Raw genomic sequence first — 50,826 nt, 5'->3', positions numbered from 1 at the left:
TATGGAAAAATAAATAAACCGAATACAAGTGAATTTCCAACATTTCAGCAAGATAATTGTAGTAATAATCAGTGGAAATCATTAGTTTTGAATGTAGCTAGTTAAGGGAAGATTACAATGTTTTATCTAGTTATTCTATTTTGTTGGAAATAAAGATTCTATTTTCTGTAGTTCTCATTTATTAACTTTATGATTAATTCAAAAATTTTATAACAAAAAAACGGGATTCCAATAATACCAATTATCCAACCTAATAGTGGAGTGTATTTTCTTGAATCATTAAATAGATGGTTAAATGGTAGCATTGCATAGCAAAGAATAATGAAAATGAAATAGCCTATTATCCTTGCAATATTTTTAGTTTTATCACTATATAAATTATTGTTTAGAATGTAAACTACTACAGCTCCACCACCAAAAAAGAATAGAGTTAAAAGTGCTATTATAGTTGTTTGCTTTTCTTTCGATACAATTAATAAAAAAAAAGAAATAATTACAAATAGAATACTGATTAAGTAATAGATTTTTTTATTTTTTATAATCATTTTGATAAATACTAATTTTGAATACAGTGAGTAAAGATAAGTTTATAATTTCTGATTTAAAGTTTAATTATCAACCAAAATCAACCAAAATGAGAAAAATAGAACAACTTTTTAGTGAATATGGTGAGAGTCATCAAAATGCTACAAACAAATTGATTCATTGGATTTGTGTTCCACTCATCTTTTGGACGATTCTTGACTTTATTTCCTACATTCCAACGCCGCATTTTTATATTCCAGCTTTTGGTTATATAAGTATAGCTTCAATTATTGCGTTGATAATTGTTTCAAAATTTTATTTCAGACTTTCGTTTGTCGTTGGTTTTATCATGATTTTTGTGATGTTGATAATGGAGTTTTTTATTTCACAATGCAATCTTCAATTTGGTATTAAATCTTGGACAGTTTACTTGGTAGTTTTAACTTTACATGGATTCAGAAATTCGTTGGTCACAAAATAGAAGGGAAGAAGCCAAGTTTTCTCAAAGACTTACAATTTTTGTTGGTTGGCCCAATTTGGTTATTAGGTTTTATTCTTCGTAAGATAGGAGTTAAATATTAAGATTTTTCATCTAAAGACGAAAGAGATTATAACGACAAGTTTGCCTAAGAAAGGGCTAACTTGCGGTTATATATTTGAAAAGCAAAAAGTTTAAACTAAAAAATGCTTCCAATAAATAGGAAGCATTTTTCGTTTCATGTGTTGTTTTAAGCGTGTTTACACTTTCAGGTCTGTATGAGCGCCCAAAAGTGCTTTATTTTCTTCGATTATAGGATCAACCAAATCTTTTAAGAATTCTTCTGTCTGTTCAGATGCAAATCCTGTAAAGTTCTTCGGATCTAATAATTCGACTAATTTATCTTTATCAATTTTTACGTTATCATCAGCAATAATACGCTCAATCAAATCGTTTGATTTTCCTTCCATTTTCACTTGTCTTGCAGCTTCCATAGAATGCGTACGGATGATTTCGTGTAATTCTTGACGGTCTCCACCATTTTTAACCCCTTCCATAATGATATATTCGGTTGCCATAAATGGTAATTCTTCCGCAATATGCTTCTCGATGATTTTAGGATAAACGACTAAACCATCTAAAATATTGTTCCAAATGATTAAAATTGCATCAATCGCTAAGAAAGCTTGAGGAACGGCTAAACGTTTGTTTGCAGAATCGTCTAATGTTCTTTCGAACCATTGTGTTGAGGCAACCATTGCAGGAGAACTTGCCAAAGACATCACGTATTTCGCTAATGAAGCGATACGCTCAGAACGCATTGGGTTGCGTTTGTATGCCATTGCAGAAGATCCAATTTGGTTTTTCTCGAAAGGTTCTTCAATTTCTTTTAAGTTTTGTAATAAACGTAAGTCGTTTGTGAATTTATGTGCAGATTGTGCAATGTTTGATAATAATTCTAATGCTTGTGCATCAATTTTACGATCGTAGGTTTGTCCTGAAACGGCAAAAACATTATTGAATCCGAAACGTTCAGATAATTTTTTGTCTAATGTTTTTACTTTTTGGTAATCTCCGTCAAATAATTCTTTGAAAGAAGCCGCTGTTCCAGTTGTTCCTTTTACTCCGCGGAAACGTAAAGTATCGATTCTGAATTCTAATTCTTCTAAGTCTAATAAAACAGATTGTAACCAAAGTGTTGCACGTTTACCAACTGTTGTTAATTGTGCTGGTTGAAAATGTGTAAATCCTAATGTTGGTAAATCTTTGTATTGACGCGCAAATTTTGCTAAACCATCAATTACATTGATTAATTGTCCTTTGATGTGTTGAAAACCATCACGGATTTGAATCAAGTCTGTATTATCGCCAACAAAAGCAGAAGTTGCACCTAAGTGAATAATTGCTTTTGCGCTTGGTGCAACGTCTCCGTAAGCGTGTACGTGAGCCATTACATCGTGGCGAAATTTCTTTTCGTAAGCTGTTGCAACATCATAATCAATGTTTGTTGCATTGTCTTTTAACGCTTGAATTTGTTCATCTGTAATATCTAATCCAAGTTCTTTTTCAATTTCTGCTAAAGCAATCCAAAGCTGTCTCCATGTTGTAAATTTTTTCTCAGGAGAAAAGATGTATAGCATTTCGTCGCTACAATATCTCGATTCTAACGGATTTTGATACTTGTTCATTGTATTGTTGTTTGTTTTGTTTTTAAAATTTCTTCAAAATGGTTTGTACGTCTTTCACATAATATCCTTCGAAAAGATAAGCGTGAATCAACAATGGAAATAATTGCGCAATCGGTAAACGTTCTTCGTAATTGGCTTCGACCGGATGACTTTCTTGATAAGCATCGAAAAAAGCATCGTCAAATCCACCAAAAAGTTTTGCTATAGCAATGTCCATTTCGCGATGTCCATAGTAAATAGCAGGGTCTATAATTGTAAATTCATCGTTTGAATTCGCTAAAATATTTCCGTTCCAAAAATCACCATGAATTAACGCTGGTTTTTCTTCGGGGAATATAGAATTCAATTGTTTACATAAATTTTCTGCTGATTTTAGTTGTTTTGAAGTGATTAATTGTTTGTTTTGCAACAATTTTATCATGGGTAAGATTCGATTGTTTGCGTAAAAATCACTCCAAGTTGTTGTAAAACTATTCGGTTGCACTACAATTGCGATATAATTGTCTTCTGTCCAACCAAATTGTTTGTTTGTTTTTTGATGAAGTTTAGCTAAGTTTCTTCCTAAGTTTTCCCAATTAACAACAGTTGGAGTAGAGGATTCTATCCATTCTAACACTAAATATTGAAAATCTTTTCCAGCTTCACCAACATCGATCACCTTCGGAACTGAAAATGTCTTTGTTTTTTTGATGGCTTCTAAAGCTCGCGCTTCTTTTTTGAAAAGTTGTGGGAAGTTATTAGCAGAATTAACCTTTAAAAAATATTTTTTATCAAACGACTCTAATCGAAAGGCATCGTTAATATCACCACCTTTTATCGGGACGATAGAATCTATGCCTAAATTCAATTGTTTTAATCGTTCTAAAATTTCATTCATAAAAATATCTCATAAAGTTATAGCCTAACAATAACGTCAGGCTATATTATAAATTATATTAAAATAAAGTTGTTCTAATAATGTTTTGAGAGCGCTCTGGACCAACCGAAACTAAATAAACTTCGATTCCTAAGTATTTCTCAATGTAGTGGATGTAATCTTGCGCAGTTTGCGGTAATTCGTCGAAAGTTTTTACGTTTGTAATATCTTCTTTCCATCCAGGTAATTCGTCGTATTGAGCTTCGTAATTAGCCAATTTAGTTGTAGAAGAAGTGAAATAATCGATGATTTTTCCATCTTCAGTTTTGTAACCTGTACAAACTTTAACGGTATCAATATTAGACATTACATCTAATTTAGTGATTACTAAATGTGTAATTCCATTAATCATACAAGCGTGTTTTAACGCCACTAAATCTAACCATCCTGTACGACGTGGACGACCTGTAGATGCTCCGAATTCGTGACCAACTTGACGGATTTTTTCTCCTAATTCGTTGTCCAACTCTGTTGGGAAAGGTCCGTTACCAACACGTGTACAATATGCTTTAGAAACTCCGATCAAATTTTTTAGTTTTGTAGGAGGAACTCCAGCACCAACACAAACTCCACCAGTTGTTGGAGAAGATGATGTAACGAAAGGATATGTACCAAAATCGATGTCTAACATCAAGGCTTGTGCACCTTCGAATAAAACGTTTTTACCTTCGTCAATTGCTTGGTTAATTTCTAACTCAGTATCAATAATACGTTCTTTTAAACGCTCTCCGTAAGTCACGTATTTTTCGTAGATTTCTTCAAAAGCTAAAGGCTCTTTTTCGAATAATTTTTCGAATAAAGCATTTTTAACAATTAAATTTTCTTTGATTTTTTCTTTTAAAATATCTGGATTTAATAAATCAATAGCACGAATACCAACACGAGCAACTTTATCCTCATAACAAGGTCCAATTCCGCGTTTTGTTGTACCAATTTGATCTTTTCCGGCAAATTCTTCACGATATTCATCTAACAAAATATGATAAGGCATAATAATATGCGCTCTTCTTGAGATAAATACATGATCTGTAGATAAACCTCTTGCTTCTAATTTTTCGATTTCAGTGAAAAAAGCTGCAGGATCTACTACGACACCATTCGCAATAATACATTTTCCTTTGCATTGTAAAACTCCAGAAGGTAATAAGTGTAATACAAATTTATCATCACCTACATATACTGTATGACCAGCGTTGTTACCACCTTGGTAGCGTACAACATAATCTGCTTTTTCAGCAAGAACATCTGTAATTTTTCCTTTTCCCTCGTCACCCCATTGAAGACCGACTACTACGTGTGTTGACATATGTTTGTTCGTTATTTGTTTTTGGAAATAAAAATGAAACAATTCATTTTATCTTGGTTCACTGCAAAGGTAATTTAAACCTTTTCTTAAACAAATTTTAAACTCGATTTAGCACTATTATTTTTCAAGATTTTGTTAATAATTTTTGAAGATGAAATTTACTTAAAAATAACCGAATCCATTTAAATAAAAAGCGTAATTTTACAAACTTTTACACCAAAAATTTCCATATGAAAATTGAAATCTGGTCGGATGTCATGTGTCCGTTCTGTTACATCGGAAAAAAACATTTTGAACAAGCTTTAACCCAAATTCCTTATCAAGATAAAATTGAGGTGGAATGGAAAAGTTATCAGTTAAATCCTGATTTATCTAAAACTGAAATTACATCTGTTGATGAATACTTAATTCAAGCAAAAGGAATTTCGCAAGAACAAGTTTCTGCGATGCATAATCAGTTAGCTGAAATGGGAAAACCTGTAGAAATCGACTTTCAACAACAAAACTCTAAGGTTGTGAATACAGGAGATGCTCATCGTTTAATTCATTTTGCGCAAGCAAATGGAAAAGGTTCGGAAGCAGAAGAAAGACTTTTTAAAGCGTATTTTACTGAAGGTAAAAATGTTGCTGATTATGAAGTTTTGGCTGAATTGGCTGAAGAAATTGGTTTAAATAAAACCGAAGTTCTTGAAATGCTAAATTCTGATGCAAATGTTTTTGAAGTTGCTTCTGATGTTTTGGATGCGCGTAATATTGGTGTTTCTGGCGTTCCGTTTTTTGTAATCGACCGTAAATATGCGATTTCTGGAGCGCAACCTGTCGAGTATTTTGTATCTGCCTTGACGCAGGCTTACGAAAAAGATCATTTGGATCAACCACAAAATGGAGCTTCTTGTGATGTAGACGGAAATTGTGATTAAACTTTTTTAAATAAAACAGAAAGGACTTCAATTGAAGTCCTTTTTTTTATATTGATTGGTAATTTTCTAAATATTGAACGATCTTTTCTGCTAATTGATTTTTATAAGTAGTGCTTTTTAATGTTTCGGCATCATGATTGCAAATCCAAAAAATCATTTTCAGTTCTCGTCAAAATCCCCTTGATATTTTTTTCTTTTGCTGATTCTTGAATTTTTTGTGCCAATTCTAACGAATATTCGCTTTCGGTGATAACGCTGTTTTTTGATCCAACATCATGTCCTCCATGACCAGCATCAATTACAAAAGTTTTAGAATTTTGCGCAAATAAAGCTGAAGTTGTGATCAAACCTGCAATCTCAAAAAAATAGATTTTCTTTTTTATCGAATAGTGTTTTAAATTATTTTGAAGATAATCAATTATTTATGAAACAAAAATCTAATTGGATATATCTCTTTTTTAAGATATTAATTCTTCAATGCTTCAAAAATTTTATCTGCGATTTTTGGATAATTTTCTTCGTTTGTCAATAGTTTTCGATCTTCAATGTTTGTCAAATATCCAATTTCGATCATCACAATAGGAACTTGAGAATCACGTAGTATTTTTGCATTAGACTCTACAATTCCAAGATTTTCGAAACCTAAATTGCTGATGTTATTTCCTATTTTTTCGCCAAGTATTTTAGATTCTTCGAAAGTAGGATTCAATGGAGAAAGATGAATTTCAGTTCCTTTTTTCGAATCTTTTACATTATAATTTGCGTGAAGAGACAAAACTAAATCTGGTTTGATTTCGTTAATTAATTTCGCTCGATTGGTATTGATAATTTGTTCGTCACCTTTGCGTAGCAAAACAAACTCAATATTTTCGAAAGGATTTTTTTCTTGTATTACCGTTGCAATTTTTAAGACAATATCTTTTTCTTGAAATTCTTCTCGTTTTACGCCTGTGTCAGTACCACCGTGACCTGCATCTAATAGAATAATACGTTTTGGTGAAGTTGTAGTTGAGTCAATAAAATTTGTTTGCGCAAAAAGACCTGTTGTTATCAACAAACAAATGATCTGAATTATTTTTTTCATGGTTGTTAAGCTTATTTTGATCAACTTTTAGCAAGAATTGTGCATATTTTTCTAAACACATAGTTAAAAAAACATTTTTTAAAATAATCCACGCGCTTTAATTTCTAAGTATTTATTGATAAGGTTAATAGATAATTCTTTTGGTTCGCAATAAATGGTTAAAATTCCGAATTGATGCAGACGGTTGATGATTAATTCTTTGTCGTAATTAAATTTTTCTGCAATCGTTTGATCATAAATATCTGTTGTTGTTTTCGCTTTTTGATGATTTAATTTCTTTAATTCCGAATTTTTGAACATAATCAAAACGACTACATGCGATTTTTTAATCAATTTCAGATAAGGTAATTGACGTTCTAAAGCGTCAATTGTTTCAAAATTGGTGTAAATAAATAGGAGTGAACGTTGCGTTAACTTTCGTTTAATATAAGCATACAATTGTCCAAAATCACTTTCCAAAAAATCGGTTTGTACATTGTATAATTTTTCCAAAATCAATTGCATTTGATGATTTTTTCGATCTGCAACGACATGATCTTGAATTTTTTTGTTGAAAGTAATTAACCCAGCTTTTTCATTTTTTTGGAGTGAAATATTTGCGATGACTAAACTCGAATTGATCGAGTAATCTACTAATTTTAAACCATCAAAAGGCATGCGCATTGTTCTTCCCAAATCGATTAACGAATAAACGGGTTGCGATTTTTCTTCTTGAAATTGGTTGACCATCAATCGATTTGCTTTCGCAGTAGCTTTCCAATTAATCAATCGGTATTCGTCACCAGTTGTATAATTTTTGATGTTTTCGAATTCTGTATTGGTTCCAATTTTTCGAATTTTTTTCATTCCAAATTGATTCTGAACTTGAGCAGGTGAATACAACTGAAATTGTTTGAATTGTAGATAGGAAGGATAACAAGCGATCGCTATTGGTTCGTTAACTTTTATCTTTTTCTCAATGAAACCAAAAATAGAAATAAAGACATTTGTACTTCCAAATTTATACGAACCTCTTTCTGTTGGACGAATTTTGAAATCAAATTTGGTGTTCTGACCACTTTTAAATCGTTTTTTCAATTCGAATTCTCTCAATTGCAACTGAAGTGGAAATTCTTCTATAATTCTCACATTTAACGAAAATTGATAATTATTTGTAACTGAAAGTTCTAATTCATTTTCATCTCCATTTGAAAATCGTTCCGGATATTTTCGACTAATTTCTAATGAATTTTTAGGAAGAAAAACCAAAAAAATTTCAAGGATAACGCTCACCATAAATAAGAGTGTTACCATTTTTGCCACCAAGAAAATAGGAGGTAAGAAAAAGGCAATCACATAACAAAATGCAACAAAAAATCCCGCATAAAAGAAGCGATTGGTAAGAAATAGGCTTTTGAAAAATTTCATTAACGAGGAATTTCTACACGATCAATAATTTGCTGAATGATATGTTCAGTTGTAAAACCTTCCATTTCTTTCTCAGGAACCATAACAACGCGATGCCCTAAAATTATATGTGCAATTTGTTTGATATCTTCTGGAATTACAAAATCACGTCCATTAACTGCTGCATTTGATTTAGCAGCATCTAAAATGGCAATAGAAGCACGAGGCGAAGCGCCCATGTATAATGTTTGATCGATTCTGGTTTGATGAACAATCGTTGCAATGTAGGTAATCAATGCATGGTGTACAAAAACAGATTTTATTCGATCTTGAAAATCAATGATTTCATTGCCAGTAATTACTTTTTCAATTAACGATTCTTTGTCAATATTTTTGCGTTCTTGTTGTTCTTTTAATAATTCAATTTCACTTTCAAGTGAAGGATATTTAACATAAATTTTGAACATAAAACGATCCAATTGCGCTTCAGGTAATCGATAAGTTCCTTCTTGTTCGATTGGATTTTGTGTTGCAAAAACTAAAAAAGGTGCTTGTAATGGGTAAGTTATACCATCTACAGTGACTTGTCTTTCTGACATCGATTCGAATAAAGCGGCTTGCGTTTTTGCAGGAGAACGGTTGATTTCATCAATTAAGATAATATTCGAAAAAATAGGACCTTGTTTGAATTCAAATTCATTGATTTTTGAGTTAAGGATAGACGTTCCAATCACATCAGAAGGCATTAAATCTGGTGTAAACTGAATTCTACTAAAACCAGAATCGATGGTTTTTGCCAATAATTTTGCCATCATTGTTTTGGCTACTCCAGGTAAACCTTCTATCAATGAATGTCCGTTCGATAATAAAGCCAAAATCAATTGATCAATCACATCGTCTTGTCCAACGATTACTTTTTTCAATTCATTTTTTACAGCTTGCATTTTATGTTGTACATCCGAAAAATCAATTCTATTTTCGAATGGTTGATAAGTATTTTCGTAGTTCATTAGATATTTGCTTTTTGTTTATAGTTTTCGATGATTTGATACACAACTTTCAGGTCGTGTTCATTCGGTTGATTTTTCTGGGAAATATTTTTTAGAATTGTAAAATTTTCAAGGCATTCCTCTTGACTTAAATTTGCTTTTTGTGCGACAAGTTCGATGAATTGTTTATTGGTAATATCATCTGTATCAATTAAAAATGTTTTTCTCAATTTATATAAAAAATAGTCAATTTTCTTTGAAATAATATCTTTTACTTCACCATTTTCTTGGTACAAAGAAGAAATTGTTTTGGCAAATTCCACGGTATGGTTTTCTTCTTTTGTGTAGATTGGAATAATACGTTGTTCGCGTTTACTTCTAAAAATAAGGAAGAGAAAAAGTAAAATCAATAAAGTTGTCCAAGCTGCTTTTAGTGCAGGTTCTGCCATAATAAATCGCATCATCGAAGAACTTCCTGCATAGGTTTTTGAGGTATTGTACCAAAAAATAGTTTTTCCATTTAAGGGTTCTAAAACCGATTTTGCATAAAAATAATTATCTTCATTCAGTAAATAATAATTCGAAAAGTAAAGAGGTTCAGCATGATATAAATAAAAACCTTTATAAGATTCAGGTTTTATTTTCAGGTAATTTGGATAAGTCTTATTTTCATACGTAATAGTTCCAATAACTTCAGAATCAGTTGTGATTTCACTAAAATAATGATGATCAACTTCTTTTTTCTTCTTTATTTTAAATGTTTTGTCCGTTTTAAGTTCAAAATCATTTTTAATGATTTGCGTTTTGTTGTATAGTAAATCTTCTTCGATAACAGTAGAATCCGCATATACAGTGTCAAAAACGATTGCATCATCCAAACCATTCGTATCGTCTCCAAAATTATCGTAATAATCTGCGATGAATACAATACCACCATTTCTGGCAATATTACTTAATAGATTTTTTGCAACAGTATCGAAATAAACTTCTGAGCCGATGACAACAACTGCATAATCTTTTGCCTTTTTAGGATCGATTTTTAGTTCAGATAGCTTTTCTAAATCATGTACTTTTCCTTTTGATAAATTACCAATTTCTTCGTGCATTACATATAATCCGTAAGGATCTTTACTGTTTTGAACAAGATTTACTTTCCACGATTTAGGTAAATCGTAGCGAAGTTTTTGCATTGAAAAAGCAATAAATCCAATCAATAAAACAACGCCAAATAGAATGCTTAATTTTTTCTTCATGAGGCTAAATATTGATTAAATTGATTAAAAATTGATTTGAATTCAGTGTATTTATTCGCATCTAATTGAAATTCTCCGAACCAAACTTGATTAAAAATTCTTGTATTTTGACTGAATGTACGTTGAGCTTTTTCGTCTTTAATTTGATTGATAAATTGTTGATTGGTTTTTTTAGGATTCCATTCAATCCAACCTTTTTTATCTAAATTTTGTAAGTTTTGATAATGTAAATAACGAATTGCTAAAGCATAATTTTCTTCATTTTCTGCTTTGTTGATTAACGAATCAAGGTTAACATTAACCAAATTCTCTTCTATAAGATCAAAATCAGATTCATCGTATAAATTTTTAGCATTTTTTTTCATGATTCCACCATTTTTGTAAACACGGAACGCTATGAAAATTAGGAATAAACCAATTGTGAAATAAAAAATTATTTCCCAAGGTAAGTAAGTTAGAAATTGCATGATTCCTTCGAATAATTTTGTAAAAAATCCAGGTTCAAATTCTTTTTCAGGTTTTGGAACATCATTATAATCAAAATCTTTTCCAGTATATTTTTCTTTAAATGCTTTAAATTCTGCAGTTTTTTCTTGTGCGAAAATGAAAAGTTGAACGAATAATAGTGAAATTGTCAAAAATAATTTAAACTGTTTCATTCGATTCCAAAATTTGATTAAACAATTTCGTTTTTTGTCTATTTTTTTGAATAGGAAAAATGATGTAATACCACACAATTAGACATAAAGAAAGCAGGATAACAGCAAGGCTAATAAAAATATTAACATCGTATAGACGTGTAATAAATCCTTCGATAAAACCAGCAAGAATAAACATTGGAACTGTACTTAAAAGAATCATAACAGCTTCTTTTGCTTTGATAATCAGCGATTTTTTTCGGGATAACGTTTTAGGAAACATAAATCCATTTCCTAACATAAGTCCACATGCTCCGGCGATAATAATCACAGAAATTTCGATTGTTCCATGCATCCAAATTGCTGTCATCGCTTTACCAAGAACACCTTCTTTGAAAAACATATAATGAAAAGCGCCTAACATAATTCCGTTCGAAAATAGAATATATCCTGAGCCAATACTGAAAAATAAACCTAAGGTAAAAGCTAAAAATGCAACACGAATATTGTTTATGGTAATTGCTAAAGAAGAACCTGTTTGGCTTCCCGATTTATAAATTGCTGCCGGATCACCTTTTTTGATGTTCATTAAGGTTTCGTCCACGTATTGATTTCCTAAAATTAAGCGTGTAAAATCGGGATCAAAATGTGAAGATAGAATTCCAATTAAAACTGCTAAAGCAAAGATCAGGAAAGAATATAACAACATTTTATGGTTTTTATACACCACATTTGGGACATCTTCTTTAAAAAATTGTACAAATTGATTGCTTGATGTTCGTTGATCTTTGTAAACTGATTGATGTGCAAACAAGGCTAATTCGTTCAAATAATCCTTCGTTTTACTTTTTGGATAATAAGTTTGAGCAAACGCCAAATCATTTGTAATTTCGATGTAATTTTTTGCTAAAACATCTGGATGAACTTCAATTTTATTTTTTAAATTATGTTCAATATCAGACCATTTAGCCTTATTTTTATCAATAAAATGCGCTTCTCTCATTGTAGAGTAGTTGTTAGTGAATCAAATATATGAATAAACTTTTAGTCAATACACCTCAAAACGTGCAAATCGCTTACAATATTGCACCTATCGGAAAACGATTGCTGGCGTATATTATCGATATGATTATTCGTATCATATTGGTGTATGCATTGGCTTATTTTTCTGATTTTATACCTAACAGAGATGAATGGTTTCTGATGGGGATTTATAGTGTGAATGGATTTATATTTTTGCTGTATCCATTGATTTTAGAGATTTTGATGAAAGGTCAAACGATTGGAAAATGGTTGATGAAAATTCGCGTGATTCGGATAGATGGAAATCGAGCGAATAATTTTGATTATTTTTTACGTTGGGTAATTGGTATAGTTGAGTTGTTTTTATTTGGTGGATTTATCGCGTTAATTGCAATGATTGTTAATAAAAAAGGTCAACGTTTAGGCGATATTGTGGCGAATACTTGTTTAATTGATTTGAACCCGAAATTAGATTTGTCTCAAACTATTTTTGCCGAAGTTTCAGAATCGTATAAGATTCGTTTTCCAGAGGTTTATCGTTTATCGGATCGTGATATTAATATTGTAAAAGAAAATTTTACATCTGCTTTGGAGAATAATAATTATGATATTCTACTAAAATTAACTCGAAAATTAGAGGAAATCATGGAAGTAAAAAGTGATGGTTTAGGAAATATTGATTTTATACAAGTTGTGATTCAAGATCATTATCATTACCACAAAGACAAGTAAACAGTATCTTTGCACAAAATTTAGAAGAAATGAATTGTCCTTGTTGTTCAGGAAAAGAATATAAAAACTGTTGCGAACCGTTTCATTTAAACAATGATGTTCCAAAAACGCCAGAGGAATTGATGCGTTCTCGTTATTCAGCTTTTTCAAAAGTTTTGCCTAAATATTTGGTTGATACGACACACGAATCTACCCGAAAAAATAATGATTTTAGTGATATCGAAGATTGGGCAAAATCAAATAAATGGTTGAAGTTAGAAATTGTTTTTGCAAATGCCGATAAAGTTCGTTTTAGAGCTTATTATCAAGATAAACAAGGGGAAATCTATGAGCATGACGAGCTTTCTACATTTGTGCAAGAAAATGGCAAATGGTTTTATGTAGATGGAGAGTTTTATTAAATAATAAAGCCTCTGATAAAGAGGCTTTAAGTTATAGTGTTGAGTTGTTATAACGTGTTAAAATATCCAATAAATCAATATCATCCATGCGTTGATTTTCAATTTCCTTTAATAATTCAGGATGGTCTGCAATCGCTTTATTAAGTTGGTTTTTACGATGATTAAACATGCCCAAAGGAAAAACTTCATTTTTTTCATTAACTAAATAATCATGGTAGCTTATCGAGCCATCCATCGGATGTTGAGAAATTCTTTGATACCATTTTATTTTTCCATCATAAACTAAAACTTTCAATTGATTTCCATCGTTTACATAAGTCACTTTACGATCATATAAGTTAGTGAAAGATAAAGATTTGATATCTTTTGCTTTAATTTTTGCTGTTTTCTTCTTGTTGTCATCAACTAAGATGGATTTTTTATAAAAACTGGCATCGTTAATAAGTTTTTTATTAAATAGATTGACAATTACCATCATTTTTGATTGGATTGTATCATTATTCATCTTCACTAATTCTACATCTACATACCTTTTTTGAGCGTAAGTAAAGCTTGAAATAATCAAGAATAATACAGCAAATAGTTTTTGTTTATTCATATTTTGAAAAGTGTTTATTTTTCTATTTCATTCAATGTTTCCATTTTTTTTGTAGCCAAGAAGCCTTTAATATCTTCAAAATGTTCTTTGACGCGTTTATTTCCAAATTCGAACACTTTTTCTGCTAAACCATCTAAGAAATCACGATCGTGAGAAACTAAAATTACGGTTCCTTCAAACTCTCTCAATGCATCTTTGATGATATCTTTTGTTTTCATATCCAAGTGATTAGTTGGCTCATCTAAAATTAACACATTATAAGGTTCTAATAATAATTTTACCATTGCCAAACGTGTTTTTTCTCCACCTGACAAAACTTTTACTTTTTTATCAATATCATCGCCTTTGAACATAAATGCACCCAAAATACTTTTTATTTGTGTTCTGATATCACCTTCTGCAATACGATCAACAGTTTCGAAAATAGTCAAATCTTCGTCCAACAAAGCCGCTTGGTTTTGAGCAAAATATCCAATTTGAGCATTGTGACCAATTTCTAATTTTCCATTATAATCAATCTCGCCCATAATCGCTTTAATCATTGTCGATTTTCCTTCTCCATTTTTTCCAACCAAAGCAACTTTTTGACCACGTTCAATCACCATATTCGCATCATTAAAGACAATATGATCATCGTAGGATTTGTCTAAATTTTCGACAATAACAGGATATTGACCAGAACGTGCAGCGGGTGGAAATTTCAATTTTAATGCAGAAGTATCCAATTCATCGATTTCAATAATATCTAATTTTTCTAACATACGAACACGGGATTGCACTTGTTCTGTTTTAGAAAATGTACCACGAAAACGTTCGATAAATGCTTTATTTTCAGCAATAAATTTTTGTTGTTCATCATATGCTTTTTGCTGATGGATTCTACGATCTTGACGCAGAACCAAATAGTCGGTGTATTTTGCTTTATAGTCATAAATGCGGCCCATCGTTACTTCAATTGTTCGATTGGTAATATTGTCAATAAATGCGCGGTCATGCGAAATAACCATGACAGCTTTGGCTTGATTTTTTAAGAAATCTTCTAACCATTGAATTGATTCGATATCTAAGTGGTTTGTTGGCTCATCCAATAAAATTAAATCGGGCTTGCGTAAAAGAATTTTAGCCAATTCAATTCGCATACGCCATCCTCCAGAAAACTCGGAAGTTGATCGATCGAGGTCTTCTTGCGAAAATCCCATTCCTTTCAAAACTTTTTCTACTTCGGCTTCGTAATTAACTTCTTCTATCGAATAAAATTTTTCGCTGACTTCTGTCATACGCTCGATTAATTTCATGTACTCATCACTTTCGTAATCAGTTCTTACAGTTAATTGCTCATTGATTTCATCAATTTCATTTTTCATCGAAAGATATTCAGCAAACGCTTTTGACGTTTCTTCGCGAACTGTACAATTGTCTTCAGTAAGCAAATGTTGAGGTAAATAAGCGATGATTGCATCTTTTGGCGCTGAAATATTCCCTAAAGAAGGCTTGTTGAGACCTGCAATGATTTTTAGTAAAGTAGATTTACCTGCTCCGTTTTTGCCCATCAAGGCAATTTTGTCATTTTCATTTATCACAAAACTAACTCCACTAAATAACGTTGTAGAACCGAATTGAACGGCAATATCATTAACTGTAATCATATATTTTATCGAATAATTGCGGCAAAGATAATTGAAATGATTCTGTATTTCTTACAGAATTTACAATGTAGATTTAATAAAAAATCCGAGAAAGTAAAATTTCTCGGATTTATATTTAATTTGAAAATCGAAATTAGTTTTTGATTAATTTCTTTGTAACTGTTCCGTTACTTATTTCAAATTTTAAGATGTAAACATCTTTTGGTAAATTTTCGGTAGAAATACTTCCTTTTTGACCGTCAAATTTTACTGTTTTAGTTGAAACGACTTTTCCTGTCATATCAACAATATCAACTTTGATATCATTTTTGATAGATTTATCTGTAATATAAACGATATCTTTAGCAGGGTTAGGATATATTTGGAATGTAGATTCTTTGATATCAGACGTAGATAATTTACTTTCTAATACATCTGCAGGAGGCATATCAAAAGCTTCTGTACCATCAATTCTACTATTTGCACTTCCTTGTTTTGCGCTGTAACCTAAACCACGATTAGCGAATGCTTCCCAAATATCACACTTGTTAGCACCTTCAAATAATTGCTCATCTGCTTTTAAGATTGCATCACGACTATCAACAAAACCTGGAGCACAAGGTTGTAGTTTTAGTCCTGTCATTACTAAATGTATAGTCATGTTGTTACCTGCTTTTCCGTTATACATATCTGGAGAGAAGTTATATTTGTTTACCATTTTCCAGTTTAAATCACAAAGCATAGATGCCCAAACATAACCTGTATTATGAGGTGAGTCGCCATTTCCAAAGCTTATTAATAAACCGTATCTGGCAGGATTAACAGTTTTATCAGTAGAATAGACTGTAGGACGAATACCAGCGCCTTCTGGAGATTGATTTGTAACAAAAGTACCAATTCCTCTTTTTGTTGTACTTGTATCTGTTGGTAATTGCGTAATCATTAATCCAAAGAAATTTGACCAACCTTCACCCATTTGTTCGAGGTTACTTAAACAGTTTGCGTTTGTGATTGGGCCTGTTAATCGATTAGAAATTCCATGTCCATATTCGTGAGCGATAATACCGTTGTCTAAACTTCCGTCAATATAAGAATCTTCACCTTTTACAAGCGAATCATTCACAACCGTTTTATTTTCTAATTCTTTTATAATAGCGTCACAGTCTGCTTTGCTAATAGAAATTGCAGGAATTGTAATTGTGGTATAGCTACCTGACATATTAATCATTCCAGCGACATTATTTACAATAATAGCTCCTTTTGCTCCTGCGTTTTGTGCGGTTTTAACTTTTGATTCAAAAGAACAATCTCCACGATAAATGATATCAATTTTATCATTTACTTCTGCTGTGTTAGTAATTGTTCCACATCCATCGTACGGATTTCCAGTGGTTTCACTTTTTAAAAGTAAAGTCTTTTGTCAAAGCTGTAGAAGTCAAAGCTCCTCCCCAAGTAGGGATAGTTGCTTGATATCCACCTGCAATATTTTCGGGTGAATTGATAATAAGTGGTACTGTTTTTTTTTCCATAGATACATCGCCATTCTTGGAGATCTACCATCTGGCGGAGTAGCAAATGTAGCGTTGTTAATAGCTCCGATTGACAAACCTGTTTGTGCCAATGCAACAACATCATCATTTACTGTACCACCTTTGTCAAAGTTTTCTTTTTGAAAGTTTCCGTTAGCTTCTGTGAATCCATAGTTGTAGAAAATATCATGCATCATATTGTTCATATAGAACAAGTTTGTAGTTGCAGCTTCCCAATTTGTGTAAGGATGTTCAGTTAAATCCATAGGGAAATCGAGATTCAAATTATTTCCACCGTCAGCATAATCGGTATCTTTTAATGTGATTGTGTTGTATGCAGAATTATAAGTTTGATATCCTTTTGAATCGTGATCCCTTACAACTCTTACGTTATTACCTTCTGTTCTTGTTTTTATTGTTAAATCTGCGGTATTGTGCCAACCATTTGGAGATGCAACAGGATTAATTACAGATGAATTTGCAAATGATCTTCCTCCACGGTTAGGAGCTTCTAAAGGTAATTGGTAAACATTGTATTGAGGAGCAGCTGCATTATTAACGTCACTATATAACCAATCCCAATCTGCTTTATTGAATGTTGCTAAATTCTCATTATGAAAAGATCCATGGTCAAATCCACAACTTAATGTGTTGTTATGTTTTTCGATAATTTCGCCATTCATTGCATTGATGACAACATGAATGATATCGTTTTGGTTGTCTTTTACCAATTGATAACTAAATGTATAGCTTAAGATTGCTTGATTATCTTCATTAATGTAATAAACAAGTTCAGCAGACTCTTCATTATAGAAATAAATTCCTTCTTGAGTTGAGTTGGTATTAGATAAAACTTTTAAACCTTCAAATTGTGCGGCTTTGTTCAAAGCATCGTCCACACTAAGAGCAGGAGAAATGTTGGCATTATTTAAAGAAATATTAAAATTCTCTGATGAAGTTTTAGAGATGACTTGGTTTTTCTTAATAATATAAGTTGAGTAACTGTTATAAATCGGAATACCTTGATAAGTTCTTTTGCGTGTAAACTCGTTGTGTGGCGTTGTCATTAATTGTTTGAGCAAATTTGTACTCAACATTACCAGCTATTGCTTTCGTTTCGTAATTATCTACAATTTGCTCTGCCGTTTGGGCGTGCGCAGCCATAGATAAAACAAACGCTGAAAATAGCAGCGATTAATTTTTCTTCATTTCAATATTGTGTTAATTCGAAAACTAAATTAATGGTTAGATTTTGAAGAAAAAAGTTGCAAATTAAAAATAAAAGTAGTTAAATTATAAGGCAAAGCTCTTTGAGGAAGTCTGAATAATAAACTCATTTAATAGAGTTTTGTAGAAATAAAAAAGGTCAGAATTCGTTCTGACCAAAATTAAATAAGTTTTTATTATAAATTTTTATAAATTTCTCGAATAACTCCATCAGAAAGTCCAACTTTTGGAACATGTATTTTTTTTGCATGCGACCATTTTAGCACATTATTATATATTTCTAAAGCATATACAACAACATCTGCACGATCGGGTTTCATATTAAAGTTTTGCATTCGTTCTTCAGCGGTCATGCTTTGTAGGGTTTGGTAATGTTTTTTAACATAAGTACTGCTTAATGGCATTCCCAATTTTACTCCCGAATATTTGTACACATGGTTGATATTTCCTCCAGAACCAATTAATTCTATTTCATCATGTACAATGTTTTCTTGAATCCATTCTTTCATTTCTTCAAAAGTAGTTGGAGCAACTTTGTTTTCTAATAAACGAACAGTACCAACTTCAAATGATTTTGATGTAAAAACCTTGTTATCTTTTAATAAAGTTAATTCAGTACTACCACCACCAACATCCACATATAAATAGATTTTTTCATCTTTAATAAATGCACCTAATTCGGTATTAAAAAGTAATTCTGCTTCTGTTTTTCCATCAATAATTTCGATGTTAATGCCAGATTTTTTCATCACTTTTTTAACTACTTCATTGCCGTTTTTTGCTTCGCGCATAGCAGAAGTTGCATAAGCTTTATATATTTCTACATCATAAACTTTCATCATTAAGGCGTACGATAACATGGCATCACAAATACGTTCCACGTTATTTTCGCAAATTTGTCCATCAATAAAAACGTCATGTCCCAAACGAATTGGCATGCGGACAATACTCGTTTTATTAAAAATAGGTGCACGACCTTCTTCTTCATAAACATAATTAATCAACAACCGCATAGCGTTAGAACCTATATCAATTGCGCCTAATTTTCTAATCTTCATTTTCTTGTTCGTTTAATTCTTTTAAATATTCGTAGGTTGTGTATTGAGAGCGATTTGGTTTTTTATTATTTCGTTTATATTCTAACGATGATGCCGCTGTAATTTTACGGCCTTTTATATTATCTTCAAAGCTAAGGTTAAACGTATCCATGACTATTTTCTTGAATTTATGATCGTAAATTGGACAAGCCACTTCGACACGGTTATCTAAATTTCGTTCCATCATATCAGCCGAAGAAATATAAACTTTATCATCGCCTGCATTTTTGAACCAATAAATTCGTGGATGTTCCAAAAATTTATCAATTACACTTACACATTCGATATTTTCGGATAGATTTTTAACTCCTGGAATCAAACAATTAATTCCACGAACAACCAAACGTACTTTGACACCTTTCTGTGATGCTTTATATAATAAATCGATGATTTGTTTATCGCTTAAACTATTTAGTTTCATATTGATTTCGGCAGGTAAACCAGCCTGATGATTTTTAACTTCTCGCTTAATCATCTTCACAATTTTTTTGCGCGTTCCATAAGGTGAAACCAATAAATGATTGTAGGTTAAATTTAAATAGTTTGCTCCGAAAAATTTAAAAATCTGTTCTACATCTTTCGTGATTCCAGGATTTGTTGTGAAATATGTGTAATCCGTATAAATCTTTGCTGTTCCTGCATGAAAATTACCTGTGCTGATAAATACATATTTCTGAGCTAAACCATTATCAGGCTTACGTTCAATGTAACCAATTTTCGAATGTACTTTCAGTCCAGGAACTCCGAAAATAACATTAACACCAGCTTCCTGTAATTTCTTTGACCACATGGCGTTGTTTGATTCATCAAAACGTGCGCGAAGTTCTAAAACAGCAGTAACTTCTTTGCCATTCATTGCAGCGTTTATCAACGAATGCATCACTTGCGAATCTTTGGCAACGCGATAAATAGTGATTTTAATTTTTGTTACTTTAGGATCAATTGCGGCTTCTCTCAAAAATTTTAATAGCAACGAATAATCGTGATATGGTGCCATCATCATTTCTTCGTTTTCAGAAAAAGCCTGAAAATAACTGTTGTAGCTAAATGGTTTATTCTGAATAATTGGCTTGATTTTATCATAAATTAAACCCGAAATATCAAAGCTTGGAAAACTCATCAAATCGCGTTTGTTGTGGTATTTTCCTCCTGGATTGATACTGTCATATTCGTCAAGTCGTAATTTTTTCAAGAAAAATTTTAGTGTATCTGGCGCAATTTCGGCATCGTACACTAATCGAACAGGAACTCCTTTTTTACGATTTTCTAAACTGTTAATCACTTTTTCTAATAAACTATGTTCTAAGTCATTATCAAAATCGAGTTCACTGTCACGTGTAATTTTAATTGAATGTGCTTCGATAGATTCGAAATCAAACATCTTGAAAATATCTTTCAAATGATAACGAATAATATCTTCCAAGTACATCACATACGTATTTTCGTCAAACTTTGGAAGCACGATAAAGCGTGGAAATAAATGGGTTGGCACAATCAAAAGAGCATATTGAATTTTATCTTTTAATTGCATTTTGACAGCTAAATAAAACGATCCATCACGCAAAGGCGGTGCTTTTTTGATGTCGTCTAAAATAAATACACCAACAGTATGAATAAATTCGTTATAAAAATATTCGGAAATAAATTCTAAATAATTTTCTGGAATAGAAGTGTCATCAATTACAAAAATGTTGTGATTTTCTAATTCTTTGAACAATTGATTGTGTAAATCATCGTACTGAACACGCTGTTGACGAACAATTTCATTAATTTCGTCAATCAATTCTTCATCGGTTTGATCGGGTACAATATTTTGGTAAACAATTTCAACGTCTTTGAACTGTATTGAGCGCAAAATTGTTGAATAGCGAACAGAATAAAATTCGTCTAAATTATTAGAATAAATTCCCAAAAAACGAATTCGTTCTAACAATGGAACAGTTTCGTCAGAAGCTTCTTGCAACACACGTGCATTGAAAGAAAGCCAGCTGATTTCTCGGTTGATGTATTTTTTCATTTAATTTCTTTAGGTGTAATTATTTTCATGGTTTTACCTTTTGCAATCGTTTTCCAATTATCTGAATCGAATTGTATCCATACAAATCCAGATGTTGGGAGATTGTAAATCATTTCGTTTCCTAATTGATTTGTAATGTCGGTAAACGCAGGATTATGTCCAAAAATAAGAACATTTTGCAATTGATTGTCCAAATTTCTAATCCATTTATCTAATAAATAATGAGAAAATGTATATAAATCATCTTCGATATGAATTATTTGCGAGGGAAAAAGAATTGGTTTGACCAATTGAGAAGTTTCTTTAGCTCGAACGGCTTTGCTCGAAAATACTTGGTCAAAGTTTAGTTCAAAATTTTCGTTTAAATAGTGCGCAATTTTTTTCGTTTTCAATTCACCAATGTCAGTAATAGAACGGAATTGATCAGACACATTTTCGTTCCATTTACTTTTTGCATGACGCATTAAAAATAAATTTTTCATAACGCAATTAATTAAAAAAGAAACAGTAGTTAAATCTAATCATTATCTAACAAAAAGAATTATCTACTGTTAAAATTTTATTGATTTTTTTAAAGATTACCTTCGTAATTTTTAAAATCATTTTTTACCCAATCAGGTAATTCCATTGATTTTTTTGCTTCCATATCGTACATTACTTGTGTACTTTTTCCGGTACAATGAATCAAATCTTCCCCGTTTTCATTTTTACTTGTTACGATATATTCGAAATCAAAACTTTTATTTCCTAATTTCGATACACGAACGCCAATACGTGGTTCTAAAGCATTTGGACGCAATTCTATATGATAATTCGCTTCCATGTGAGCAATCACAAACATATGTCGTGTCCATTGCCACTTTTTGCTTGAAGCCTGCATATAATAGGCGCGACCAATTTGAAAATACTCGAAATAAAACACATTATTTACGTGACCAATTGGATCAAAATCACTCCAACGAGGTTCTAAGGGTTTAAAGAATTTAAAGTTTTCTAAGTTCATTTATTATTGGGTTTTGTATTAATTGTCTTCGGGATTTGGATCAATAAACTCGTATCGATACAATTTTACTAACCAAAAGAATACAGAAAATAAGATTGGTCCGAAAATAATTCCGATAAATCCGAAAAGATTTAAACCAACGATTACTCCAAAAATAGTAATTAATGGATGAACATCTGCCATCTTTTTTTGTAAAACTAAACGAATCAAATTGTCAGAAAGTCCTACCACTACAAAACAGTAAATCAATAATCCAATTGCGTGTCCTGTTTCTCCACTTGCAAGTAAAAATAAAGCTAAAGGAACGTAGATTAATGCAGCTCCTACGACGGGTAACATTGCAGCAAAAATGGTTAAAACAAACCAAGTAAATGCATCGTCTACACCAAATATTAAGTATCCAATGTAAGCAATTACGGCTTGTATAAACGCTGTCAAAGGCATTCCAATAGCGTTAGAAATTACCAAATCTTTTAAATCAGTATTCATTCGTTTAAGGTTGCTTGTTTTAAAAGGAATTGCCGAGTAAAACCAGTTTTCAAGTTTCTGATGATTCATTAACATAAAGTATAGAATAAGAAATGCAACACCTAATTGCACTGTCATACCCATAGAGGCATTCAGGGTTTTTTCTAATAATTTTCCACCGACTTGTGTAATTTTTTCAATATTTGTTGCGCTAAATACATCAATATGAAATTTTGTTTGTAACATTTCAATGATTTTATTGACATCTTTTTTAATTTGAACTGTATCATTTAATAAAACCATTACTTTATTCGTCAGCATTTGAATCAATAAATACAATGGACCAATAATTAAAATAGCACTACTAATCATTAGTAAAATTACACTTACTAATTTGTTCCATTTTTTTACTTTAACCAACCATTGTAAAGGATTCAGAAGAAGTACATACAAGCATAAAGCGCCAAGAAATCCAGGGAAAAAAGCCAAAAGATTTTTAGATATTAACCCAAAAACTAAAAGTATAACTGAAATAAATGCTAATTGTAATAAAATATTATTAGAAAGATAATGTTTTTGTGAGTTCATAGGTGACTTATTGCTTAATAATGGTTATTGATATTTTGTATGTATCAAAATCAATGCTAAAAATAGTTATTTTCTGTAAACTTTTTTATTTTTAAGCATTGAATAAAATTTTACACATGAAAAAAATAGTTGGTTTAATCTTGTCTGTTTTGACAATTTCTGTTTCTGCACAATCAAAACAAGACAAAGTTGTGTTAGTAATACATGGTGGAGCTGGAACAATTCTGAAAAAACATATGACAGCTGAAAAAGAAAAAGCTTACCGAGAAGCATTAACAGAATCTTTAACGAAAGGTTTTGAAGTTATAAAAAAAGGAGGAGAAAGTGAAGAAGCTGTTATAGAAGCCATAAAAGTGATGGAAGATTCGCCATTATTTAATGCAGGAAAAGGAGCGGTTTTTACACATGAAGGCAAGAATGAAATGGATGCTTCTTTGATGCTTGGACATACAATGCAAGCTGGTGCTGTGGCTGGAGTTACGACAATCAAAAATCCTATTACAGCAGCTAAAACAGTTTTACGAAATTCTGCACATGTGATGATGGTTGGAAAAGGAGCAGAAGAATTTGCTCAAAAGCAAGGCTTAGAATTGGTTGATCCAAGTTATTTCAAAACAAAAGAGCGTTGGAATTCTTTGCAAAAAGTAATCGAAAAAGATAAAGATAAAATGGAATTGGATCATGATGCCAAAACACAAGCTTATGTACCATTTAATTTTGTTGACGAAAAGTTTGGAACTGTTGGTGCAGTTGCATTAGATCAAAAAGGTCATATTGCTGCGGGAACTTCAACAGGAGGTATGACAAATAAACGTTTTGGTCGTGTTGGAGATTCTCCAATTATTGGTGCTGGAACCTATGCAAACAGTGAAGTTGGTATTTCGAGTACAGGTTGGGGCGAGTATTTTATAAAAGCTGTAGCAGCGTATGATGTGGCTGCATTAATGGAATATAAAAAACTTTCTTCCAAACAAGCAGGAGATAAGGTCATCAAAAAAATTGGTCAATTAGGTGGTGATGGAGGTATGATTATTTTAGATAAAAATGGTCAAGCAAGTTTTCCTTTTAATACCGCAGGCATGTATCGCGGAAGTATTACGCAATCGGGTAAGATAACTATCGAAATTTATCAATAAATTTGAAACTCATTTTTATAATTAAAAGAAAAACAATAATGATAAAACAAATTTTGCTTACAGCTACAATTGCTCTTTCTAATGTTGCAATAGCTCAAGTAACATCAATGATTAATGATCAAAATGTAGATGCTTCCACTAAAGTTTATGGAATGGCTCCTTTGAATGATGAATCCAAAGCCTATGAGAAATTTAACTTTATGTTAGAAAATTCAGCTGCAATTCAGTTAGCAAAACCTCTTCTTGAATACGGGTATCAATCATCAACTTTTCAAGCGCAAGAGAATGGGCTGATGATCTACATGGTGAAAGATAAAAAAATTGTTGATCAATGGTTAGTGAATCCAGCTTTATACAACACTTTTCACGATGGAATTCCATATTCTTATGATGCAGATAAATTAGCAGTTCTTGCAGAAAAGTATCCGTTAATTTATAAAGAAGAAAAGCGACAATATAAAAACGAAAAAGAATATCAAAAACAACGTCCAGCTTTATTTGCAGATCCTTATAATTTGATTGTTACTGAACCTGATTTTACATACGAAGGTTATTTTGAAGTTCAGTTTCCTGTTAACGAACAATTCAAAACGCCAGAAAATGCAATCGAATATCTAAAACCGATAGTAGAAAAATCAACAAAAAAGAAGTTTGATATTAATTATTCTTTATCAGAAAAAAATATTTTAGATCGCACGCAGTTTACTATGACAGTTGCGGGTGAAGAAAATATCTATAAAAAAATAAAATTAGATCAGTTGCAAAAAGGAGATTGGCAGTCATTAAGTTATGAGGCGGTTATTTTAAGAAAGGCGAATTAATCATAATGAAAAGGTTCTTGAATTCTCAAGAACCTTTTTTTATGTACAAAAGATTCGTATTTTCAGTTTTTAACCAAAAGAATATGAACTCTAATTTTTATAAAATTTTACAAAATTCGAAAGAAAATCAATCTATTATCGCCATATACAATGATCCAGAAGGAGATAATTTTTGGGCAGGTTATATTTTAGATTTTAATGATGAATTTTTTACGATGCAACATATTTCGAAGTTCGGTAAAAAAGATGGAATTTTAATTGAACCTTATTTCAAAATTAGCCGAATTGATGTCGATGATTATTGTAAATGTTTAAATTATTTGAAGGAGCATCATACCGATTTGGATGAAGAAAATACCGTGACATTTTCAGCAACAAGCGAAGATAATTGGATGAATCAAATTTTAGGAGAAATTTGTAATCAAACAGAATACGTTTCGCGATTACAATTTAACAACAATAGTCGTTTTTCAGGCTTTGTCCGAAATTTAACAGAAGATGATTTTGAGCTGAAATGTATCGGTTCTGAAGGAACAGATGAGGGGTCATTGTATTTTCAGATTGATGATATCTCATCTATTCGAGTTAATGATTTAGAAGCTCGCAGACGTTTATTTTTATATAATTATCGTCGTTCTATCGATTTTTTTGATGAATAAATCAATAAACCTTCTGCTTTCTTAAATAATTAATGATTAGGTATAAAATTTGATTAGATTTTGCTGAAAAAAATCGTTTTTTATAAAGCTCACAAGAGCTTACTTTTGCACGATAATAAAAATCTACTTATGAAATATACTTCTGCAACAGAAGCAGTGAAAGAAATAAAATCTGGTGATCGTGTTTACGTTCATGCAGCAGCTGCTACACCAACAATTTTGGTGACAGAATTATCGAAGAGGGCACATGAATTGAGAGATGTAGAGTTTTGTCATATTTATACGACAGGTGCAGCAGAATATGCAAATCCTGCTTATAGAGATTCTTTTTTTGTCAATTCTTTTTTTTTAGGAGCCAATGTTCGTCACACCATAAAAGAAGGGAATGGTTCTTATTTGCCAATTTCTTTTAGTGAAATGGCAAAAGTGATTAAAACGGAACTTACGATTGATGTTGTACTGATTCAGATTTCTGAACCTGATGCCCACGGATTTTGTTCTTTGGGAACGTCTGTCGAGAACATTAAAGCAGCCATAGAAACATCTCGTGTGGTTATTGCGCAAGTGAATAAACATATGCCAAGAACATTTGGTGATGGGATTATTCATATATCAAAAATCACCCATTTAGTAGAGCATCATCAATTATTAGATGTTTTGGATAACGGAAATATAACGACAGAAGAAGCCAGAATAGGAAGTTATATTGCTGAATTGATTGAAGATAAAAGTTGTTTGCAATTAGGGATTGGTTCTATTCCAAATGCAGTTTTAAATAATTTGAAGAATCATAAAGGTTTAGGAATTCATACTGAGTTATTTTCAGATGGAATTGTTCCTTTAGTAAAATCTGGTGTAATTACAGGTGAACATAAAAAATTGTTGAAAGGGAAAATTGTATCAACTTTGGTACATGGTTCTCAATTGTTATATGATTTTATTGATGATAACCCAGCAATAGAAATGCGTGATGCATCTTTTACAAATGATCCAATCAAAATTAGCCAGAATAACCGAATGGTTTCGATTAATTCCGCTATCGAAGTTGATGTAACTGGACAAGTAAGTGCTGATTCAATCGGAACAAAAATATTTTCTGGTGTAGGAGGGCAAGTTGATTTTATTTATGGATCTTCTTTAAGTAAAGGAGGGAAATCAATTATTGCCTTAACATCAACAACAGTTAAAGGAGCAAATAAAATTGTTCCATTTCTGAAACATGGAGCAGGAGTAGTAACAACAAGAGCTCAAGTAAACTACGTTGTAACAGAATATGGAGTAGCAAATTTATTTGGAAAAAATATTAAACAACGTGTAAAAGCAATGGTAGAAATTGCGCATCCAAATTTTAGAGAACAAATAGAAAGAGAATATTATGAAGCGCTTTCTAATTAAACTTTAGAAAAATCAATAAAGCCTTCTAATCAGAAGGCTTTATTGATTTCAGATTAAAAAATATTTAATTTTATCCGTTTACAGCTTCAACGTTATCCACAACGTCAGGCATCATTTGTTTTAAAATTCCTTCGATACCATTTTTAAGTGTTGCTGTAGAAGAAGGACAGCCCGAACAAGCGCCTTGTAACAACATTTTAGCAGTACGTGTTTCTTCATCAAACTCAATTAATTCGATATTACCACCGTCATTTGCTACAGCAGGTTGAACATATTCGTCTAAAATAGCTTTGATTTGTTGTTCAACAGAAGAAAATTCTTCAGCAGATTTTACAACAATATGCTCTGGTGCTTCTGTTTTGAATTCATAAAATTCATCAAAAACAGGACCTCCAGCTTGTAAATAGTTTGTGATAAACGAGCGAACATCCATTGCCCAAAGCGACCAATCTTCTGTTTCGTTTTTCGTTAAAGAAACATAATTATCAACAATAAACACTTCCTCTACAAAAGGATATTCTTTGTAAATCGCAACAGCTAAAGGAACTCCAGCAGCTTTTTCTTTCGATTTTATTTCGATGATTTCTGGAGCTAACATAGAATTTGAAACAAATTTCATTGCCGCAGGATTTGGCGTCATTTCTGCATAAATAGAAATGGGAGCCTTTTTCATCGGCGTTAAAATTGCGTTTTCTTCTAAATGTTCATTGATAATTTCTTTCAAATCTTCTGTAACATCAGCCCAATCAACTGCATCTATTTTTTCTATCGCGACAAAATTTGCAGTGATAAATATTTTTTGAATAAATGGTATAGTCAATAAAACTTGCGCTAAAGGAGATTCGGTAGCTGTAGATTCTTTATCGAATTCAACGCCACCTTGTGTTAAAGTCTCGTCACAAACAAACTTCATCACATTATTATTTGGTGTAATTTCTTCGTATACTCTCATAATAGTACAAAAATACACTATAAAAATGTATCTTTATCATAAGAATTATAGATTTTGTTATGGCAATAATTAAAGAATTAAATGGACATGCACCAAAGTTCGGTAAAAACTGTTTTTTAGCGGATAATGCAGTGGTTGTAGGTGAGGTAGAAATGGGCGATGATTGCTCAATTTGGTTTTCTGCTGTGGTACGTGGAGATGTTCATTTTATAAAAATGGGTAATAAAGTGAATATTCAAGATAACGCTACGATACATGCCACGTATCAAAAATCTCCGACGATTATAGGGAATAATGTTTCGATTGGACATAATGCAATCGTGCATGGATGTACTGTTCATGACAATGTTTTGATTGGAATGGGAGCAATTGTGATGGATGATTGTATTGTAGAGTCTAATTCGTTGATAGCAGCGGGAGCTATTTTAACCAAAGGTACACATGTTAAAGAAGGTGAGTTATGGGCTGGAATTCCTGCAAAAAAAGTAAAAGATGTCCCGAAAGAATTAAAAGAAGGCGAAATTGAACGTATTGCAAATAATTATTTGATGTATAGTAGTTGGTATAAATAAAAAAAATTCAAAAAAAAGTAGTCTTTAGACTGCACCCAAAAGTTTGGACAGATTAAAAATTAATAATTATAAAAATGAGTTCGATATTCTATCGGACTCATTTTATTTAAGTTCGATTTTATTCTATCGTTATTGTAATAGTAAATGTATTGTTTTATTTCTTTTTTTAGCTCTTCAATAGAATTAAATTTTTGTAAATAAAATAGTTCCGATTTCAGTATTCCGAAGAAATTCTCGATAATAGCATTATCTAAGCAATTTCCTTTTCTACTCATACTTTGTATGATTCCTTTTTCATTTAATAAAGCCTGATATTGTTTCATTTGATATTGCCATCCTTGATCGGAATGTATTATCAAATCTTTGGTGTCTTTATTTTTTTTAAATGCCTTTTTAAGCATTAGAGTTACTTGATTAAAAACAGGTCGTTCGCTTAACTCATAGCTGATAATTTCTTGATTGTACAGATCCATTATCGGTGATAAATACAATTTTTTATCTTTTACTTTAAACTCGGTAACATCTGTTACCCATTTTTGGTTGGGTTTATCAGCCTTAAATGCTCTTTGCAAGATGTTTGGTGCAATCTTTCCTTGTTCTCCTTTGTAAGATTTGTATTTTTTTCTTCGAATCAAACTCTTTAATCCTAAGCTATTCATCAGTTTAAGAACAGTTTTATGATTGATGATAGTTCCTGATTTTCTTAATTCATCGGTAATTCGTCGATAGCCATATCGCCCTTTATGCTTATGATAAATGGATTTTATTTTAAGTTTTAATTCCTGGTATTTATCTGTTTTACTACGCAAATTGTGATAGTAAAAGCTACTTCTAGCCATATGTGTACAATCTAAAAGTAAATTTAGATTGAATTCTGGCCTTAATTCATTTATGGCTTGCGTCCAAGTTTCTTTTGTTTTTCTTCCTCGGCTTGAATTAAGGCATTGAACTTTTTTAAGAGTGCAACTTCACAACGTAAACGTTCAATCTCTAACAATAGTTCTTCTTCTCTTGTTAACGGTTGTTTCGATTTTTTAGGTCTACCTTTAGATGTGCTCATAGTCTTGGGACGGCCTTTTGGTTTGGGTTTTAATCCGTCTATTCCAAAGGTAGCAAAATCTTTTTGCCATTTTATAATAACCGATTCACTTGGAATATTAAATTTAACTCTGGCTTCATGTAAACTAAGATATTGACTAGTTATAGCCTTAATAACTTTCAACTTAAATTCAACGCTATACGTTTGGTTTTTCTTAGGTTCTAAACCTAAAGCTCCTTGATTATGATAATCAGTAATCCACTTACGCAATAAACTTTCTGAAATACCTTCTTGATGTGATATAGAATGAACTGAATGATGTTTTTCTAAAACTTCTTTGACACATCGCAACTTGTATGTTACATCATATTTTACTTTTCTTGCCATAAAAATGCCCCCAAAAGTGTCTAACTTTTTGGGGGCAGTGTACTTTATCGGGCTACTTTTTCTATTTTAATTAGATTGTTGGTAAAGATAAGTGAGTTGATTTTCAGTTCGATAAATAAAAGTTTGAAAATCTTTATTAGTTATAGTTCTGTGAAAAATTAGTGCTACGTGGTGATATGTCTATTTTCCTATTTTGATGATTTTCTAATGTAATGCAATAATTAAAATCACGCTATTAGCAGAATTTTTTATTTATAATTGTTAATTATCTGTACAATTTCGTCCAAACCATCTGTTAAAGCAGCAGGACCAGGTTGCAAAATCAACTCAGATTTTATTTCATATAAATGATTATTCTGCACAGCTTTTATTTTTTCGAAATCTATTCGTTGTTCTACTTTTTCGGGTTTAAACATCTTACCACACCAAGAACCAATAATAATTTCAGGATTTCGTTCAATCACTTGTTTATTCAATAAGATTCGATCCTTTGCTAAAGCTTTATTTTTAAGTTCAGGAAAAGCTAATTTTCCACCAGCAATTTCTATCAAATCATTTACCCAAGCACTTCCAGAAATAATTGGCTCGTCCCATTCTTCGAAGAAAACAGTTGGTTGATAGGGAAGAAGAGAAGCTTGTTTTTTTATTGTTTCGATTCGTTTTTCATACGATTCAACTAATTTTATTCCTTTGTCTTGACAACCAATTAATGAAGTAAATTGAAGAATCATATTTAAAATTTCTTCAACTGTTCGGTGGTTAAAAATTAAAACATTAATTCCTCTTCGAATTAATTCAGCAGCAATATCTGCTTGTAAATCTGAATATCCAATAACTAAATCAGGCTTAAGTTCAATAATTTCTTCAAATTTTGCATCTAAAAAAGTTGAAACTTTTGGTTTTTCTTTTCGTGCTTGTGGTGGTCGATAAGTAAAGCCGCTAATACCCACCAAACGATGTTGTTCGTTAATAGTATACAAAATTTCGGTTCCTTCTTCTGTTAAGCAAACAATGCGTTGAGGGTATCGATTTATAAACATTTGTTTTTTTATAAATATAAGTAGAGAATTTGAATATTTACAAATTGATTATAATAGTAGCAATTAGATAGAATTTATAAATTTTTGATTCGATTTTAATAAAAATGAAATTATTTGCTTCTTGATTAAATAAAAATCATTTAAATTTTTATAGTTTTTTTAAAAAAAATTTAAGAAAATGAAGCTCGTTAATTATTAATTTAAACTTTTTTATCATTTTTTTTTAAGGATTTCTAAAAAATAATAGTGTCTTAATTACACTATTAATAAAATCATTCATTTTTTTGAAAAATATGATATTTTTATTTTTCAACATATTATTTTAGATAAAGTTAAGGTTTTGTGTTTTGAAAATGTTTAATCATAACTATTGTAAAATTAACACCTAATTATTGTATCATGAAGAAAAATATTTTGGCCATTAGCATTTTATTAACCATTGGATTATCGCATACAAAAGCGCAATATGCTTCGGAGTATGATGGAGGTTTAGTGGTTAAACTGAATCCAGAAGGAAACAAATATGTTCGCTTTATTTTATGGGGACAAACTTGGTTTCAGGATTATGAAGGAAAACATGCGAATGATGGATTTTCGATTAAAAGAGCTCGTGTCTTGGCTTATTCACAAATTAATGATCGTTTTATGATCTTAACTCATTTTGGTGCAAATGGAATTTACGACAATAATCTTTCTCCAGTTGGAAAGAGTTCTGATGTTTCATTTTTTTTACACGAAATGTTTTTACAATATAAAGTCACAAATAACTTAGCGTTAGGGGCAGGAGTACATAATTTTGGAGGGATTTCTCGAGGTAATGCTCAAGGATCTATTAATATGTTAATGTTAGATAATAATCGCGCAGATTGGGCTACACTTGGTTTGTCAGATCAATTTTCAAATCATTTAGGGGTTTTTGCAAAAGGACGTGTAGGAAAATTAAATTACCGTTTAGCATTAAGCGATGCAATTACAAATACGTTAGATGGAAATTCGAATTCAATTTTAGAGAATGGACAAGAAAAATACTTAGGTAAAGCTTTACTTGGTGAAGGGAAATATGCTGTTTCAGGTTATTTTGATTATCAATTTCTTGATCAAGAATCGAATGCATTACCTTATCGTGTAGGAACTTATTTAGGAACAAAAAAAGTGTTTAATATTGGAGCAGGATTTTTTAATCAAAGTAATGCAATTGTAAAAAAAGAGCATGATAATTTGATAGGAGAAAATGTTACACATCTTGCAGTTGATGCTTTTTATGATGCGCCAATTGGACAATCTTCTTCTATTACTGCTTATACAAAATATCAATATTCTGATATGGGAGATGCTTATGTTCAGGGGAATGTTGTAGGTGATGGAAGTCAATTCTCTGGACATGTTGGTTATCTTTTACCTAAAAATATTAAAGAAGGAGAGGGGAAATTTCGCAATAGAATTCAACCTTATGTAGGGTATTCATATCGAGATTTTAAAGGGTTAGTAAAACCTGCAAATGAATTTAAAATTGGAGGCAATTGGTACATCGATGGGCAGAATGCAAAAATATCAGTTGAATACCAAAAATCTTTCGATCAACCAAAACATATGGATGATATGATCACACTACAAGCAATGATATTATTATAAAATAACACTATAACTATAATTAACACAAAAAAAACAAAATTTATGAGTGAAACAACAAGTAAAAAAACAATCTGGAAAGTGATTGGAGCTTCCTCTATGGGAACTTTGATCGAATGGTATGATTTCTTTATTTTTGGAAGTCTTGCAGTTGTTATTTCCACAAAATTTTTCCCTGCAGAAAATCCTACCGCAGCCTTTCTTTCTACTCTTGCAACATTTGCAGCTGGTTTTGTAGTTCGTCCATTTGGAGCCTTATTTTTTTGGTAGATTAGGAGATATAATTGGTCGAAAATATACCTTTATGGCAACTCTAATTTTGATGGGAGGTGCTACTTTCTTGATTGGTTGTATACCTTCTTATGAAACAATAGGTTTTCTTGCACCATTATTGGTTTTAATATTACGTTTATTACAAGGTTTGGCTTTAGGTGGTGAGTATGGTGGTGCTGCGACATATGTAGCCGAACATGCTCCAGATGGACAAAGAGGTTATTGGACTTCTTGGATACAGACAACTGCTACAATTGGTTTGTTTGTATCGTTATTGGTTATTTTATTAACTAAATCAGTTCTTTCTGAAGAACAGTTTGATTTATGGGGATGGAGGGTGCCATTTGCCTTATCTATTTTTATGGTATATGTTTCTTATATAATCCGAAAAAATATGGACGAGTCTCCTGCTTTTAAAAAGGCAAAAGATGAAGGAACGACATCTAAAAATCCTTTGAAAGAATCATTTGGTAACCGCTATAATATGAAATTCGTACTATTAGCTCTTTTTGGTGCGGTAATGGGACAAGGTGTTGTTTGGTATACTGGACAATTTTATTCGATGAGCTATATGAAAACTGTTATGAATGTAGATTCAAATCAAGTTGATTCATTGTTAGGAATAGCATTGTTATTTGGAACTCCTTTTTTTGTTGTATTTGGTTGGTTAAGTGATAAGGTAGGTCGAAAATGGGTGATGTTAATAGGGATGATTTTAGCTGTCTTTTCGTATCGTCCAATTTACGAATCAATGTATCAAACTTCTAATTTAGAAAATAAACAAGAAATAGTAGCAGATACAAAACACGAAGCAGAAATGAAAGTGAATGGCGAAGTTACGGATTCTATTTATACTCTTAATCAGTCGTTTACAGATGGTACAACCTATAAACAAGTGACTATACGTCATTTAGAAAATGGACAAGCGAAGATTGTAGATGGTAAAGTAAGTGAAATTGTAAAAAGAACAACGCATATTACAAGCGGTAATAAATGGAAATTAATTGGTTTAATTTGGATACAAATCGTTTTTATTACAATGGTATATGGACCTATAGCAGCATTTTTAGTAGAAATGTTTCCAGTCAAAATTCGTTATACATCAATGTCGTTGCCTTATCATGTCGGAAATGGAATATTTGGTGGTTTATTACCCGCAGTTTCTACGTATTTAGTTACAAATGCAAAGAACAATGGTGATCCTCAATTTTATTTAGAAGGACTTTGGTATCCTATTGGTATTGCTGCAGTATGTTTTATAATTGGAGCAATTTATATTAGTAACAAAGATAGAAATGTGAATTAAAAAAAATACAAAATGGAAATACTTAAAAAAATATTAGGAATTGTATGGATCGTGTTATCACTCGTTGTGGCATACTTTTGTATTATGGAATTTGGAATTCCAAAATTAACATCAGGTTCTCAAGATGATTTGGTTTTTGGAATTATTATACTCTTTGTTTTGACTCCAATTATAGTTTTTGGAATGGCTTTATTTGGCTATTATGCATTAATTGGAGAATATAGTGAGGAAAAACTATAAGTTAAAAAAGTCAGGTAAGTTACCTGACTTTTTTATTAAAATTTATTTGTAGCTGTCCGTTTTCCATGATAGAAAAGAATCGTCCAATGTTCTTTCTTAGCTTCAACTTCCCAACGCAAACGATCTTCCATTGCTTTTATACCATCAATATCATTTTTGAAAGCTGCATGATATCTAAGATAATTTAATTGAGGTAAATTATCAGCTCCATAAAAAACAGTTTCATCATTTTCTTTAATCCAGAAAACTTGTTGAAAAGGAACATGTCCACCTGTGAGTTCAAATTCAACTTGATTTGATATTTGACCTTGATTTTCATTCATCCAAATAATGTTCTTGAATGATTTTAGTTTTTCTAAACGTTCGTAATTATACGAATTATTTGTTTGAGCAATTGCGTAATCATATTCACGTTGTTGAATGTAAATTAGAGCATTCGGAAAATTACATACAAATTGTTCACCAACCCAATTTCCTAATCCATTTGCATGGTCTTTATGCAGGTGTGAAATCAATACTTTTGTAATTTGATTGGGCTCAATATGATGTTCGCACAACTTCCTAAGTACAATAGGTTCGCAATCTATTTCTCCTCCAAAACCTGTATCAATCAAAATATTATCGTCTGCAACCTGAACCAAAAAAGGACGAACGTTTAAATAATAACCACTTTCTGGTTTGCCCTCGATTATATCTTGACTTTTAAATTGAAATTCCTTATTTTCATCTACATGATAAACTCCTTCAAATAGTGGAATAACTTTCATTTTTTTTTAAACTTTTTACAAAGGTATTTGTTTAAATTATCACCACAAAAAAAGGCTTCCAAAACGGAAGCCTTAAGCGATATGATTGTTGTAATTTATTTTACAATTGTCATTTCATCAACAATATGTTTTGCTCCAGCAAATTTATCAACAACCCATAAAACATAACGAATATCTACAGATATCGTGCGTTGTAATTTAGGATCGAAGATAACATCACCAGCCATTGCTTCGATGTTTCCATCAAATGCAATACCGATTAATTCACCTTTACCATTCATTACTGGAGAACCTGAGTTACCTCCTGTAATATCATTGTTTGATAAGAAATTTACGTGTAAGCATCCGTCTTTATCCGCATATTGTCCATAATCTTTAGCTTTAGCCAAATCTAATAAACGTTGTGGATTTTCGAATTCCTCGTCACCAGGGATGTGTTTTGCAACTGTACCTTCTAAAGTTGTAAAGTAGTTAGATGCAACGTCTGGTTGACGTTTTGGATTTGTACTTTTTGGTAAATTTTGGATAGATCCGTACGTTAAACGTAACGTAGAGTTTGCATCAGGATATAAGATATTTCCGATTTTAGACTCACGTAAACCTTTTACCAATAAACGGAAGTTTTTAGAATAAACATCGTTTAATTTCGCTTGCTCATCTGTTTGCTTAGAAGCTCTTTCTACTAAAGCGTTTGATAAAACATATAATGGATCTTTTTTCAATACTTCTACATCTGGAGAGATTAAGAAATTCTCAACTTGTTTTTGATCAGCGAAGAAACTTCTTTCAACAGCATCGTTTACAAAAGCAGTAAAATTGTTGTTATTTTGTTTTGCTAAATCAGCAACATAAGGTGCTAATCCCGCTTCATTTGCTTTAGAAGTATAAAGATTTAATTGAGCAGTCAATAAATCTTTTTCTAAAGGCAAGTACATTTTTTCATAGTATGCATTGATCGCATTCTGAATACGAGGGCGCATCTCATTGCGTTTTGCATCATTTGCAGCCGCATAATTTTCTAACGCTTTACCGATAGAGTATGGTGCACTTGCTAAAGTAGAATAGCGTAATAAAATATTGATGTAATTGTTATGACGAGCATCTAAATTTGTTTTCGCATAATAATCATTCAAATTAGAAACAACATTACCATATTCAGCTTTGTTAGCTCCTTTTTGAGCCCATTTATTGAATTTTTCTTCTTCTTTTGTTTTTTTCGCAACTGTTCCATGAAGTTTTAATGCTTCAATCATACCATCACGGTTTTTCCAATAGTTCGCAACTCCAGCATATTTAGATGCATAATCAATATTAACTTTTTGATTTTGATCCATATATTTTTTCATTTGATCCATTGTTACTTTTGAAGCTTCTACCCATGCAGGATAAGCGAACTCAACATTTTGAGCGACACCTTGCGCTGGCATCCAGCGATTTGTACGACCTGGGTAACCCAAAATCATAGCGAAGTCATCTGGTTGATAGCCTTTTAAAGAAACAGGTAAATGATGTTTTGGTTGTAATGGAACATTGTTTGTTGAATAAGCTGCAGGATTACCATCTTTATCTGCGTAAACACGGAACATAGCAAAATCTCCTGTATGACGAGGCCATTCCCAGTTGTCTGTGTCTCCACCAAATTTACCAATAGAACTTGGAGGTGTTCCTACTAAACGTACATCTTCATAATCTTGGTAAACAAAGTAGTAATACTCATTTCCTTGAAAGAAAGAACGTACAGAAACAACATATTTTCCATTTTCGCTGTTTTCTTTTTCAATTTTAGCAATCTCTTGGTTAATTGCTTTTTCACGATCTAACTCAGACATTTTATCGTTCACAACACCTAAAATACGTTTAGAAACATCATCCATACGAACGAAAAAACGTACTTTTAAGTTTTTTGGTTTTAACTCAGCAGCTTTATCCTTAGCCCAAAAACCATCTTTTAAATAATCGTGTTCAGGAGCAGATAATTCAGCAATTGCACCATAACCACAATGGTGGTTTGTCAAAACTAAACCTTGACCAGATACCATTTCAGCAGTACATCCACCACCAAATTGAACAATAGCATCTTTTAAAGAGTTGTTGTTGATACTATAGATTTCTTCTGAAGTTAATTGTAACCCTTGTTTTTGCATATCACGGTGATTCAGACGTTCGATGAACATCAAAAACCACATTCCTTCGTCAGCTTTCACTTTAAAAGGAAAAAGCATAACCACTAAGAGAGTGGATAATAAAAATTTTTTCATTATTTGTTAGTCTTCAATTTTACGAAATGCTAAAATAATTGATTATCTGTAGTTGTCCTAATCTTTGTTAATTTAATCATCTTTTATTGTGTTTTTTTGAATAAATAATAGATTAATTAATTATATAGGTAATAAAAAAGCCACTGTAAAGTGGCTTTTGATCTATTTTAATACCTTAAACTAAATGTTTTTTGAATTTGCACAGCTGTAATCAACTGGACCATCATTTGGAATTTCTTTTAAAATCTCCAATAAATACTTCCAGAATTTTTGAACTGATACGATTTCAACTCTTTCATCAGGTGAATGTGCTCCCGAAATATTTGGACCAAATGAAATCATATCCAAACCAGGATAATTTGTACCAATAATCCCACATTCTAATCCAGCATGACATGCCACAACTTTTGGTTCTTCACCATTTTGTTTGATATAAATTTCTTTTAAAACTTCTAAAATTTCTGAATGAGTATTGGCTTTCCAACCAGGATATGAGCCAGAAAAATTGACATCAAAACCTCCTAATTCGAATCCAGCTTTTAAGGTTTGAGCCAATGCTTCTTTACCTGATTCTACAGAAGAACGAGTTAAACATAAAATACGAATATTACCCTCGATAATTTCTACGCGTGCAACATTATTAGATGTTTCGACTAAACCTTCAACGTCTGGACTCATTCTGTAAACACCATTGAAAGCAGCCATCACAGTTTGGATAAAAACTTTAGATTCTTGCGCTGACATTGCAGAAGTAGTATCAGTAGACTCTAAGGTAATCACCATTTTAGGCTCTTTTGTTTCGTATTCTTCGATGATTTCGGCTCTTAAAGTTTCGTATGCAGCCTTGAAAGCATCTACTTTGTCTGTAGGAATTACAATTGTCGCCCATGATTCGCGAGGAATAGCGTTACGTAAACTTCCACCTTCCATATGCGCAATTTGTAAACCAAACTCGGTTCCAGCATTTAACAAACGAGCAATTAATTTGTTCGAATTTCCTAAACCTTCGTGAATTTGCATTCCAGAGTGACCTCCGTTCAAACCTTTTAAAGTTAAAGTAAAAGCGGTTCCGTTTGCTGTTTCAGCAGTATATGATTTTGTAGCGGTTATATCAACTCCACCAGCACAACCAATGTCTAATTCATCATCTTCTTCTGTATCTAAATTCAACAAAATTTTACCAGATAAAAAACCAGCTTTCAATCCTAAAGCACCTGTCATGCCCGTTTCTTCGTCAATTGTAAAGAATGCTTCAATAGCTGGATGAGGAATATCTTTCGATTCTAAAATAGACATAATTGTTGCAACTCCAATTCCATTATCTGCACCTAAAGTTGTACCGTTTGCCGTTACAAACTTCTCGTCTTCAATGTACATTTCGATTCCTTGTGTGTCGAAATCAAATTCTACATCGTTATTTTTTTGACAAACCATATCCAAGTGCGATTGCATCACAACTGTTTTACGGTCTTCCATTCCTGGATAAGCTGCTTTTTTGATTAAAACATTTCCTACTTCGTCCGTTTCGACAGGTAAACCTAAATCTTCACCAAATTTGATGATGAACTGACGTACTTTTTCTTCTTTTTTAGAAGGTCTTGGAACTGAGTTCAATGCTGAGAAGTTTTTCCAGATTGCTTTTGGTTCCAAATTAAGAATATCGTTATTCATTGTTCGTTTTTTTATTGTTCTCCAAAGTTACGGAATTGAGACAATATAGTTTTATGAAAGAAGTTTTAAATTTATTTTATAAAGTTAACGTTGCATCAATCATTCATTTTATACTATTTTTTATAATGGTCAGAAACTTGATTTGATTAGTAAAAACACTAAAATAAAAGTATAACAAAGGCAAGTTTATAACTATTGGTAAGTAGGGCGCAAATAAGTTTTGCCTTGCTGTTACAAAACAAGAAGCTTCTCATTACACAACGAGAAGCTTCCTTTATTATTATATAATAGTTTTTAATTATCTTGTCGAAGGCATTGGCGATTCTTTGTCTACAACTGGTCTATTTTCAGCATTTGCTAAAATCCAAATTGTATTGAACGCTAATTTTGTGCGACGCGTCAACAAATCATATTCAATTTTATCTGGTGTATCGCCTGGTTTGTGGTAATCATCGTGTACTCCATTAAAAAAGAATACAGACGGTATGTTATGTTTTGCAAAATTATAATGGTCAGAACGATAATAGAAACGATTTGGATCGTCTGGTGTATTGTAGCGCATATCCAAATTAATTCCTAAACCTTCGTTTGCTGCTAAAACAGCTTTGTGCAAATCTGAAGATAGCATTTCAGAACCAATTACATACACAAAATCTCTTGTTTTCTCATTGTGCTCATAATCTACACGACCAATCATATCAATATTAACATTTGCAATTGTGTTTTCTAAAGGATAAATTGGGTGATCTGAATAATATTTAGAACCTAACAATCCTTTTTCTTCACCTGAAACATGCAACAAAAGAACCGAACGTTTTGGACGAATTCCTTTCTTCTCAGCTTCGCGGAAAATACGACCAATTTCCATCACAGCAACAGTTCCAGAACCATTATCATCAGCACCAGGATATAATTTTCCATCTTTAATTCCGTCGTGATCATAATGTGCAGAAATAACAACGATTTCTTCTGGCTTTTCAGCTCCTTCGATGAATCCCATTACATTACGCATTTGACCTTTTACACGATTAAAAGTTCCAGCAGGAATAATTTGGAAATAATTATTATTTGGACCATTAATTCCTAATTCTTTGTAATAATTCGAAATATAATTCCCCGCTTTTATTTCTCCTTCAGTTCCTGCATTTCTACCTTCCATATCAGGAGCAGCAATGATGTATAACTGTTTTTTTAGTTCGGCTTCAGAAACTTTATCTGTATATTTTACCAGACTTTTTTGGTATTTCTCTTGTGAAATTGGTTTTGTAGAATCACAACTTACTAACGTCGCCGCTATAGCAATTGCAAATAAAAATTGTTTCATGTAAATTTTTTGAATTAAATTTAAAATTAATCTAACCAAGCAGAATAAAAAAGAAAATCTGAATAAAAAACCAATATTTATACGGATTCTATCCTCTTTTGGGTTTGTCTTTTTTATATTTGCCAGTTTTTTAAATAAATTATGTCACAATTATTCAGAAAAAAATCTGTAGAATCTATTTTAGCAGAATCAGCGAAGAATACTGCTACAATGAAAAGAACCTTAGGTGTTCGAGATTTAACAGGTTTTGGTATCGCCGCAATTGTTGGAGCTGGTATTTTTAGTACCATTGGTCGAGCAAGCTACGAAGGCGGTCCAGCAGTTATCTTCTTATTTATATTTACGGCTATTGCATGTGGTTTTACTGCTTTTGCCTATGCCGAATTTGCTTCATTAGTTCCAGTTTCCGGAAGTGCTTACACATATAGCTATGTTGCGTTTGGTGAGTTGTTTGCTTGGGTAATTGGTTGGGCATTGATTATGGAATATGCAATTGGAAATATTGTACTCGCCATCTCGTGGAGTGATTATTTTACCACCTTGCTCTCCGGATTGGGAATACATTTACCTGAATGGATGACAATGGACTACTTTACAGCAAAAGAAGGTTTTGAATTTGTTTCGAATGAATTGGCAAAAGGTAAAACTTTAGAAGGGATAGCAAATTCAGCTTATGCACAAGAAATTCCAAAATATTTAGCATTTAAAGATGCTCCTTATTTAGGATTTAACATGGTAGTGGATATTCCTGCATTAGTCATCACTTTTTTGATTACTGCCTTGGTCTATCGTGGAATTAACGAATCTCGAAAAGCAAGTAATGCAATGGTTGTTTTAAAATTAGCTGTTGTCTTATTAGTGATTGTTGTTGGAGCTTTTTATGTGAATCCAGATAATTGGGATCCATTCGCACCAAATGGAATAGGAGGTGTTTTAGCTGGTGTTTCATCTGTTTTCTATGCCTATATTGGGTTTGATGCGATTAGTACGACTGCGGAAGAGTGTAAAGATCCGAAACGAGATTTACCTCGTGGTATTTTTGCTTCAATTATTATTTGTACCATTTTATATGTGTTGATCGCCTTGGTGATTACAGGAATGGTGCATTATTCTGAATTAAATGTTGGTGATCCATTAGCTTATGTTTTTGATAAAATTAAAGACCTAAAATGGCTCGCCGGAATTATTGCTTTTTCAGCTGTGGTAGCAATGGCGAGTGTGTTTATCGTATTTCAAATTGGACAACCTCGTATTTGGATGACAATGTCTCGTGATGGATTATTACCAAAGAAGTTTTCTACGATTCATCCAAAATTTAAAACGCCATCTTTTGCAACAATCTTTACAGGATTTGTAGTAGGTGTGCCTATTTTGTTTACCGATTTAGAGTTGGTTGTAGATGCATGTTCTATCGGAACTTTGTTTGCTTTTGTTTTGGTTTGTGCAGCTGTATTAAAAATGGATGCTGATCCAAATGCAAAAAGAGGAAATTTTAAAACGCCTTTTATTGATGCAAAATTCATTATGCCAATTGTAACTGCTGTTATTGTATTTTTATGTGCAACGACTTTTAAAGATGATTCTGTAAGTTTCTTTACAAATAAACCTCAAGTGATGCCTGTAGAGCAGTTTGTTAATTCATTAACACCAAAAGAATTAAAAGATTCTTATGCAACGATTAATCAGTTGACAGGTGAAGAGGTAGAGTATATAGACGATTATTTGGCTAGTCTATCAGCTGATCAATATGAGTCAACAATACAAAAATTACCTGTTTACGAAGAAAAGAAAATGGAGAAAGGTTGGGATGTTTTTAAACACAAAATTCCAATGGTGATTTTCTTATTCATTTATGTTTTTATGGTCATCCGAACGTTTTTCAAAAGAACTTCTATCATTCCATTAGCAGGTATGTTGTGTTGTTTTTATATGATGGCGCAGTTAGGGTTAAAAAACTGGATGATTTTCTTGGTGTGGATTGCAATAGGTTTAACCATTTATTTTACTTACGGTTATAAACATAGTAAGTTGAGAAACCAGAAATCATAATTTGATAAAAGCGATTCAATTTTGAATCGCTTTTTTATTGAATTTATTTGCTCAAAAAAGTTAGATAACTTCTTTATTTCGACTCAAAACTTTACCTTTGTTCAATAAATTTGACGACAAATGTTTAGAACTCATACTTGTGGTGAATTAACACAAGCCAACATTAATGAAAAAGTTACGTTAAGCGGTTGGGTATCAACTCTACGTGATAAAGGTTTTATGATGTGGATCGATTTACGTGACCGTTACGGAATCACTCAAATCATCTTAGACGAAGAACGTTCTTCAAAAGAATTATTTGAAACTGCTCGTCAGTTAGGACGCGAGTTCGTAATTCAAGTAACAGGAACAGTGATCGAAAGAGCTTCAAAAAATCCAAATATTCCAACAGGAAATATCGAAATTTTAGCAGAAAATATCACGATTTTAAATGAATCTGCATTACCTCCATTCACGATTGAAGATAATACGGATGGTGGAGAAGATATTCGTATGAAATATCGTTATTTGGATATTCGTCGTAATCCAGTTAAAAATAAATTAATCTTCCGTTCTAAAGTTGCTCAGGAAGTTCGTAAATACTTAGATGCTCAAGATTTTGTAGAAGTTGAAACACCTGTTTTAATTAAATCTACACCAGAAGGTGCACGCGATTTTGTGGTTCCATCTCGTATGAATCCAGGAGAATTCTATGCGTTGCCACAATCTCCACAAACGTTCAAACAATTATTAATGGTTGGAGGTTTAGATAAGTACTTCCAAATTGTAAAATGTTTCCGTGACGAAGATTTACGTGCAGACCGTCAACCAGAATTTACTCAAATTGACTGTGAAATGTCATTCGTTGAGCAAGAAGATATTATGAATGTTTTTGAAGGTTTAGCCAAACATTTATTACATACCTTCAAAGGTTTAGAATTTGGAGAATTTCCGCGTATGACATTTGCTGATGCAATGCGTCGTTATGGAAATGATAAACCTGATATCCGTTTCGGAATGGAATTCGGAGAAATTACTGATTTAGCAAAAGGTCATGATTTCAAAATCTTTGATGAGCAAGAATTAATCGTGGGTATCGCTGCCGAAGGATGTAATTCTTATACACGTAAAGAGATTGATAAGTTAATCGAGTGGGTAAAACGTCCACAAGTTGGCGCAAATGGTTTAGTTTGGGTACGTTACAATGAAGACGGAACATTCAAGTCTTCTGTTGATAAATTTTATTCACAAGAAGATTTATCGGCTTGGGCAGAACGAATGAATGCAAAACCAGGCGATTTAATGTTAGTGATGTCTGGAAATGCAAACAAAGTTCGTGCGCAATTATCTGCTTTACGTATGGAAATTGCTGAACGTTTAGGATTACGTAATCCAGATGTTTTTGCACCTTTATGGGTTGTCGATTTCCCTTTATTAGAATGGGATGAGGAATCTGAACGTTACCACGCCATGCATCACCCATTTACTTCTCCTAAACCAGAAGATATGGATTTGATTGCTACTAATCCAGGAGAAGTGCGTGCAAATGCCTATGATTTAGTGCTAAATGGTAATGAAATTGGTGGAGGTTCTATCCGTATTTTTGATAAAGAAGTACAAGCAAGAATGTTCGAATTATTAGGATTTACACCTGAACAAGCAGAAGCTCAATTTGGATTCTTAATGAATGCTTTCAAATATGGAGCGCCACCTCATGGAGGTTTAGCATTTGGATTTGACCGTTTTGTATCAATCTTAGATGGATCAGAAACGATTCGTGATTATATTGCGTTCCCGAAAAATAATTCAGGTCGTGATGTGATGATTGATGCACCATCTCCAATTGATCAAACTCAAATGGACGAATTAAATATCACATCTACTTTTACACACAAGTAATTAGAGAATATCAGTATAAAAAAAGGTCTAAAATGTTTACATTTTAGACCTTTTTTATTGAAAATTTAAAAACAATTTAATTTATGTTAATGATGAAATTTTCATTTAAAATAGTCGAATTTATACTCTTTATCGATTTTGAAAAAGCTAATATTTTATCAATTGTTAATTGAGAAGGCTCAATATTTTCAGAGTATAATTCTATCATTTTTAAACTTATTTATTCTAAAACGCTAAATAGGTAAGTTTATTTTTTAATCAACTGTTAAAATAATGTTATTATTATCAATCACTTTTCTTAAGTTAATAATCGCATATCGCATTCTTCCTAATGCCGTATTGATACTTACATCTGTTTCCTCTGCAATTTCTTTAAAACTAAGTTCTTTAAAAATCCTTAATTCTAAAACTTCTCTCTGGTCTTCTGGTAATTGAGTAACTAAATTTCTTAAGTCATTTTCAATTTGAGATTTAATAAGTTTAGTTTCTGAGCATTCATCACAAATTCCAATGAAATCAAAAATATTATAATCTTCATTGTATCCTACAGTTTCACTAACAGTCGGCATTCTTTTGTTTGATCGAAAATAGTCAATAGTTAAATTGTGAGCAATACGCATAACCCAAGGCAAAAACTTACCTTCTTCGTTGTATCGTCCTCCTTTTAATGTAAGGATAACCTTGATAAAAGTGTCCTGAAATATATCTTCAGTTACATCCTTATCTAAGACTTTGGAGTATATAAAACTATAGATTCTTCCTTTGTATTTCTCTATCAATGTTTCTAAAGCATTTTCGTTACCTCTCAAATAATCTTGGATTAATAAAGAGTCGTCTTCATAGTTCATAATAGTAAATGTTAATTTTAAAGTAGAGTTAAATCTATAGGCTATAATTTTTTTGTTTATCCAAATATAGTTAAACAAAAAAATCTTACAAGTTTTTTAACATAATTATTCTTAAAATAAATTAATAAATTCTTAAAAAAATAAATAATTGTTAATTTTTGTATTAATTAATAATAATGAAGTAGTATTAATAAGAATATTGTAATGCTTTAAAATTCTGATGTATAAAATTAATTTAAGGAAATAAAAACCTTATGAACTTTTTTCTGTGTGTTAACATTTTTTATAGATTTAGAATAAGCCAATAGTTTATCTATGGTTGATTTCTTAGGACCAGAAAATTCAATTTCTTTTTTCATATTAATGTTTAGCATATCCGAAATCAAATATTAAACCATAAAATACGAATAGAATGTGAAAAAATAAAAAAGTCTTCTCAAAAAAGAGAAGACTTTAAAAATAAAGTATTTAAGCTTTTAAATTTTTGCCATATGTTGAATCAAATCAACAACTTTGTTTGAGTAACCAATTTCGTTATCATACCAAGCAACTAATTTAACAAAAGTTGGATTTAACATAATTCCTGCTCCCGCATCGAAAACACAAGTTCTTGTATCTCCTACGAAATCTTGAGAAACCAAAGGTTCGTCAGTGTATCCTAAAATACCTTTCAGTTCTCCTTCAGCTGCTTCTTGCATTACTTTTTTGATTTCGTCATAATTAGTTTCTTTTGCTAATTTAACTGTTAAATCAACTACGGAAACATTAACTGTAGGTACTCGAAAAGACATTCCTGTTAATTTCCCGTTTAATTCTGGAATTACTTTTCCTACGGCTTTTGCTGCTCCAGTTGAAGAAGGAATAATATTAACCATTGCACTTCTACCACCTCTCCAATCTTTATTAGATGGACCATCGACAGTTTTTTGTGTTGCTGTAGTTGCGTGGACAGTTGTCATTAAAGCTTCAACGATTCCAAATTTTTCATGTACAACTTTAGCTAATGGTGCTAAGCAATTTGTAGTACAAGATGCATTCGAAACAATGGTATCAGCTGCAGTAACATCTTTATGGTTAACTCCCATTACAAACATTGGTGTATCATCTTTAGAAGGTCCAGTTAAAACGACTTTTTTGGCTCCAGCTTCGATGTGTTTACCTGCTGTTTCTTTAGTTAAAAACAAACCTGTGGCTTCTACGACAATATCAGCACCAACTTCGTCCCATTTTAAGTTAGCTGGATCTTTTTCAGCTGTAACTCTTATGGTTTGTCCATTGACAATTAAATTTCCGTTTTCGACTTTAATTTCTCCGTCAAATTTTCCGTGAACAGAGTCGTACTTTAGCATATAAGCTAAATAATCAACGTCTACTAAATCGTTAATTCCTACGATTTCAATATCTTCTCTTTCAATCGCAACCCCAAAAACAAGGCTACCTATTCTTCCGAATCCGTTGATTCCAATTTTAATTTTTGACATAGTATATAATTTCCCTTTATATTTTTATTTATAGATTAGATGGCTAATATATTTGCAACTTTTATCAATTCCATATCGATTTCGTTGTGTTTTTTAATAGCTTCAGCAATAGGGGTGAAGACCACTTTATTGGAACGAATACCCGCCATTAAGTTAGATTGATCTTGTAAAAGACCTTCAACAGCAGCAATTCCCAAACGACTTGCCAACACACGATCATGACATGATGGTGATCCTCCACGTTGAATATGTCCTAATACTGTAACGCGAATATCATATTCGGGATGTTTCGATTGAACTTGTTTCGCTAATTCATAAACTCCACCTAATTTTTCGCCTTCTGCTACCACAACGATACTTGATTTTTTTCCAGATTTTTCTGAACGTTCTAACGATGAGCATAATTCTTCTACACTATCACGTTGTTCAGGAATCAAAATATCTTGTGCTCCCGAAGCAATTCCACTATTTAATGCAATAAAACCTGCATCACGTCCCATCACTTCTACAAAAAATACACGATCATGCGAAGTTGCAGTATCTCTTAATTTATCAATCGCATCAATTACAGTATTCAACGCTGTGTCATAACCAATTGTAAAGTCTGTTCCAAAGATATCGTTGTCAATAGTACCAGGAATTCCAATAAACGGAACCTCAAACTCTTTGTGAAAGGTATTTGCTCCAGTAAAAGATCCATCACCACCAATTATGACAAGTGCATCTATGTTGTTTTTTTTGAGATGCTCATAGGCTTTTTGACGACCTTCCATAGTTTTGAATTCAGCTGAACGAGCAGTTTTAAGAATTGTACCACCTTGATTAATAATATTTTTAACTGAACGAGGTCCAAGTTCTATCATATCATTGTTAATCAAGCCTTCAAATCCTTGACGAATGCCAACAGATGTAATGTTGTAATATTTGCATGCTCTAACTACGGCACGTAAGGCAGCATTCATTCCTGGCGCATCACCTCCAGAGGTTAATACACCGATTCTTTTTATATTGTTTTTCACGTTTTTCCCTTATTAAATCAAATATAATAAAAAAACAGAATATTATTGTAACAGGTAATTGTTAAAGATAAACTAATCTTCGTCGACGGGTTTTAAAATACCATCGGCAAAATCTCGTTGAAGAATGACAGCGATATATAAATCTTCACGAGTACGTTTAGGATCAAAGGTTTGTTTTAAATCGATGTTAAATGCTCCACTTGCAGCTTGGTACAGAAAAGCATTTAATCCTCCACGTAATTCTTTAATAATATCGTAAGTTGTTTTGTCTGTTTCTTTGTAAATTAATTTCGTTAAAATTTGACCTCGAGAACTTGACATATTTTTTAATTGATTCTCAAACTGATCTGCTAAATCTTTTTGTCTCGTTTTAATAAAACGTTTTTTATCTCGTCTTTTATCCATTGTTTGAATGGTATCAGAAACATAATTATATTCTCTAACAGCTGTTCTTACATAGGGCCAAACATCACGCACGCGCTTTCTTAGCCATATATAATATTTTTTTTCTAAATCTGATTTTAAATGAACAGAATAAAAACTTGATTCATTTAAATGTATAGTATCGAAAGGACTAAAAGTTAATTCATCAATATTTATCGAGTCATTTTTGATTTCTTGAGATGGGCTTTTACCTCCTAAATCTAAGCCGAAAATTTGGGCATTTAGATGTGGGATACCCAAAAAAGTGAGCATTAATGTTATGTGATAGATATAAAATTTCATGTGTGAATTAGTTCAAAAATTGTTCCTAAAATTAGTACATTTGTTAGATAAATAAACTAAAATGAGTACAAATAATTTGTTTGATCAACAATCGTTAGATTTTTTGTCTAAATATTTAAATACTGCTTCACCAACAGGTTTTGAAAGTGAAGGGCAAAAAGTTTGGATGGATTATATTAAACCTTATGTAGACGAAGTAAAAACAGACAATTACGGTTCTGCATATGGTGTGATTAACCCCGACGCGAAATATAAAGTAGTGATTGAAGCACATGCGGATGAGATTTCTTGGTTTGTAAATTACATTTCTGATGATGGATTGATTTATGTTATTCGTAATGGAGGTTCAGATCATATGATTGCACCATCAAAGGTGGTGAATATTCATACCAAAAAAGGAATTGTAAAAGGAGTTTTTGGTTGGCCAGCAATTCACTTACGTCAAGCAGGTAAAGATGAAGCGCCAACGCCAGATAAAATTTGGATCGATACAGGTTGTACATCCAAAGAAGAAGTGCTAGAACTTGGAATTCACGTTGGTTGTGTCATTACATATCCAGATGAGTTTTTTACCTTAAATGACCGTTATTTCGTTTGCCGCGCCATTGATAATAGAATGGGAGGGTTTATGATTGCAGAGGTTGCACGTAAATTAGCCGAAAATAAAGATCAATTAGATTTTGGTTTATATGTTGTAAATGCTGTACAAGAAGAAGTAGGATTGCGTGGAGCAGAAATGATTACACAAACAATCAAACCAAATGTAGCAATAATAACAGATGTAACGCATGATACGACGACTCCTATGATTACAAAATCGAAAGAAGGAGAGCAAAAATGTGGCGATGGACCAGTTGTATATTATGCTCCAGCAGTTCAAAATAATGTGCGTGAATTGATTATTGATGCAGCTGAGAAAAATAATATTCCTTTTCAAAGAGCTGCAAGTTCTCGCGTAACAGGAACGGATACAGATGCATTTGCATATAGCAATGGTGGTGTTCCTTCTGCACTAATTTCGTTGCCGTTGCGTTATATGCATACAACTGTTGAAATGGTTCATCAAGCTGATGTGAAAAATGTAATCGAATTGATTTACGAATCGGTTAAAACAATTAAAAACGAACAAAGTTTTAAATATCACACTGTTTAAGATTTGAATAGATGTTATAAAAGCCGCTATTAAGCGGCTTTTATCATTTCTTACATCAATCCAAATTGTTTGAAATGATGCGTGTAATGCTTTTTATGAAACGTTTTCCAATCTTCGTAACCAATTTCTGCTAAAACAGGATTTGTAATTTTAGCGTCTGGATTATTTTCAAAAAACGTGTTAAATTTATCTATTTCTTCTTCTAATTTTTCAATAGAAGCTTCTAAAGAAGGATAACGTAAATCCAACAAACCTTCCATTCCATTTGCTTTAATTCCTTTTTGCATTTCTTGATCAGACTCTAATAAGAACGCTTTATATTGTGGAATTTGTTCAACAGGAATTCTACAAGGCACACTTAAACCTCCATTTGATAGTTTAGTTGTTACAATTAAATGTTCAACCATGTGTTGAGGAGTCATAATTCCCCATTCAGGTTGTTGATCAATTTTTAAAGTTTTTAATTTTGAAATTAAATTCTCTTTGTCGTCAAAATTTAGAAACATATTATTTATTTTTAGATAGGGTGTAAGTTAATTTATTTTTGATCAAAAAAGACATTAATTTAGCATATTTTATTTGTACAAATAAAATGAAATACTATTTTTATAAGACAACTAACTTATGATTTATGAAATTGCCATGTTCAAGTTATAAGTGCAACTGGCCAAGTAGATTTTAGTTTTTCGATAGGGCTAATATAGCCAAACTT

Annotated in this window: 46 protein-coding genes and 3 pseudogenes; 16 read left to right on the top strand and 33 right to left on the bottom strand. The window is 31.9% G+C overall.

The features are described from left to right. Window positions 1-634: 634 nt before the first annotated feature. Window positions 635-1,006, top strand: coding sequence for an Mpo1-like protein (locus IF125_RS11350; RefSeq protein ID WP_188318992.1), 372 nt, complete (start codon window positions 635-637; stop codon window positions 1,004-1,006). Continuing rightward, window positions 943-1,107, top strand: coding sequence for an Mpo1-like protein (locus IF125_RS14355; RefSeq protein ID WP_210766877.1), 165 nt, complete (start codon window positions 943-945; stop codon window positions 1,105-1,107). The genes IF125_RS11350 and IF125_RS14355 overlap by 64 nt, the downstream gene beginning before the upstream one ends. Before the next feature lie 156 nt (window positions 1,108-1,263). Here IF125_RS14355 and purB read toward each other — a convergent pair whose 3' ends face one another. Genes purB through IF125_RS11335 form a run of 3 tightly spaced genes read right to left on the bottom strand, consistent with a single transcriptional unit; the run spans window position 1,264 to window position 4,913 of the window. Further along, window positions 1,264-2,691, bottom strand: a complete 1,428-nt coding sequence (gene purB / locus IF125_RS11345) for an adenylosuccinate lyase (protein ID WP_225542570.1) — start codon at window positions 2,689-2,691, stop codon at window positions 1,264-1,266. 22 nt (window positions 2,692-2,713) lie between these two features. Continuing rightward, entirely contained in the window at window positions 2,714-3,568 is an 855-nt protein-coding gene (locus IF125_RS11340; protein ID WP_225542569.1) for a fructosamine kinase family protein, read from the bottom strand. Between the two features lie 58 nt (window positions 3,569-3,626). Further along, window positions 3,627-4,913 (bottom strand): adenylosuccinate synthase, encoded by a 1,287-nt coding sequence (locus IF125_RS11335; RefSeq protein WP_225542568.1) that lies wholly within the window; start codon window positions 4,911-4,913, stop codon window positions 3,627-3,629. A 230-nt stretch (window positions 4,914-5,143) separates the two neighbouring features. On the opposite strand from IF125_RS11335, the gene IF125_RS11330 reads away from it, so the two are divergent. Next, window positions 5,144-5,833: a DsbA family oxidoreductase gene (locus IF125_RS11330; RefSeq protein WP_225542567.1), complete on the top strand. Its 690-nt coding sequence runs from the start codon at window positions 5,144-5,146 to the stop codon at window positions 5,831-5,833. 131 nt (window positions 5,834-5,964) lie between these two features. Here IF125_RS11330 and IF125_RS11325 read toward each other — a convergent pair whose 3' ends face one another. The 7 genes from IF125_RS11325 to IF125_RS11295 all read right to left on the bottom strand — a co-directional run bounded on the left by IF125_RS11325 (window position 5,965) and on the right by IF125_RS11295 (window position 12,186). Next, window positions 5,965-6,180, bottom strand: coding sequence for an N-acetylmuramoyl-L-alanine amidase (locus IF125_RS11325; RefSeq protein WP_225542566.1), 216 nt, complete (start codon window positions 6,178-6,180; stop codon window positions 5,965-5,967). A gap of 119 nt (window positions 6,181-6,299) precedes the next feature. Beyond that, window positions 6,300-6,917 (bottom strand): N-acetylmuramoyl-L-alanine amidase family protein, encoded by a 618-nt coding sequence (locus IF125_RS11320; protein WP_225542564.1) that lies wholly within the window; start codon window positions 6,915-6,917, stop codon window positions 6,300-6,302. Between the two features lie 78 nt (window positions 6,918-6,995). Then, complete coding sequence (locus tag IF125_RS11315) at window positions 6,996-8,324, bottom strand: DUF58 domain-containing protein (protein ID WP_225542562.1); 1,329 nt, start codon at window positions 8,322-8,324, stop codon at window positions 6,996-6,998. Next, window positions 8,324-9,313, bottom strand: a complete 990-nt coding sequence (locus IF125_RS11310) for an AAA family ATPase (protein ID WP_225542560.1) — start codon at window positions 9,311-9,313, stop codon at window positions 8,324-8,326. Before IF125_RS11310 ends, IF125_RS11315 begins: the two co-directional genes overlap by 1 nt. Further along, complete coding sequence (locus IF125_RS11305) at window positions 9,313-10,545, bottom strand: hypothetical protein (RefSeq protein WP_171621615.1); 1,233 nt, start codon at window positions 10,543-10,545, stop codon at window positions 9,313-9,315. The genes IF125_RS11310 and IF125_RS11305 overlap by 1 nt, the downstream gene beginning before the upstream one ends. Beyond that, window positions 10,542-11,204 carry a hypothetical protein gene (locus IF125_RS11300; RefSeq protein ID WP_225542559.1) on the bottom strand — a complete coding sequence of 221 codons (663 nt, stop codon included), beginning with the start codon at window positions 11,202-11,204 and terminating at the stop codon, window positions 10,542-10,544. The genes IF125_RS11305 and IF125_RS11300 overlap by 4 nt, the downstream gene beginning before the upstream one ends. Then, the gene (locus IF125_RS11295; protein ID WP_225542557.1) at window positions 11,191-12,186 is read right to left on the bottom strand and encodes a stage II sporulation protein M; all 996 of its coding nucleotides are present in this window, start codon (window positions 12,184-12,186) and stop codon (window positions 11,191-11,193) included. The genes IF125_RS11300 and IF125_RS11295 overlap by 14 nt, the downstream gene beginning before the upstream one ends. Window positions 12,187-12,215: 29 nt before the next feature. Here IF125_RS11295 and IF125_RS11290 point away from each other — a divergent pair, with 29 nt between their 5' ends. Next, the gene (locus IF125_RS11290) at window positions 12,216-12,938 is read left to right on the top strand and encodes an RDD family protein (protein ID WP_225540089.1); all 723 of its coding nucleotides are present in this window, start codon (window positions 12,216-12,218) and stop codon (window positions 12,936-12,938) included. Window positions 12,939-12,967: 29 nt separating this feature from the next. Beyond that, window positions 12,968-13,339 (top strand): YchJ family protein, encoded by a 372-nt coding sequence (locus IF125_RS11285; protein ID WP_225542555.1) that lies wholly within the window; start codon window positions 12,968-12,970, stop codon window positions 13,337-13,339. 31 nt (window positions 13,340-13,370) lie between these two features. On the opposite strand, the gene IF125_RS11280 is transcribed toward IF125_RS11285, so the two are convergent. The 10 genes and pseudogenes from IF125_RS11280 to IF125_RS11240 form a co-directional block, all read right to left on the bottom strand. Beyond that, entirely contained in the window at window positions 13,371-13,937 is a 567-nt protein-coding gene (locus tag IF125_RS11280) for a hypothetical protein (RefSeq protein WP_171621620.1), read from the bottom strand. Window positions 13,938-13,951: 14 nt separating this feature from the next. After that, complete coding sequence (locus tag IF125_RS11275; RefSeq protein ID WP_225542554.1) at window positions 13,952-15,583, bottom strand: ABC-F family ATP-binding cassette domain-containing protein; 1,632 nt, start codon at window positions 15,581-15,583, stop codon at window positions 13,952-13,954. 133 nt (window positions 15,584-15,716) lie between these two features. Next, on the bottom strand, window positions 15,717-16,010 hold the full coding sequence (locus IF125_RS14265; RefSeq protein ID WP_262903676.1) for a T9SS type A sorting domain-containing protein: 294 nt from the start codon (window positions 16,008-16,010) through the stop codon (window positions 15,717-15,719). A 60-nt stretch (window positions 16,011-16,070) separates the two neighbouring features. Next, a pseudogene (locus IF125_RS11270) lies at window positions 16,071-16,931 on the bottom strand (M36 family metallopeptidase); the annotation flags it as partial. Between the two features lie 66 nt (window positions 16,932-16,997). Next, on the bottom strand, window positions 16,998-18,188 hold the full coding sequence (locus tag IF125_RS11265; protein WP_225542553.1) for a M36 family metallopeptidase: 1,191 nt from the start codon (window positions 18,186-18,188) through the stop codon (window positions 16,998-17,000). 306 nt (window positions 18,189-18,494) lie between these two features. After that, window positions 18,495-19,376: a Ppx/GppA phosphatase family protein gene (locus IF125_RS11260; protein ID WP_171621623.1), complete on the bottom strand. Its 882-nt coding sequence runs from the start codon at window positions 19,374-19,376 to the stop codon at window positions 18,495-18,497. Then, window positions 19,366-21,432, bottom strand: coding sequence for a polyphosphate kinase 1 (gene ppk1 / locus IF125_RS11255; RefSeq protein ID WP_225540077.1), 2,067 nt, complete (start codon window positions 21,430-21,432; stop codon window positions 19,366-19,368). The genes IF125_RS11260 and ppk1 overlap by 11 nt, the downstream gene beginning before the upstream one ends. Then, window positions 21,429-21,914 carry a SixA phosphatase family protein gene (locus tag IF125_RS11250; RefSeq protein WP_171621625.1) on the bottom strand — a complete coding sequence of 162 codons (486 nt, stop codon included), beginning with the start codon at window positions 21,912-21,914 and terminating at the stop codon, window positions 21,429-21,431. Before IF125_RS11250 ends, ppk1 begins: the two co-directional genes overlap by 4 nt. Window positions 21,915-22,003: 89 nt before the next feature. After that, window positions 22,004-22,435 carry an acyl-CoA thioesterase gene (locus IF125_RS11245; RefSeq protein WP_171621626.1) on the bottom strand — a complete coding sequence of 144 codons (432 nt, stop codon included), beginning with the start codon at window positions 22,433-22,435 and terminating at the stop codon, window positions 22,004-22,006. Window positions 22,436-22,453: 18 nt separating this feature from the next. Beyond that, window positions 22,454-23,491, bottom strand: a complete 1,038-nt coding sequence (locus tag IF125_RS11240) for an AI-2E family transporter (protein WP_225542551.1) — start codon at window positions 23,489-23,491, stop codon at window positions 22,454-22,456. A 116-nt stretch (window positions 23,492-23,607) separates the two neighbouring features. On the opposite strand from IF125_RS11240, the gene IF125_RS11235 reads away from it, so the two are divergent. From IF125_RS11235 to IF125_RS11220, 4 genes are all read left to right on the top strand, one after another. Beyond that, window positions 23,608-24,627, top strand: a complete 1,020-nt coding sequence (locus tag IF125_RS11235; RefSeq protein WP_225542550.1) for an isoaspartyl peptidase/L-asparaginase family protein — start codon at window positions 23,608-23,610, stop codon at window positions 24,625-24,627. 38 nt (window positions 24,628-24,665) lie between these two features. After that, window positions 24,666-25,448, top strand: a complete 783-nt coding sequence (locus IF125_RS11230; RefSeq protein WP_225542549.1) for a hypothetical protein — start codon at window positions 24,666-24,668, stop codon at window positions 25,446-25,448. 83 nt (window positions 25,449-25,531) lie between these two features. Then, window positions 25,532-26,107 (top strand): hypothetical protein, encoded by a 576-nt coding sequence (locus IF125_RS11225; protein WP_225532371.1) that lies wholly within the window; start codon window positions 25,532-25,534, stop codon window positions 26,105-26,107. Window positions 26,108-26,236: 129 nt separating this feature from the next. Beyond that, complete coding sequence (locus IF125_RS11220; RefSeq protein ID WP_225542548.1) at window positions 26,237-27,502, top strand: acetyl-CoA hydrolase/transferase family protein; 1,266 nt, start codon at window positions 26,237-26,239, stop codon at window positions 27,500-27,502. 70 nt (window positions 27,503-27,572) lie between these two features. Here the strand turns inward: IF125_RS11220 and IF125_RS11215 are convergent, their stop codons facing one another. After that, window positions 27,573-28,457, bottom strand: a complete 885-nt coding sequence (locus IF125_RS11215) for a NifU family protein (RefSeq protein WP_394369889.1) — start codon at window positions 28,455-28,457, stop codon at window positions 27,573-27,575. Window positions 28,458-28,513: 56 nt separating this feature from the next. On the opposite strand from IF125_RS11215, the gene IF125_RS11210 reads away from it, so the two are divergent. Further along, the gene (locus IF125_RS11210; RefSeq protein WP_225542545.1) at window positions 28,514-29,026 is read left to right on the top strand and encodes a gamma carbonic anhydrase family protein; all 513 of its coding nucleotides are present in this window, start codon (window positions 28,514-28,516) and stop codon (window positions 29,024-29,026) included. Window positions 29,027-29,085: 59 nt separating this feature from the next. Here the strand turns inward: IF125_RS11210 and IF125_RS11205 are convergent. The 3 genes and pseudogenes from IF125_RS11205 to IF125_RS11195 form a co-directional block, all read right to left on the bottom strand. After that, window positions 29,086-29,925: pseudogene (locus IF125_RS11205) on the bottom strand (IS3 family transposase); the annotation flags it as partial. Next, window positions 29,916-30,452 carry a transposase gene (locus IF125_RS11200; RefSeq protein ID WP_225542544.1) on the bottom strand — a complete coding sequence of 179 codons (537 nt, stop codon included), beginning with the start codon at window positions 30,450-30,452 and terminating at the stop codon, window positions 29,916-29,918. The gene IF125_RS11200 and the pseudogene IF125_RS11205, both read right to left, overlap by 10 nt. 248 nt (window positions 30,453-30,700) lie before the next feature. After that, window positions 30,701-31,492 carry a cobalamin-binding protein gene (locus IF125_RS11195; RefSeq protein WP_225542543.1) on the bottom strand — a complete coding sequence of 264 codons (792 nt, stop codon included), beginning with the start codon at window positions 31,490-31,492 and terminating at the stop codon, window positions 30,701-30,703. Window positions 31,493-31,891: 399 nt separating this feature from the next. Between IF125_RS11195 and IF125_RS11190 the strand changes: the two genes are divergently transcribed. The 3 genes and pseudogenes from IF125_RS11190 to IF125_RS11180 all read left to right on the top strand — a co-directional run bounded on the left by IF125_RS11190 (window position 31,892) and on the right by IF125_RS11180 (window position 34,940). After that, on the top strand, window positions 31,892-33,124 hold the full coding sequence (locus IF125_RS11190) for a hypothetical protein (RefSeq protein WP_171622288.1): 1,233 nt from the start codon (window positions 31,892-31,894) through the stop codon (window positions 33,122-33,124). Window positions 33,125-33,166: 42 nt separating this feature from the next. Further along, window positions 33,167-34,700 (top strand): annotated as a pseudogene (locus IF125_RS11185) (MFS transporter). A gap of 12 nt (window positions 34,701-34,712) precedes the next feature. Beyond that, a complete protein-coding gene (locus tag IF125_RS11180) occupies window positions 34,713-34,940 on the top strand; it encodes a DUF6814 family protein (RefSeq protein ID WP_225542542.1) in 228 nt (75 codons plus the stop codon). Between the two features lie 35 nt (window positions 34,941-34,975). Here IF125_RS11180 and IF125_RS11175 read toward each other — a convergent pair whose 3' ends face one another. The 4 genes from IF125_RS11175 to IF125_RS11160 all read right to left on the bottom strand — a co-directional run bounded on the left by IF125_RS11175 (window position 34,976) and on the right by IF125_RS11160 (window position 40,960). After that, window positions 34,976-35,707, bottom strand: a complete 732-nt coding sequence (locus IF125_RS11175) for an MBL fold metallo-hydrolase (RefSeq protein WP_225542541.1) — start codon at window positions 35,705-35,707, stop codon at window positions 34,976-34,978. 95 nt (window positions 35,708-35,802) lie between these two features. After that, window positions 35,803-37,965: a S46 family peptidase gene (locus IF125_RS11170; RefSeq protein WP_225542540.1), complete on the bottom strand. Its 2,163-nt coding sequence runs from the start codon at window positions 37,963-37,965 to the stop codon at window positions 35,803-35,805. 180 nt (window positions 37,966-38,145) lie between these two features. Next, a complete protein-coding gene (locus IF125_RS11165; protein ID WP_225542539.1) occupies window positions 38,146-39,636 on the bottom strand; it encodes an aminoacyl-histidine dipeptidase in 1,491 nt (496 codons plus the stop codon). A gap of 298 nt (window positions 39,637-39,934) precedes the next feature. Next, window positions 39,935-40,960 (bottom strand): M28 family peptidase, encoded by a 1,026-nt coding sequence (locus IF125_RS11160; RefSeq protein ID WP_225542538.1) that lies wholly within the window; start codon window positions 40,958-40,960, stop codon window positions 39,935-39,937. A 141-nt stretch (window positions 40,961-41,101) separates the two neighbouring features. On the opposite strand from IF125_RS11160, the gene IF125_RS11155 reads away from it, so the two are divergent. Further along, a complete protein-coding gene (locus IF125_RS11155; protein WP_225542536.1) occupies window positions 41,102-43,009 on the top strand; it encodes an amino acid permease in 1,908 nt (635 codons plus the stop codon). A gap of 120 nt (window positions 43,010-43,129) precedes the next feature. Continuing rightward, a complete protein-coding gene (gene aspS / locus IF125_RS11150) occupies window positions 43,130-44,887 on the top strand; it encodes an aspartate--tRNA ligase (protein WP_225542535.1) in 1,758 nt (585 codons plus the stop codon). 254 nt (window positions 44,888-45,141) lie between these two features. Here aspS and IF125_RS11145 read toward each other — a convergent pair whose 3' ends face one another. From IF125_RS11145 to IF125_RS11130, 4 genes are all read right to left on the bottom strand, one after another. Then, on the bottom strand, window positions 45,142-45,735 hold the full coding sequence (locus IF125_RS11145) for an RNA polymerase sigma factor (protein ID WP_171622297.1): 594 nt from the start codon (window positions 45,733-45,735) through the stop codon (window positions 45,142-45,144). 476 nt (window positions 45,736-46,211) lie between these two features. Next, the gene (gap, locus tag IF125_RS11140) at window positions 46,212-47,216 is read right to left on the bottom strand and encodes a type I glyceraldehyde-3-phosphate dehydrogenase (protein ID WP_225539418.1); all 1,005 of its coding nucleotides are present in this window, start codon (window positions 47,214-47,216) and stop codon (window positions 46,212-46,214) included. Between the two features lie 35 nt (window positions 47,217-47,251). Further along, entirely contained in the window at window positions 47,252-48,235 is a 984-nt protein-coding gene (gene pfkA / locus IF125_RS11135; RefSeq protein WP_225542534.1) for a 6-phosphofructokinase, read from the bottom strand. Window positions 48,236-48,307: 72 nt separating this feature from the next. Next, window positions 48,308-48,961, bottom strand: coding sequence for a DUF4294 domain-containing protein (locus tag IF125_RS11130; RefSeq protein ID WP_188319871.1), 654 nt, complete (start codon window positions 48,959-48,961; stop codon window positions 48,308-48,310). A 61-nt stretch (window positions 48,962-49,022) separates the two neighbouring features. Between IF125_RS11130 and IF125_RS11125 the strand changes: the two genes are divergently transcribed. Further along, entirely contained in the window at window positions 49,023-50,114 is a 1,092-nt protein-coding gene (locus IF125_RS11125; RefSeq protein WP_225542533.1) for a M42 family metallopeptidase, read from the top strand. A 50-nt stretch (window positions 50,115-50,164) separates the two neighbouring features. Here IF125_RS11125 and IF125_RS11120 read toward each other — a convergent pair whose 3' ends face one another. Beyond that, the gene (locus IF125_RS11120; protein WP_225542532.1) at window positions 50,165-50,620 is read right to left on the bottom strand and encodes a hypothetical protein; all 456 of its coding nucleotides are present in this window, start codon (window positions 50,618-50,620) and stop codon (window positions 50,165-50,167) included. Window positions 50,621-50,826: the final 206 nt, after the last annotated feature.

The organism is Empedobacter stercoris, from assembly GCF_020281205.1.
Taxonomy (GTDB): Bacteria; Bacteroidota; Bacteroidia; order Flavobacteriales; family Weeksellaceae; genus Empedobacter; species Empedobacter stercoris.
Note: the sequence above shows the minus strand (reverse complement) of the source record. Positions and strands in the feature narration are given on the sequence as shown.

Bases quoted from the DNA above. Each gene is read 5' to 3' on its own strand.
- IF125_RS11350 (WP_188318992.1), top strand. From the start codon at position 635: ATGAGAAAAATAGAACAACTTTTTAGTGAATATGGTGAGAGTCATCAA.
- purB (WP_225542570.1), bottom strand. From the start codon at position 2,691: ATGAACAAGTATCAAAATCCGTTAGAATCGAGATATTGTAGCGACGAA.
- IF125_RS11340 (WP_225542569.1), bottom strand. From the start codon at position 3,568: ATGAATGAAATTTTAGAACGATTAAAACAATTGAATTTAGGCATAGAT.
- IF125_RS11335 (WP_225542568.1), bottom strand. From the start codon at position 4,913: ATGTCAACACACGTAGTAGTCGGTCTTCAATGGGGTGACGAGGGAAAA.
- IF125_RS11330 (WP_225542567.1), top strand. From the start codon at position 5,144: ATGAAAATTGAAATCTGGTCGGATGTCATGTGTCCGTTCTGTTACATC.
- IF125_RS11320 (WP_225542564.1), bottom strand. From the start codon at position 6,917: ATGAAAAAAATAATTCAGATCATTTGTTTGTTGATAACAACAGGTCTT.
- IF125_RS11315 (WP_225542562.1), bottom strand. From the start codon at position 8,324: ATGAAATTTTTCAAAAGCCTATTTCTTACCAATCGCTTCTTTTATGCG.
- IF125_RS11310 (WP_225542560.1), bottom strand. From the start codon at position 9,313: ATGAACTACGAAAATACTTATCAACCATTCGAAAATAGAATTGATTTT.
- IF125_RS11305 (WP_171621615.1), bottom strand. From the start codon at position 10,545: ATGAAGAAAAAATTAAGCATTCTATTTGGCGTTGTTTTATTGATTGGA.
- IF125_RS11300 (WP_225542559.1), bottom strand. From the start codon at position 11,204: ATGAAACAGTTTAAATTATTTTTGACAATTTCACTATTATTCGTTCAA.
- IF125_RS11295 (WP_225542557.1), bottom strand. From the start codon at position 12,186: ATGAGAGAAGCGCATTTTATTGATAAAAATAAGGCTAAATGGTCTGAT.
- IF125_RS11290 (WP_225540089.1), top strand. From the start codon at position 12,216: ATGAATAAACTTTTAGTCAATACACCTCAAAACGTGCAAATCGCTTAC.
- IF125_RS11285 (WP_225542555.1), top strand. From the start codon at position 12,968: ATGAATTGTCCTTGTTGTTCAGGAAAAGAATATAAAAACTGTTGCGAA.
- IF125_RS11280 (WP_171621620.1), bottom strand. From the start codon at position 13,937: ATGAATAAACAAAAACTATTTGCTGTATTATTCTTGATTATTTCAAGC.
- IF125_RS11275 (WP_225542554.1), bottom strand. From the start codon at position 15,583: ATGATTACAGTTAATGATATTGCCGTTCAATTCGGTTCTACAACGTTA.
- IF125_RS14265 (WP_262903676.1), bottom strand. From the start codon at position 16,010: ATGCCTCCTGCAGATGTATTAGAAAGTAAATTATCTACGTCTGATATC.
- IF125_RS11265 (WP_225542553.1), bottom strand. From the start codon at position 18,188: ATGTTGAGTACAAATTTGCTCAAACAATTAATGACAACGCCACACAAC.
- IF125_RS11260 (WP_171621623.1), bottom strand. From the start codon at position 19,376: ATGAAGATTAGAAAATTAGGCGCAATTGATATAGGTTCTAACGCTATG.
- ppk1 (WP_225540077.1), bottom strand. From the start codon at position 21,432: ATGAAAAAATACATCAACCGAGAAATCAGCTGGCTTTCTTTCAATGCA.
- IF125_RS11250 (WP_171621625.1), bottom strand. From the start codon at position 21,914: ATGAAAAATTTATTTTTAATGCGTCATGCAAAAAGTAAATGGAACGAA.
- IF125_RS11245 (WP_171621626.1), bottom strand. From the start codon at position 22,435: ATGAACTTAGAAAACTTTAAATTCTTTAAACCCTTAGAACCTCGTTGG.
- IF125_RS11240 (WP_225542551.1), bottom strand. From the start codon at position 23,491: ATGAACTCACAAAAACATTATCTTTCTAATAATATTTTATTACAATTA.
- IF125_RS11235 (WP_225542550.1), top strand. From the start codon at position 23,608: ATGAAAAAAATAGTTGGTTTAATCTTGTCTGTTTTGACAATTTCTGTT.
- IF125_RS11230 (WP_225542549.1), top strand. From the start codon at position 24,666: ATGATAAAACAAATTTTGCTTACAGCTACAATTGCTCTTTCTAATGTT.
- IF125_RS11225 (WP_225532371.1), top strand. From the start codon at position 25,532: ATGAACTCTAATTTTTATAAAATTTTACAAAATTCGAAAGAAAATCAA.
- IF125_RS11220 (WP_225542548.1), top strand. From the start codon at position 26,237: ATGAAATATACTTCTGCAACAGAAGCAGTGAAAGAAATAAAATCTGGT.
- IF125_RS11210 (WP_225542545.1), top strand. From the start codon at position 28,514: ATGGCAATAATTAAAGAATTAAATGGACATGCACCAAAGTTCGGTAAA.
- IF125_RS11200 (WP_225542544.1), bottom strand. From the start codon at position 30,452: ATGGCAAGAAAAGTAAAATATGATGTAACATACAAGTTGCGATGTGTC.
- IF125_RS11195 (WP_225542543.1), bottom strand. From the start codon at position 31,492: ATGTTTATAAATCGATACCCTCAACGCATTGTTTGCTTAACAGAAGAA.
- IF125_RS11190 (WP_171622288.1), top strand. From the start codon at position 31,892: ATGAAGAAAAATATTTTGGCCATTAGCATTTTATTAACCATTGGATTA.
- IF125_RS11180 (WP_225542542.1), top strand. From the start codon at position 34,713: ATGGAAATACTTAAAAAAATATTAGGAATTGTATGGATCGTGTTATCA.
- IF125_RS11175 (WP_225542541.1), bottom strand. From the start codon at position 35,707: ATGAAAGTTATTCCACTATTTGAAGGAGTTTATCATGTAGATGAAAAT.
- IF125_RS11170 (WP_225542540.1), bottom strand. From the start codon at position 37,965: ATGAAAAAATTTTTATTATCCACTCTCTTAGTGGTTATGCTTTTTCCT.
- IF125_RS11165 (WP_225542539.1), bottom strand. From the start codon at position 39,636: ATGAATAACGATATTCTTAATTTGGAACCAAAAGCAATCTGGAAAAAC.
- IF125_RS11160 (WP_225542538.1), bottom strand. From the start codon at position 40,960: ATGAAACAATTTTTATTTGCAATTGCTATAGCGGCGACGTTAGTAAGT.
- IF125_RS11155 (WP_225542536.1), top strand. From the start codon at position 41,102: ATGTCACAATTATTCAGAAAAAAATCTGTAGAATCTATTTTAGCAGAA.
- aspS (WP_225542535.1), top strand. From the start codon at position 43,130: ATGTTTAGAACTCATACTTGTGGTGAATTAACACAAGCCAACATTAAT.
- IF125_RS11145 (WP_171622297.1), bottom strand. From the start codon at position 45,735: ATGAACTATGAAGACGACTCTTTATTAATCCAAGATTATTTGAGAGGT.
- gap (WP_225539418.1), bottom strand. From the start codon at position 47,216: ATGTCAAAAATTAAAATTGGAATCAACGGATTCGGAAGAATAGGTAGC.
- IF125_RS11130 (WP_188319871.1), bottom strand. From the start codon at position 48,961: ATGAAATTTTATATCTATCACATAACATTAATGCTCACTTTTTTGGGT.
- IF125_RS11125 (WP_225542533.1), top strand. From the start codon at position 49,023: ATGAGTACAAATAATTTGTTTGATCAACAATCGTTAGATTTTTTGTCT.
- IF125_RS11120 (WP_225542532.1), bottom strand. From the start codon at position 50,620: ATGTTTCTAAATTTTGACGACAAAGAGAATTTAATTTCAAAATTAAAA.